The sequence below is a fragment of the Cohnella luojiensis genome (assembly GCF_004564235.1).
In the GTDB taxonomy this organism is placed as follows: Bacteria; Bacillota; Bacilli; order Paenibacillales; family Paenibacillaceae; genus Cohnella; species Cohnella luojiensis.
Genome location: NZ_SOMN01000042.1, coordinates 1 through 43,477, shown reverse-complemented (window position 1 = coordinate 43,477; position 43,477 = coordinate 1). Strand labels below are relative to the sequence as shown.

Annotated in this window: 38 protein-coding genes; 33 read left to right on the top strand and 5 right to left on the bottom strand. The window is 46.6% G+C overall.

Going from position 1 to position 43,477, the window contains the following annotated elements:
• From E2980_RS21205 to E2980_RS21180, 6 genes are all read left to right on the top strand, one after another.
• Positions 1–494, top strand: a 494-nt coding sequence (locus tag E2980_RS21205) for a branched-chain amino acid ABC transporter permease (protein WP_135154228.1), incomplete at its 5' end; no start/stop codon positions are given.
• Positions 495–503: 9 nt separating this feature from the next.
• Positions 504–1,793, top strand: coding sequence for a branched-chain amino acid ABC transporter permease (locus E2980_RS21200; RefSeq protein WP_135154227.1), 1,290 nt, complete (start codon positions 504–506; stop codon positions 1,791–1,793).
• Positions 1,790–2,560 (top strand): ABC transporter ATP-binding protein, encoded by a 771-nt coding sequence (locus tag E2980_RS21195; protein ID WP_135154226.1) that lies wholly within the window; start codon positions 1,790–1,792, stop codon positions 2,558–2,560. The genes E2980_RS21200 and E2980_RS21195 overlap by 4 nt, the downstream gene beginning before the upstream one ends.
• 11 nt (positions 2,561–2,571) lie before the next feature.
• Positions 2,572–3,276: an ABC transporter ATP-binding protein gene (locus tag E2980_RS21190; protein WP_135154225.1), complete on the top strand. Its 705-nt coding sequence runs from the start codon at positions 2,572–2,574 to the stop codon at positions 3,274–3,276.
• Entirely contained in the window at positions 3,276–4,253 is a 978-nt protein-coding gene (locus E2980_RS21185; RefSeq protein ID WP_135154224.1) for a DMT family transporter, read from the top strand. The genes E2980_RS21190 and E2980_RS21185 overlap by 1 nt, the downstream gene beginning before the upstream one ends.
• A 201-nt stretch (positions 4,254–4,454) precedes the next feature.
• Complete coding sequence (locus E2980_RS21180; protein WP_135154223.1) at positions 4,455–5,441, top strand: aldo/keto reductase; 987 nt, start codon at positions 4,455–4,457, stop codon at positions 5,439–5,441.
• Positions 5,442–5,513: 72 nt separating this feature from the next.
• Here the strand turns inward: E2980_RS21180 and E2980_RS21175 are convergent, their stop codons facing one another.
• The gene (locus E2980_RS21175; protein WP_135154222.1) at positions 5,514–6,566 is read right to left on the bottom strand and encodes a permease; all 1,053 of its coding nucleotides are present in this window, start codon (positions 6,564–6,566) and stop codon (positions 5,514–5,516) included.
• 155 nt (positions 6,567–6,721) lie between these two features.
• Here E2980_RS21175 and E2980_RS21170 point away from each other — a divergent pair, with 155 nt between their 5' ends.
• The gene (locus tag E2980_RS21170; RefSeq protein ID WP_135154221.1) at positions 6,722–7,336 is read left to right on the top strand and encodes a TVP38/TMEM64 family protein; all 615 of its coding nucleotides are present in this window, start codon (positions 6,722–6,724) and stop codon (positions 7,334–7,336) included.
• Positions 7,337–7,347: 11 nt separating this feature from the next.
• Here the strand turns inward: E2980_RS21170 and E2980_RS21165 are convergent, their stop codons facing one another.
• Both E2980_RS21165 and E2980_RS25030 read right to left on the bottom strand, forming a co-directional pair.
• A complete protein-coding gene (locus E2980_RS21165) occupies positions 7,348–9,126 on the bottom strand; it encodes a Na+/H+ antiporter (protein WP_338080739.1) in 1,779 nt (592 codons plus the stop codon).
• A gap of 15 nt (positions 9,127–9,141) precedes the next feature.
• Complete coding sequence (locus E2980_RS25030; RefSeq protein ID WP_338080738.1) at positions 9,142–9,375, bottom strand: hypothetical protein; 234 nt, start codon at positions 9,373–9,375, stop codon at positions 9,142–9,144.
• 209 nt (positions 9,376–9,584) lie between these two features.
• Between E2980_RS25030 and E2980_RS21160 the strand changes: the two genes are divergently transcribed.
• The 7 genes from E2980_RS21160 to E2980_RS21130 all read left to right on the top strand — a co-directional run bounded on the left by E2980_RS21160 (position 9,585) and on the right by E2980_RS21130 (position 22,263).
• Positions 9,585–10,040: a GNAT family N-acetyltransferase gene (locus E2980_RS21160; protein WP_135154220.1), complete on the top strand. Its 456-nt coding sequence runs from the start codon at positions 9,585–9,587 to the stop codon at positions 10,038–10,040.
• A gap of 303 nt (positions 10,041–10,343) precedes the next feature.
• Positions 10,344–14,312 carry a discoidin domain-containing protein gene (locus E2980_RS21155; RefSeq protein WP_135154219.1) on the top strand — a complete coding sequence of 1,323 codons (3,969 nt, stop codon included), beginning with the start codon at positions 10,344–10,346 and terminating at the stop codon, positions 14,310–14,312.
• A 120-nt stretch (positions 14,313–14,432) separates the two neighbouring features.
• Entirely contained in the window at positions 14,433–15,335 is a 903-nt protein-coding gene (locus E2980_RS21150; RefSeq protein ID WP_135154218.1) for a LysR family transcriptional regulator, read from the top strand.
• 110 nt (positions 15,336–15,445) lie between these two features.
• A complete protein-coding gene (gene metE, locus E2980_RS21145; protein WP_135154217.1) occupies positions 15,446–17,725 on the top strand; it encodes a 5-methyltetrahydropteroyltriglutamate--homocysteine S-methyltransferase in 2,280 nt (759 codons plus the stop codon).
• A 52-nt stretch (positions 17,726–17,777) separates the two neighbouring features.
• Positions 17,778–20,540 (top strand): winged helix-turn-helix domain-containing protein, encoded by a 2,763-nt coding sequence (locus E2980_RS21140; protein WP_135154216.1) that lies wholly within the window; start codon positions 17,778–17,780, stop codon positions 20,538–20,540.
• A gap of 100 nt (positions 20,541–20,640) precedes the next feature.
• Positions 20,641–21,327 (top strand): DUF4386 domain-containing protein, encoded by a 687-nt coding sequence (locus E2980_RS21135; RefSeq protein WP_135154215.1) that lies wholly within the window; start codon positions 20,641–20,643, stop codon positions 21,325–21,327.
• A gap of 195 nt (positions 21,328–21,522) precedes the next feature.
• Entirely contained in the window at positions 21,523–22,263 is a 741-nt protein-coding gene (locus E2980_RS21130; protein WP_135154214.1) for a DUF4386 domain-containing protein, read from the top strand.
• A 36-nt stretch (positions 22,264–22,299) separates the two neighbouring features.
• Here E2980_RS21130 and E2980_RS21125 read toward each other — a convergent pair whose 3' ends face one another.
• Positions 22,300–23,178: a LysR family transcriptional regulator gene (locus tag E2980_RS21125; protein ID WP_135154213.1), complete on the bottom strand. Its 879-nt coding sequence runs from the start codon at positions 23,176–23,178 to the stop codon at positions 22,300–22,302.
• A 112-nt stretch (positions 23,179–23,290) separates the two neighbouring features.
• Between E2980_RS21125 and zwf the strand changes: the two genes are divergently transcribed.
• The 13 genes from zwf (at position 23,291) to E2980_RS21060 (ending at position 35,690) form a co-directional block, all read left to right on the top strand.
• Positions 23,291–24,817, top strand: coding sequence for a glucose-6-phosphate dehydrogenase (gene zwf, locus E2980_RS21120; RefSeq protein ID WP_135154212.1), 1,527 nt, complete (start codon positions 23,291–23,293; stop codon positions 24,815–24,817).
• Complete coding sequence (gene tkt / locus E2980_RS21115; protein ID WP_135154229.1) at positions 24,801–26,807, top strand: transketolase; 2,007 nt, start codon at positions 24,801–24,803, stop codon at positions 26,805–26,807. Before zwf ends, tkt begins: the two co-directional genes overlap by 17 nt.
• Before the next feature lie 52 nt (positions 26,808–26,859).
• Positions 26,860–27,528: a fructose-6-phosphate aldolase gene (gene fsa / locus E2980_RS21110; RefSeq protein ID WP_135154211.1), complete on the top strand. Its 669-nt coding sequence runs from the start codon at positions 26,860–26,862 to the stop codon at positions 27,526–27,528.
• A gap of 51 nt (positions 27,529–27,579) precedes the next feature.
• On the top strand, positions 27,580–28,998 hold the full coding sequence (gene gndA, locus E2980_RS21105; protein ID WP_135154210.1) for an NADP-dependent phosphogluconate dehydrogenase: 1,419 nt from the start codon (positions 27,580–27,582) through the stop codon (positions 28,996–28,998).
• Between the two features lie 117 nt (positions 28,999–29,115).
• Positions 29,116–29,688 carry a TetR/AcrR family transcriptional regulator gene (locus E2980_RS21100; RefSeq protein ID WP_135154209.1) on the top strand — a complete coding sequence of 191 codons (573 nt, stop codon included), beginning with the start codon at positions 29,116–29,118 and terminating at the stop codon, positions 29,686–29,688.
• A gap of 74 nt (positions 29,689–29,762) precedes the next feature.
• Positions 29,763–30,086 (top strand): NIPSNAP family protein, encoded by a 324-nt coding sequence (locus E2980_RS21095; protein ID WP_135154208.1) that lies wholly within the window; start codon positions 29,763–29,765, stop codon positions 30,084–30,086.
• Between the two features lie 30 nt (positions 30,087–30,116).
• A complete protein-coding gene (locus E2980_RS21090; protein ID WP_135154207.1) occupies positions 30,117–30,749 on the top strand; it encodes a DsbA family oxidoreductase in 633 nt (210 codons plus the stop codon).
• 115 nt (positions 30,750–30,864) lie between these two features.
• A complete protein-coding gene (gene wrbA, locus E2980_RS21085) occupies positions 30,865–31,524 on the top strand; it encodes an NAD(P)H:quinone oxidoreductase (RefSeq protein ID WP_135154206.1) in 660 nt (219 codons plus the stop codon).
• Positions 31,525–31,546: 22 nt separating this feature from the next.
• A complete protein-coding gene (locus E2980_RS21080; protein ID WP_135154205.1) occupies positions 31,547–32,284 on the top strand; it encodes an SDR family NAD(P)-dependent oxidoreductase in 738 nt (245 codons plus the stop codon).
• 53 nt (positions 32,285–32,337) lie between these two features.
• A complete protein-coding gene (locus E2980_RS21075) occupies positions 32,338–32,574 on the top strand; it encodes a tautomerase family protein (protein ID WP_135154204.1) in 237 nt (78 codons plus the stop codon).
• 136 nt (positions 32,575–32,710) lie between these two features.
• Positions 32,711–34,297, top strand: a complete 1,587-nt coding sequence (locus E2980_RS21070; RefSeq protein ID WP_135154203.1) for a spore germination protein — start codon at positions 32,711–32,713, stop codon at positions 34,295–34,297.
• Positions 34,294–35,463, top strand: a complete 1,170-nt coding sequence (locus tag E2980_RS21065; RefSeq protein ID WP_135154202.1) for a Ger(x)C family spore germination protein — start codon at positions 34,294–34,296, stop codon at positions 35,461–35,463. Before E2980_RS21070 ends, E2980_RS21065 begins: the two co-directional genes overlap by 4 nt.
• Positions 35,460–35,690, top strand: coding sequence for a hypothetical protein (locus E2980_RS21060; RefSeq protein ID WP_135154201.1), 231 nt, complete (start codon positions 35,460–35,462; stop codon positions 35,688–35,690). Before E2980_RS21065 ends, E2980_RS21060 begins: the two co-directional genes overlap by 4 nt.
• On the opposite strand, the gene E2980_RS21055 is transcribed toward E2980_RS21060, so the two are convergent.
• Entirely contained in the window at positions 35,679–36,779 is a 1,101-nt protein-coding gene (locus tag E2980_RS21055) for a GerAB/ArcD/ProY family transporter (RefSeq protein ID WP_240703128.1), read from the bottom strand. The two genes, E2980_RS21060 and E2980_RS21055, sit on opposite strands and share 12 nt — an antisense overlap.
• A gap of 134 nt (positions 36,780–36,913) precedes the next feature.
• Here E2980_RS21055 and E2980_RS21050 point away from each other — a divergent pair, with 134 nt between their 5' ends.
• The 6 genes from E2980_RS21050 (at position 36,914) to E2980_RS21025 (ending at position 43,125) form a co-directional block, all read left to right on the top strand.
• Complete coding sequence (locus tag E2980_RS21050; RefSeq protein ID WP_135154199.1) at positions 36,914–37,498, top strand: TetR/AcrR family transcriptional regulator; 585 nt, start codon at positions 36,914–36,916, stop codon at positions 37,496–37,498.
• A gap of 96 nt (positions 37,499–37,594) precedes the next feature.
• On the top strand, positions 37,595–38,365 hold the full coding sequence (locus E2980_RS21045; protein WP_135154198.1) for an SDR family NAD(P)-dependent oxidoreductase: 771 nt from the start codon (positions 37,595–37,597) through the stop codon (positions 38,363–38,365).
• Between the two features lie 28 nt (positions 38,366–38,393).
• A complete protein-coding gene (locus E2980_RS21040; RefSeq protein WP_135154197.1) occupies positions 38,394–39,206 on the top strand; it encodes an SDR family NAD(P)-dependent oxidoreductase in 813 nt (270 codons plus the stop codon).
• Between the two features lie 183 nt (positions 39,207–39,389).
• The gene (locus E2980_RS21035; RefSeq protein ID WP_135154196.1) at positions 39,390–40,871 is read left to right on the top strand and encodes a spore germination protein; all 1,482 of its coding nucleotides are present in this window, start codon (positions 39,390–39,392) and stop codon (positions 40,869–40,871) included.
• 21 nt (positions 40,872–40,892) lie between these two features.
• Entirely contained in the window at positions 40,893–41,984 is a 1,092-nt protein-coding gene (locus tag E2980_RS21030; protein ID WP_135154195.1) for a Ger(x)C family spore germination protein, read from the top strand.
• A 37-nt stretch (positions 41,985–42,021) separates the two neighbouring features.
• On the top strand, positions 42,022–43,125 hold the full coding sequence (locus E2980_RS21025; RefSeq protein ID WP_135154194.1) for a GerAB/ArcD/ProY family transporter: 1,104 nt from the start codon (positions 42,022–42,024) through the stop codon (positions 43,123–43,125).
• The last annotated feature ends 352 nt before the right edge of the window (positions 43,126–43,477 follow it).

The window sequence follows — 43,477 nt, the reverse complement described above, 5'->3', positions numbered from 1 at the left end:
TGAAAATGAACTCGATTATCGTGCTTGCTGTTGCCGTATTGCTCATGATCGGACTCGATCTCTTCATCAATCGCACCAAATGGGGCGTAGCTATGCGCGCCGTTGCGCAGGACCGCGAAACGGCTTCACTGATGTCCATCAATGTGAGCAAAGTCATTGCGTTGACGTTCTTTATCGGATCCGCATTGGGCGGCGGTACGGGCGTATTATTCGCCCAACAGTACGGTACGATTGATCCTTATATCGGTTTTATTTTAGGCTTGAAAGCTTTTACCGCGGCCGTGCTTGGAGGAATCGGCAACGTTCGCGGAGCGATGTTCGGAGGACTTTTTATCGGCGTGTTGGAAATGTTCTCCGCTGCGAATCTCGGGATCATTACGGGAGGCAATTTCGGCGGGGAGTATAAAGACGTGGTCGCATTCGTTATCTTAATTACGATCCTGATTTTCAAACCGGAAGGGTTGTTCGGCAGAGCCGTCAAAGAGAAAGTGTAGGTGATCTTCATGGATAAATGGAAAACGATGCTCAAGAATCTGCCAACCCAGGCATCGATCTATACGCTTTTTGTCGTTGTTACTGCATTGAGCGTCTACTTTTTGGATAAGTCCGTTGTTGCGTTTTTGCTCCTGCTTGGTTCGTTGCTCCTCCTATACTTTACTTCGTTTAAGAACTCCGTGAAATGGGTAGTTGGCGGCATTCTATTACTAATCGTTATCCCGTTTGCCACTTCGGGAGGACTTGCCCACGAATCCTACATGGAAGTCGCTACGCAGTGCGGCATCTATATCGCGATGGCGCTCGGACTGAACATCGTGGTCGGGTTCGCTGGTCTGCTTGATTTGGGGTTTGTCGCTTTCTTCGCGATCGGGGCATACACGTATGCCATTTTTGCCACTCCCCAAGCGAACAACTTTATTTCAGGCCAATTATTCCCGCTCTCCGGGTCGTCGTTCTGGGTGTTTATCCTGATTGGCGGATTTATTGCCGCCTTGTTCGGCGTGCTGCTCGGTCTGCCGGTGCTTCGGGTCAAAGGAGATTACTTGGCGATTGTTACGCTCGGGTTCGGCGAAATCATTCGAATCATCTTTAACAACATGGAAAAACCGATTAATATTACGAACGGGGCAATGGGACTTTCATCGATTCAACCCCCGAATCTGTTCGGTTTAAAATTTACGTTTCCGCATCAATTTTATTTTATCGTCGTCGTGATTCTGGTACTCGTCATTTTTACCGTAAGAAGATTGGAGCATTCCAAGATGGGGCGTTCGTGGAAAGCGATTAGGGAAAACGAAATCGCGGCCCAATCGATGGGTATTCCTTTAATCCGCACCAAATTGACTGCCTTCGCCGTAGGCGCATCTTTTTCCGGGATGATGGGCGTCGTATTTGCAGCTAAACAAACGTTTATCGATCCAACCAGCTTTACGCTTCTCGAGTCGATAACGATTCTGGTCATGGTCATTTTGGGCGGAATGGGAAGCGTTCCCGGGGTCATTCTTGGTGCCGCTCTGGTTACGATACTCAACCTGCAGGTGTTGACGGAGCTGACGAATTGGCTGAACCAATTGACGATGAATGGCACGATTAGTATTCCCAATGCGTTATCGCCGTCGAAAATGCAGAGGTTCATTTTTGGCGCGATTTTGGTGTCCATCGCGATTTTCAGGCCGAACGGATTAATCGTCGCCAAAAATCGCAAAGTGGATGCCGAGCTTCTTAAAGCGGAACGTACTCTAGCTGCCATTCCCGTTCAGCAATCGACCGGGCAAAGCGGGGGTGTTGCCAAATGACGATTCTCAGAGTGACGAATTTGGTCAAACGTTTTGGCGGTTTGGTTTGTGTAGACGGTATCGACTTGTCGTTTCCGGAAGGTAAAATATCCGCGGTTATCGGTCCGAACGGTGCCGGCAAAACAACCTTTTTCAATCTGATTACCGGTATCTATTCGCCGGATGAAGGTAGAATCGAACTAGACGGCAAATCGATCTTGAATTTGAAACCTCACCAGATCACGGAAAGGGGCATCGCGCGTACGTTTCAGAATATCCGGCTGTTCGGCAGCATGACCGTTCTGGAGAACGTCATGGTCGGATTGCATATTCATTTGAAAGCGGGATTGTTCGGAACGCTGCTCCGTCTGCCTAGCAACCGGGCGGAAGAAAATAGATCGCAAGAAGAGGCATACCGGTTGCTCGAATATGTCGGGTTGGAGTCCTTGCTTAACGAGCAGGCGAACAGCCTTCCATACGGTGCTCAAAGACGTCTGGAAATTGCCAGAGCGCTAGCAACCAAGCCGAAAGTGCTGCTGCTGGATGAGCCCGCGGCGGGAATGAATCCGCGCGAAACGGTGGAGTTGATCGGCCTGATCAAGCGAATTCGGCAAGAGCTTGGCATCACGATTATATTGATCGAACATGATATGAGATTGGTTATGGAATTGTCCGATCATATTCTGGTGCTCGATTACGGCACGAAGATCGCGGAGGGCGTTCCGGAAGAAATACGGAGCAACCCTAGGGTAATAGAAGCTTATTTAGGCAAAAGTGCAGCGCAATAAGGAGTGATAACATGAGCTTGCTTCAGCTTCAAAAGGTACATGCTTATTATGGCGCGATTGAAGCATTGAAAGGAATCTCGCTGACGGTGAACGAAGGGGAGATCGTAACGCTCATCGGATCGAACGGAGCCGGCAAGTCCACAACGCTCAAGTCGATTTGCGGTCAGGTGAAAACCCAAGGAGCGATCGTATTCAACGGAAAGGAAATTAGTTCCCAACCTCCTCATCAGACGGCTTCGGAAGGTATAGCGCATGTGCCGGAAGGCAGACGTATTTTCTCGCGGCTAACCGTTAAGGAAAATCTGGAGATGGGAGCGTTCTCGGTCAAAGATAAGAAGCTAATTAAAGAGAGAACGGAACGGGCATTCGCCTATTTCCCTCGCTTGAAAGAACGTTTTGGCCAATTGGGAGGAACGATGAGCGGCGGAGAGCAGCAGATGCTCGCCATCGCCCGAGCGCTGATGATGCAGCCTAGAATATTGCTTCTGGACGAACCGTCGATGGGATTGGCCCCAATCATCGTCGAACAAATTTTCGATATCATTCAGGAGTTGAACCGCGAAGGGATGACCATTTTGCTAGTGGAGCAAAATGCCTTTCAGGCGCTTCAGATCGCCCACCGAGGTTATGTGATTCAAACCGGCGAAATCATCATGGAGGGCGAGGCCAAATCATTACTCTCCGACGATCAGGTCAAGGAGGCCTATTTGGCATAATGCGTCCGATTCTGTATGGCATCTTGGCTTCATTCTTCTTTTCATCTACCTTTGTATTGAATCAGGCGATGAAATTGTCCGACGGAAATTGGATGTACACCGCTTCGTTGCGGTTCCTGTTTATGATTCCGTTCTTGCTCGCTATTGTCGCGTTCAGGGGGAATCTGAAACCGTTACTGTCGCATATGAAAAAGCGATTTTTGACCTGGTTCGGATGGAGCTTCGTTGGATTCGGCGTAATGTACGCTCCCGTATGTTTTGCGGCAGAATACGAACCGGGATGGCTGATAGCGGGAACATGGCAAATTACGATCGTTGCAGGTTCTTTGCTCGCCCCCTTGTTTTACAAAGTTGCATCAACGCCAAACGGTCCTGTTCGAATAAGGGATAGCATTCACTGGAAAGGCTTGGGTATGTCCCTCATTATCCTGTTCGGCGTGGGGGTCATGCAACTGAGTCAAGCCGGGCATCTCTCCGCAACAGATTTGCTGTTCGGCGTGGTGCCCGTTACTATTGCCGCATTTGCTTATCCGCTCGGCAATCGGAAGATGATGGAGGTATGCGAGGGAAAGCTGGACGCCTATCAGCGGGTACTAGGAATGACGTTGGCGAGCCTTCCGCTGTGGATCTGCATGTCGATCTATGCATTTGTTCAGGATGGACTGCCGAGCGCAGGTCAAACCGGACAGTCAGTGCTTGTCGCCGTCAGTTCCGGTGTGATTGCGACCGTTCTCTTCTTCAAGGCAACGGATATGGCCAAGGGATCCACGCAGAAATTAGGCGCCGTAGAAGCGACGCAATCGGGAGAAGTCGTCTTCGCTGCGGCCGGTGAATTGCTGCTTCTTCCCGTCCCCATTCCACCGGCGCTGTCCTGGATCGGGATGTCCTTGATCATTGGCGGAATGACCCTTCATAGCTTATTTTCGAGACGTATTCCTAACTCCCGTAAAATCAGGATCGAAAGTATAGCCAAATAAATCACGATTGCTTAATCCATAATTTTGAAAAGTCGATCCATCCAAAAGAATCGAGAGATACTCCGGAATGGCAGGTCTGATTCTTTCCCGTTCGGCCGTCATCCGGTTAACGGGCGCAAGAGTTATGGCAGCGACAAGCGTTAACACCGCTTGAAGTAACGTTATGATTCACACAAAAATAATTCGGGAGGGCTTATAACGATGCAAATCAAGCTGCTTGGACGCAGCGGGCTTGCCGTGTCGGAGCTTTGTCTGGGTACGATGAGTTTTGGAAACACAACCAATGAGAGCGATTCGATTCGGATGATCCATCAGTTTATGGAGCAGGGCGGCAATTTTCTGGATACGGCGAATGTTTATGTATCCGGCCGTTCGGAGGAGATTGTAGGAAAAGCGATCAAGGGCATTCGCTCAGAGGTTGTCCTGGCCACGAAGGTTCGGATGAATACGGCCGACCATCCCAATGGGGCAGGCGTGTCGCGCAAGCATATTATGCAAAGCGTCGAAGAGAGCCTGAGGCGTCTGCAAACGGACTATATCGATTTGTATCAAGTCCATGTGTGGGATCATCTGACTCCTATTGAAGAGACGCTTCGCGCTCTGGATGATCTGGTTACTTCGGGTAAAGTCCGTTATATCGGATGTTCCAATTTTTTTGCCTGGCAGCTGATGAAATCCCTTGCCTGCAGCGATGCCAACCGCTATGTCCGGTTTATTTCCATTCAACCGCAATATAGTCTAGTAAGCCGCGAAATGGATCGGGAAATGATGTCGTTGTGCTTGGAAGAGAATGTAGGGGTCATCCCTTGGGCTCCGCTTGGAGGCGGGTTTCTTACAGGTCGATATAGCAGGGAAGAGCCGACATCGGGGCGATTATCATCAAAGGTCGGCGAGAGCTCGTGGAGCTTGCGCGGAACGGAACGCAATTTTGCCATACTGGATGCCGTTCAAGCAGCCGCGCGGGAACTGGACAAGACACCGGCACAAATCGCTCTAGCCTGGCTGCTGCAAAGAAAAGGAATCACTTCACCGATTTTTGGAGCCAGCAATCTTGAACAGTTTGCCGATAATATGGGTGCTATAGGGTGGACGATGCCAAGCGAAATATGGAATCGGCTTGATGAAATCAGCGCGCTGCCTTCCGAATATCCGAATCGTTTCATCGCCAAATTTGCTCGGTCTTATTAATAAAAGTAGGGCTAGGATTGAGGAGGAGCTTGCTTATACGGCTGCTCCTCTTTTTTATGATCTCGATGGCCATTATAGAAGAATAGTACCGATTAATCCGCTCAATACACCAACAACGACCACTGAAAGTGCAACAAACAAAATGACTCTTCTAGGAAATGATCGGGATACCATAATCAGAGAAGGCAAACTGACGGCAGGCAACGTTAACAGCAATGCCGCAACGGGTCCAGTGCCTACTCCTAAAGCCAAGAACGATGCAATAATCGGGATTTCAGCAGCTGTTGGAATAACAAAAAGCATACCGAACAAGGCAAATATCAATATAGCCAAGACGCCGTTCAAAGAAACAGGAAACATCCATCCCTGAAATGCACCTAGCACTAGCACGGTGATGATATAGGCTGGTATCACCTGCAGAAGTAATGTTCCCAGGCTCTTCATCCACCGGAAGAAGAAGGAACCCTTATCGCTCGTTGCTTGAATTGTTGTTTCCGTGACAGGGTTCACCGGGATTTGTTTACGATCTGTTATCCTATTAGCCAAGTAACTTACCCCAAAGGTAAGAAGAACGCCAAACAATACTCTAATCAGCGTAAATTTCCATGATAACACGAAGGTCATAAAGATGAGAGTGGCCGGATTAAGAACCGGATTGCCAATCCAGAAAGCCAGGCTTGCCCCTACCGATACGTTTCTTTTCCGAAGGCTGGCTGCAATTGGAGCCGCGCAACAGGAACACATCATACCCGGGATTGAAGCAACGCCTCCATATAATGTGCTTCTAAACGTCGCTTTTCCTAGCACTCGTTGGAGCCATTGAGAAGGTAAGAGTACCTGCACTAAGGAACCAAGTAAGATTCCTAGCACGGCAGCTTTCCAAATGGATTTGAAATAAACTCCGGCATATTCCCAAGCCGCAGCCAAAGAGGGATTATCAATCGATCCCGAAAGTAAGGAAGATCCGATAGAATGCTTCTCGATTGCGAGAATCGCTTTATGGTAATAAGGCCACCATTTTACATAGGATAAACCGGCTATAGTAATCATCACGAAAGCAATGATCAATATCGCGGTTCTTAAGTGATTGGAGTTGTTCATTCTAATGCTGTTTGCTTGAGACATAGATGTTCTCCTTCTTAATGAAATCAATCATAAGGATTATACAAGAAAAGCCGATTAAGTTGTTTTTTATTTAAGAATTTAAGATCTTTTAATTTTGCAATGAACAATATATGGTATCGTTGAAATAATTGCTTAACAGAGGGGGATAGTTGAAAATGATAAACGATTGGATAGAAGCATTACTTGATCGTACATCCCTAACGGGATATTACGTGCTCATCGCTACTTTCCCCCTTGCGATAGTACAGGGCATTCTTGGTATTTTTCCTTTTTCCATCCTCATCGTGCTTAACATTTCCGCGATGGGATTGGTGGACGGACTCCTCACGAGCTGGATTTCCAGCATTGTTGCCGCAAACATCGTATTTTATTGTTGTCGATCCTTTTTCTCCGATTGGTTTAACCGAAAGATTAATAGAAAAGAAGATGGGCGTTACGAGAAATGGCAGAAATATTTTGAAACATACGGAATATGGACGCTTATCTTGTTGCGTACGTTGCCGATTATCCCGAATAACGTCATTTCTCTAATGGCTTCAGTGTCCAGTATTAGAATGCTTCCTTATTTTTTCTCATCGGTCATAGGCAACTTGTCGCAAATTTGGTTATACGGGATCATCAGCTCATCCATTTTAATGCCTAATCAGGATAGTAAATTATTAATCGGTTCGTACATTGCATTCTGCATCTTGTTAATCTTAATATTCGTTACTAGTCAGTACCTGCAAAGAAGAAAAGGGGATGACAAAGAAAACCATGTAGCTCTATAGGTTCTAATCCTTTACTCTTGCTCGAGAATGGATGCTTCGCGGTCGCGAATCATCCTTCTAAGTCCATTGGCGATGTCCCGGGTGATTTCGCCGAACTCGTATTGCCTTTGAACCTCGTCCCGCTCCGCTTGGATAGCAATCCAGTGCAAGTCCCGTTTGATCTCTTCATTTCCTTCATTAAAACCTTCCGCCATCGGATAAGGCTTCGACAATCTTTCTTTAATCTGTTGGTAGTGGTTAAGAATATCCATGGCTTCGTTCTTAGTAGATCCCGTACACAGCTTCTCATAGTCTTCGATTACCGCGGAACATGTACGATACTTGATCTTTCTAAGCGCTTCCCGGTCGGTTGGAGACAACTTGTACGAAAGATTCTCGTTCCTCTTGAACATCATTTCCTTGAGCGATCTTGTTGCGGACTTCAGAATGACGAACCAGAGATGCGACGACTTCGACAGGGCGAGCTCAAGCTGCTCCAATCCTCTTAAGAAGATATCGGCGTGTTTCTTGCTGATTATGCCGTGGGCGAGCAAGTTGCGCGTCTCTTCGCACTCAATGGCTAGAGCTCCGAAGCGCAATCTTGCTTCTTCCTTAGGAAGGAGCCGATAACCCTGACTTGACGATCCGGGACGGAACTCTCGAATCCATCGGCTATAATCCGTAAGCACGGCGGCCGATTCCGCTTCATTCGTTTCGTTCTTCGCCTGTTGAACCGCATGTATGGCTGCTTTCATCATCTTGAACTGCCCCTTGCGCTCCATCTGCTCGCGCTCGGCTTCATGGTTTCCTCCTTCTTTCTTGGCTAATAACGGGAGCACGATACTCGCGGATAGCAACGAAAGCAGAATGATCACCGCGGCAAGGAAAATGACCAAGCTTCGCGCCGGAAAAGGATCCCCGCTTTCGATGAACAGCGGTATGGAGAAAGCGCCAGCCAGCGTAATAGCTCCCCTAACGCCGGATATCGAAGTCATGGCAAGAATCTTAAAGGAAAACTTCTCCGCGTTTTTAGAGCCTCCGAATACTTTGCCTCCTCTTGAGAAAGCCAAGGTCCAAAGAAACCTCAGCACGATCAGCATGACGAAAATGATCAACGCGTAACCCAATACCTCGTAATTATTAAAATCGGGACTCGAGAATATCGTACTGAATACATCGGGGATTTGCAGGCCAAGAATGACGAATACGAGCCCGTTCAACAAAAAGAGAATAACCGACCAAGTATTGTCCGACAACTCGTTCGTCCGTGGTCTTACTTTATTGGACCGATCCCGTTCAACCGCATGCATGACGCCTCCGGCAACCCCGGCCAATATCCCCGACAAGCCTAATTCCTCGGCGGTCAAATATAAGGCGAACGGGGTTAAAAGATGGATGAGCATATGCATCGTCTCGTCTTCCAAACCGGATCGGCGCAACAAGTAGCGTATTCCGGTTATTAGCGAAGCCAAGATCGTCCCGACCGTTAAGCCTCCGATCGCGATGACGATAAAGCTTACGCTAGCCTTAGGCAACGAAAAAACGCCGGTTACGGCGGCAGCGGTCGCGAACTTAAAGGCGACAAGGCCCGACGCGTCATTCATCAAGGCTTCTCCTTCGAGCAGATGCATCAGGCTCTTGGGCAGATGAATTCGTCCCGCCAGCGCGTTAACGGCAACCGCATCAGTCGGCGAGAGAATGGCGGCTAGTCCGAATGCGACGGGTAAAGGAATGGATGGGATCATCCAATGGATGGCATACCCAATGAAGAAAACCGTGGCAAATACAAGTCCGACGGCCAGAAGGAGAATTGGAGCGCGGAGACGCTAGAGCTCGCTGCGGGGCGTATGTTTGCCATCGTTATAAAGAAGCGGTGCGATAAATAACAGAAAGAAAAGCTCCGGCTCCAGCGGCAAATGAACGCCGGACGGAAGAAAGGTTATGGCACTGCCCAGCGCGATCTGAATCAGGGGAACGGGCAGGGATGGAAGCTGGCGATTAATGACATTGGATACGCCGATCAGGGCAAGGAGAACCAGAATCATTATGAATAATTCCATCTATAGGTATCTCCTTTCAAGAAGAGGCGTGCCGGATTGGATATTCGGCACGCCCTTATTAGCCTTTCGTATGAAAAAAAGTATTGCCCAGAGAGAAATAAACCATTCTAAATCATTTCAAGTGTATCCCTCGCGTTACAAATTGTGATAATTTGTTTATAAACAAAAAAATCGCCAATTCAAACAGGGCGAGAAATGGAGTGTTTTTGTTGGAAATTAGAATTGATGATTTAACGGGCTCCCAAGTGATTGAATTAATAGGGGAACATCTTCAAGGCATGGCCATGCATTCCCCTCCGGAAAGTGTTCATGCACTAAATCTTGAGGGTTTGAAAAAACCGGAAATCACATTCTGGAGCGCATGGGAACAAGATGAGTTACTAGGATGCGGAGCGCTTAAGGAACTCGATGATCAACATGGAGAGATAAAATCAATGCGAACTTCTTCATTACACTTAAGAAAAGGTGTCGCAAAGCGGCTTCTTGAACACATCATTGAAGAAGCCAAGCGACGCGGCTATCGGCGGCTAAGTTTGGAGACGGGCTCAATGGCTGCTTTCGAACCAGCTAAAAGACTATATGCAAGTTTTGGGTTTCAAAATTGTAAGCCGTTTTCGGATTACATAGAGGACCCGAATAGTGTATTTATGACAAAGGAAATATGAGTTCATTTTTTGTGTGCCGAATGAAGTCTGCGTAAATCTCAGGCTTTTTTTGTTACTATCTTGGAATCGCATACGTTTTCCGTAGGATTGCCTCTTATATCTAAGGCTGCTCTGTTTCTATAATGAGGGTGTATTTACATTGAAAGGAGGCTCACCTGCAATTCCAAGATCGGAAAGGAGGGTGAGAACGAACAGGAGGTACGGAAAGTCCTAGAAAGCGAGACGCTTTAACCTGTAACCGCTATCATTTTTGCACATTCGGAGGTTCACACCCGCACCAATACATTTATGAGGAGGAATATAATGCGCAACAAGTGTGTTTCATGGTCTCTAATTGTAACCATGCTGGTCTCAAGTTTGTTCCTGGCACTCGGGCCTTTCGCTCCCGCTTCTGCGGCCGGAGGACCGAACCTGACGCTTGGCAAAAGCGTAACGGCGAGCGGCCAATCTCAAACCTACGCCCCGGACAACGTGAAAGACAGCAATCAAGCCACATATTGGGAAAGCACGAACAACGCGTTCCCGCAATGGATTCAAGTCGATCTGGGCGCGGATACGAGCATTGACCAGATCGTGCTGAAGCTGCCCGCTAGTTGGGGCGCGCGTACGCAAACGCTCGCCGTTCAAGGCAGCTCGAACGGCTCGACCTTCACAGATATTGTCGGTTCCACGGGTTATGTATTCGATCCGGCGGTAGCGAGCAACTCGGTCACGATCAATTTTACCGCAACCAGTACGCGTTACGTTCGTTTGAACGTAACGGGCAACACGGGCTGGCCGGCAGCGCAGGTGTCCGAATTTGAAATTTACGGAGCTAGCAGTCCCACGCCGACTCCGACTCCAACGCCTACACCGACGCCACCGCCTTCGGGCACTTACGAAGCTGAGTCCGCTGCGCTTTCCGGCGGAGCTAAAGTAAACACGGACCACACAGGCTACTCTGGCACGGGCTTTGTCGACGGCTACTGGACGCAAGGCGCGACTACAACCTTCACGGTCAACGTGCCGGCAGCAGGCAGCCATAACGTGACGCTGAATTACGGCAACGCGACCGGCAGCACCAAAACGATAAGCATTTACGTTAACGGCACGAAAATAGGACAGTCCTCCCTGCCTAACCTGGCGAACTGGGATACATGGAGCACCAAGGTAGAAGCGTTAAACCTCAATGCCGGCAACAACACGATTGCTTATAAATACGACGCGGGCGATTCCGGCAACGTCAACCTTGACCAAATCACGGTAGACATAACTGCTCCAACACCGACGCCAACACCGACACCGACACCAACACCAACACCAACACCGACACCAACACCAACACCGACACCAACACCAACACCAACACCAACACCAACACCAACACCAACACCAACACCAACACCAACACCAACACCAACACCAACACCAACACCAACACCAACACCAACACCAACACCAACACCAACACCTCCACCGGGAGGCAATATCGCGATCGGCAAATCGATTAACGCTTCCTCCAGCACGCAATCGTTCGTGGCTGCAAACGCGAACGATAACGACACCAACACGTATTGGGAAGGCGGGGGCAATCCAAGTACGCTGACTCTCGATCTCGGAGCGAACCACAACATTACGTCTATCGTTCTGAAGCTGAACCCGGCATCAATCTGGGCCACGCGGACGCAAACCATTCAAGTTCTCGGCCACGATCAGAACACGACGACCTTCGGCAATCTCGTTTCGTCGCAGACGTACACGTTTAATCCGGACTCCGGAAACTCGGTGACGATTCCGGTTACGGCTACGGTTAAACGCCTGGAGTTGAATATCACTTCGAACTCAGGCGCACCGGCCGGACAGATCGCAGAGTTCCAAGTGTTCGGCACTCCTGCGCCGAACCCTGACCTGACGATAACGGGCATGTCTTGGACGCCGGCTTCTCCGGTCGAAACCAGCACGATAACGCTGGACGCAACCATTAAGAACAATGGCAACGCCGTCTCCTCGGAGTCGACCGTTAACTTCTACTTGAACAATGAACTGGCGGGCTCCGCTCCTGTAGGCGCGCTGGCGGCAGGTGCTTCCGTAACGGTTTCACTGGATGCCGGAACGAAAACCGCATCGACATACTCGCTCAGCGCCAAGGTTGATGAGAGCAACGCGATCATCGAACTGAACGATGCGAACAACAGCTTTACGAACCCAACGTCGCTCGTCGTCGCTCCCGTTTCAAGTTCCGACTTGGTAGGAACGACTTCATGGACGCCTAGTACTCCGGTTGCCAATAATACGGTAAGCGTTTCCGTGATTCTTATTAACCAAGGAACCATTGCTTCCGCAAGCAGTTCTCATGGAATCACTGTCGTTCTTAAGGATTCCGCCGGTGCAACAATCCAAACCTTCAGTGGTTCGTACAGCGGTACCTTGGCTGCGGGAGCATCCGTCAACGTCGCCATTCCGGGGACATGGACAGCTGTAAACGGCAACTACACTTTAACCACTACCGTAGCGGTAGATGCGAACGAAGTAACGACCAAGCAAGCAAACAACACGGCTATGACTAACCTGGTCGTGTATTCTCCCCGTGGCGCGAGCATGCCGTATACTCGGTATGATACCGATGATGCTACCCGCGGCGGTGGTGCTACTCTGCAGACCGCACCGACATTCGACCAAGCACTGACAGCTTCGGAAGCTTCCGATCAGCGCTATGTGGCACTTCCCTCGAACGGCTCCAATCTGCAATGGACTATTAGACAGGGTGAGGGCGGCGCAGGCGTAACGATGAGATTTACGATGCCCGACTCGGCTGATGGTATGGGACAAAACGGGTCGCTCGACGTTTACGTGAATGGCGCCAAGGTCAAGACAGTACCGTTGACTTCTTATTACAACTGGCAGTATTTCTCAAGCGATCAACCCGCAGATACCCCTAGCGGAGGACGCCCGCTTTTCCGTTTCGATGAAGTGCACTGGAAACTGGATACACCTCTTCAGCCCGGCGACACGATCCGCATCCAGAAATCCAATGCCGATAGCTTAGAGTATGGCGTTGACTTCCTCGAAATCGAGCCAGTTCCTACGGCTATCGCACGCCCGGTTAACTCGGTTTCGGTAACGGATCACGGTGCTGTTGCGAACGACGGCCAAGATGACCTTGCAGCCTTTGATGCTGCTGTATCAGCAGCGGTTGCAGGCGGTAAAACCTTATATATACCGTCTGGAACATTCCACCTAAGCAGCATGTGGAAGGTCGGTTCCGTCAGCAGCATGATCAATGATATCACGATCGTGGGTGCGGGGATCTGGCATACGAACATCCAGTTTACTAATCCCGATATATCGGGCGGAGGAATTTCGTTCCGCGTCCAAGGCAAGCTTGATTTCAGCCATATCTATCTCAATTCGAATTTACGGTCGCGTTATCACGAAGGTGCTATTTACAAAGGCTTTATGGACAATTTCGGAGTGAATTCTAAAGTTCATAATATCTGGGTAGAGCACTTTGAGTGCGGTTTCTGGGTTGGCGACTACGCGCATACTCCTGCAATCTATGCCGATGGGCTGGTTATTGAAAACAGCCGTATCCGGAATAACCTTGCCGACGGTGTCAACTTCGCCCAGGGAACGAGCAATTCGACCGTACGTAATAGCAGCGTGCGTAATAACGGTGACGATGGTCTTGCAGTGTGGACTAGTAATGTCAATGGCGCGCCAGCGGGCGTAAATAATACCTTCTCCTTTAACACCATCGAGAATAACTGGCGTGCGGGAGGTATCGCATTCTTTGGCGGAGGCGGACACAAGGCAACCAACAATGTAATCAAAGACACCGTCGGCGGTTCCGGCATCCGAATGAACACCGTGTTCCCGGGATACCATTTTCAGAACAACACCGGCATTCTGTTCTCGGATACGACCATTATCAATAGCGGTACAAGTAAAGATCTGTACAATGGCGAGCGCGGCGCAATCGATCTGGAAGCTTCCAACGACACCATCAAGAACGTCACGTTCACCAACATCAATATCATCAACACGCAGCGCGATGCGATCCAGTTCGGATACGGCGGAGGTTTCGAAAACATCGTGTTTAACAACATCACCATTAACGGTACGGGTCTTGACGGGGTAACAACCTCGCGGTTCTCGGGACCTCATCAGGGTGCGGCGATCTTCACCTATACCGGGAATGGTTCCGCAACGTTCAACAACTTGACGACCAGCAATATCGCTTACCCGAGTTTGTATTACATCCAGAGCGGTTTTAATCTAACAATCAATAATTAAGTATACGGGGGAAATAGAATGGAGGGGTTCTTAGGAACTCCTTCTTTTTTTTTGGAGACGGCGTTGCTATCACTCGTGATATACTTTTTAGAAGTGCGATGTAAGAGGGGGGATTATTTCATGACTCTTCAACAATTAAAGTATGTCATCGAAGTTGCTAATCGGGGTTCTATTAACGAGGCTGCCAAGCGGTTATTTATTTCTCAACCAACTCTTTCAAATGCGATCAAGGATCTAGAGGAAGAAATGCAGTTTGCGATTTTTGAAAGATCCAATAAAGGGATCTCGCTTTCTAAAGAGGGCGTCGAATTCTTAAGCTATGCGCGACAGGTCGTCGAGCAGGCAGAATTGTTGGAAAGCCGGTATCTGAATGCTAAGCCTTCCCCGCAGCATTTTTCGGTTTCTACTCAGCATTATGCTTTCGCGGTGAATGCATTCGTGAGTCTAGTTCGGGAGTATGGCCAGGATGAATATGAGTTAACTTTGCGAGAGACCAAAACCTATGAAATTATCGAAGATGTCAAAAGTTTGCGCAGCGAGATCGGGGTCTTATATGTTAACGAGTTCAATGGGAAAGTCATCAACAAGTTGCTTAAAACCGCGAATTTGCAATTCACCAGCTTATTTACGGCTAAGCCGCATATTTTCATAAGCAGCAAGAACCCATTGGCCGTTCAATCGATCGTGACCATTGACCAGCTCCAGAATTATCCTTATCTGTTTTTTGATCAAGGCGATTATAATTCCTTTCATTTCTCGGAAGAGATTCTCAGTACGATGTCGCATAAGAAAAGCATCCGAGTAAATGACAGGGCAACGCTTTTCAATTTATTGATCGGATTGAATGGATATACCATATCAACAGGGGTGCTAAGCGCCGATTTGAATGGCAATGAAATTATCCCCGTTCCTTTGGATTGCGGAGAAACGATCAATGTCGGTTGGATTTCCCATAGAAACGCGTCATTATCCAAGCTAGGAACGGCTTATATAGAAGCGCTTATGCAAGCGATAGCCCAATAAACACTCAGATATAGCCATTGGCTATATCTGGATATAGTTTATTCCAGTTACGCTATATCTGCGATTACGTGATATCTTTCTTGTAACAATTCATATAGGAGTGTTACAAGATGGCGAAAAGCAGTGTATTGGGCTACCCGCGTATCGGCGCGGATCGCGAATGGAAGAAGGCGCTCGAAGCGTTCTGGGCCGGCAAGCTCGAGGAATCGGAGTTTCACGGTCAGTTGCAGGAGATCCGTTTGAATCATTTGCGTAAGCAGCGGGAGAAGGGCATAGACTGTATCCCGGTAAATGATTTCAGTTATTACGATCATGTTCTTGATACCGCCGCGATGTTCGGAATCATTCCGAAACGCTTCTCCTATAAGGGCGGCGTGGTTCCCTTGTCCGTGTATTATGGGATTGCCCGGGGTACGAAGGATGCAACAGCTAGCGAAATGACCAAGTGGTTTAATACCAACTATCACTATATCGTTCCTGAACTGGATGGATCGCTACCTGCCATCACCGAAAATAGACCCCTTATTGCCTATCGAGAAGCAAAGGAAAAGCTCGGGATCGAGGGAAAGCCAGTTATCGTAGGGCCGCTAACCTTCCTGAAATTGTCCAAAGGATATAAGGCATCGGAGACGGATACATGGCTGGAACGCTTGCTGCCGCTCTATGTACGGATTCTTCAGGAACTTGCGAGCGAAGGAGTTCAATGGGTACAAATAGACGAACCGATTCTTGTAACGGCAATAAGCGCGGACGATCTCCGGCGACTAAAGACAATTTACGAGACGTTTGCAGCATCGGTGCCCAACCTTAACATCATGCTGCAAACTTATTTTGAATCGGTAGAGAACTACAGCGACATCGTCGCGCTGCCCGTTCAAGGAATAGGGCTTGATTTCGTGCATGGGTTGTCCGGCAATTTAACGTCGATTAAAGAATTAGGTTTTCCTGCGGACAAGGTTTTGGGTGCCGGAGTCATCGATGGCCGCGGAATCTGGAAGGCATCGCTGCGAGAGAAACTAGATCTGCTGGAAGAGGTAGCTGAATTCGTAACGTCCGATCGGTTAATCGTGCAGACGTCATGCAGCTTGCTCCATGTTCCGGTCACGGTGAACAATGAGGCGAGTCTCTTAACCGAACTCAAGGGTGCTCTCGCATTCGCCGATGAGAAGCTGGAAGAGGTTATCCTACTGACGAAAGCAGTTTCTTCCGGTGAGGCCATCATCGTAGACGAGCTGGAAAAATGCGAGAGTGCCCTTCAGGCGCTCAAGCGATCTGGCGAGCGGAATCGTAACGACGTTCAGCAAGCCGTCGCATCCATTAGCGCGCAAAACCCGGAACGCCATCTTCCATTTTCCGAGCGTCATCTTATTCAACAAAATAAATGGCAATTGCCGCTATTTCCTACGACGACCATCGGCAGCTTCCCTCAATCGGCTGAGGTGCGTAAGGCTCGACAACTTTGGCGTAAGGGTGAATGGACCAATGAGCAATATGCCGGCTTCATCCGAGAGCAAATCGATCTCTGGGTGAAGCTGCAGGAAGAGATCGGATTGGATGTCCTCGTCCATGGCGAATTCGAACGAACGGACATGGTCGAATTTTTCGGGGAGAAGCTTGCCGGGTTCGCGTTCACGCAGAACGGATGGGTACAATCGTACGGATCCCGCTGCGTTAAACCTCCGATAATATTCGGGGATGTCGCTTTCAATGAAGCGATGACCGTTGAGGAAACGAAGTATGCCCAGTCGAAGACCGAACTTCCCGTTAAAGGAATGCTAACCGGACCGATTACGATCATGAACTGGTCTTTCGTCCGCGAGGACATCACCCGAGAACAAATCGCCTACCAACTGGCTTATGCGCTTAGACAAGAAGTAGAGGCGCTCGAACAAGCAGGCATCGGGATGATTCAAGTGGATGAGCCTGCGGTTCGCGAAGGGCTTCCGCTTAAGGAACAAGAACAAGCGAACTACCTGGCATGGGCGGTCAAAGCGTTCCGCATGACTACTTGCACGGTACAGGACACGACGCAAATTCATACGCATATGTGTTATTGCGAGTTCCACGACATGATCGATTCGATTGAAGCGATGGATGCGGACGTGATTTCGATCGAAACATCTCGCAGTCATGGCGAACTGATTCAAAGCTTCGAGTTGAACACTTACAAGCTGGGCATCGGATTAGGCGTTTACGATATTCACAGTCCACGTATTCCGAGAGTGGAGGAAATGTCTAATATGATCGAACGTGTCTTGCGCGTGCTGGATCCGAAGCTTTTCTGGATCAATCCGGACTGCGGACTCAAAACCCGCGGATTCGAAGAAACGATCGATTCCCTGCGCAACATGGTTAAAGCGACGCAGATCGCTCGCGCGAAGCATCAGTAAAAACGTGTTGTAAGGGTAGTTGAGCGGAGATAAATGGTGTTATAATTAAACTATGACTATGCCAATATTATCCACTAAACTATATATTCCCGCGCCTCGTCCTAAAGTTGTCCTTCGCCCACGCCTGAACGGGCGGTTGAACGAGGGTTTGAACCGGAAGCTGACCCTTATCTCAGCTTCCGCCGGCTTTGGTAAAACCACTTTGGTCAGCGAATGGCTCGCCGGTTGCGAACGACCGGTCGCTTGGCTATCGCTGGACGAAGGGGATAATGACCCAACACGCTTTCTGACTTATCTCATCGCCGCTTTGCGGACGATTGGGGTAAATATTGAAGAAGGCGTATTTTTTATGCTCCAATCCCCTCACTCGCCGCCGTTCGAATTGATTCTAACGACTCTCCTCAATGAAATTACCGCCTTACCAGACGATTTCGTCCTTGTCCTTGATGACTACCACGTTATTGATGCTAAACCGGTAGACAATGCCCTCACCTTTCTGCTCGAACACCTGCCGCCACGGATGCACCTGGTCATCACCACCCGCGAGGATCCGCATTTACCCCTGCACCGGTTACGAGTCCGGGGCCAATTAACCGAGCTGCGTGCTGCCGACTTGCGTTTTACCCATTCCGAATCCGCCGGATTTCTCAATCAGGCGATGGGCCTAAACCTTTCGACGGAAGAAATCTCCCTGCTTGAATCCCGCACCGAAGGCTGGATTGCCGGACTGCAATTAGCCGCAATTTCCATGCAGGGACAACAAGACGCCGCCAGCTTAATCAAATCTTTCAACGGCAGTCATCGTTTCGTGCTGGACTATCTGGTTGAAGAGGTCCTGCAACGGCAATCCGAAAGCATTCAAGCATTTTTGTTGCGCACATCTATCCTCGACCGTCTGTGCGGACCTCTTTGCGATGCCGTTCTGCTCGACCCCTCATCATCCGGGCAAGAAACGCTTAAATATCTCGAACGCGCCAACCTGTTCATCGTCCCCCTGGACAACGATCGGCGTTGGTACCGCTATCACCATCTCTTTGCCGATTTGCTTCGGCAGCGACTGCACCAGAGCACCGCCTCGTCTACAGGGAACGAGGGGAGAGACGTGGCCGAATTACACAAACGTGCCAGCGTATGGTATGGAGACAATGGCCTGGAGATTGAAGCTTTTCACCATGCTGTTGCCGCCAATGATGTGGAGCGTGCCGCGCGGCTGGTTGTAGGAGAGGGGATGCCCCTGCACCTTCGCGGCGCGGTGGCATCTGTACTTGCCTGGCTGGAGTCACTACCAACGACGGTACTGGATTCCAGGCCCTCGTTGTGGGTGATGTTCGCCTCGGTATTAGTGATTGCCGGCCAACCAACCAGCATCGAACAGAAATTACAAGCTGCCGAAGCAGCCCTGCAAGGCACTGAGCCGGACGACAAGACCAAAGATCTTATAGGACTTATTGCCGCCACGCGGGCCACGTTGGCTTCGTTAGTGATTGCCGGCCAACAGACCGGCGAGGTACAGAACCTGCAAGCTGCCGAAGCAGCCCTGCAGGGCACCGTGCAAGACGACAAAACCAACGACCTTGTAGGGCTTATTGCCCCCATGCAAGCCACGTTGTCTGTTAATCAGCACCAGGTAGAAACCATCATTGTCCAGTCGCGCCGCGCCCTGGAATATCTGCACCCAGACAACCTGCCCGTACGCACTGCTGCTACCTGGATGCTGGGGGTTGCCTACCAGCTTCAAGGAGACCGTACCGCTTCCAGTCAAGCTTATACAGAAGCCATATCTATTGGCCAGGCGATGGGGAATAACATCATCTCCATAGTGGCTACAATCGGCCTGGGCAATTTAGAAGAAGCAGATAATCAGCTCTACCTGGCTGCCCAGAGCTACAGGCGTGTTCTGCAGTTGGTGGGTGATCTGCCGTTGCAGGTTGCCAGCGAAGCGTATCTTGGTCTTGCCCGTGTATGCTACGAATGGAATGATCTGGATGAAGCTGAGCGGCACGGGCAACAGAGCGTGCAACTAGCGCGGCAGATCGAGAACACGGACAGAGTAGTTGCCTGCGAGGTGTTTCTCGCCCGCCTGAAACTTGCCCAGGGAGATGTTGCCGGCGCGGAGGCTGTTTTAGCTAAGACCGCTCAGCTCATGCGCCAGCATAACTACGTGTATCGGATGCCTGAGGTTGCTGCCGTACAAGTGCTTACATTGCTTCGCAAGGGCGATCTGGTGGCAGCCGCTCATCTGGCTCAGACGCACGAACTCCCCATCAGTCAGGCCAAGGTACATCTGGCCCTGGGAGATACATCAAAAGCACTGGCGGTGCTGGAGCCATTACGTCTGCTGGTGGAGGAAAAGAATTGGAAGGATGAACGGCTTAAGGTCGTGGTTCTATTGGCGGTAGTATACCATGCGCATGGAGAACAGGCTAAGACTGCGCAGATGCTGAGTGACGCACTGGCGCTTGCGGAGCCGGATGGCTTTATCCGTATCTTTGTCGACGAAGGAATTCCTATGGCGTGGCTATTAACTGATGCAGCTGCTCTTGGGATTATGCCGGACTATATAAGAAAGCTTCTCGCTGTATTTGAAGATGAGAGTTCGGTCTTATCCACCCAGCCCCTCATCGAGCCATTGAGTGTGCGAGAGATAGAAATACTTCAACTCATAGCCCAAGGACTCTCGAATCGCGAGATTAGCGATCGGCTTTACCTCGCCTTGAGTTCGGTTAAAGGGCACAATCAGAGTATCTTCGGCAAGCTTGAGGTTCAAAGGCGCACCGAAGCTGTAGCACGCGCCCGCGAATTGGGTCTGTTGTAGACAATACCCCCAACAGTACTTAAGTAGCTATTCTTAAAACCGTGTCATAGGTATGATTCTTGTGAGCCAATGTAGTATAGACCAAGAAAAGGAGAAAAAAATGAACGCAAACAAAAAAACGGCAAGAATTGTTGGAGCATTATTTCTAATTGCGACGGCTGCATTCATGATAGGAAGCGGGCTTTTGGAATCCGTTCTAAACAATCCAGACTATCTTAACAATCTCTATCCAAACAGAATGAAAGTAATAGCAGGAATGTTCTTTGAGCTAATTAATTCCGCGGCAGTCGTTGGTATTGCAATGTTGATGTTTCCAATCTTAAAGCAACATGATGAAGGTATAGCACTAGGGTACTTTGGTTCCAGGATTATAGAGTCTGCACTTCTTATCGTAAGTTTAATAAGCCCGTTATTATTATTAACGTTAAGTAAAGAATATATATCCGCTGGAGATACGGGTGGCTTATACTTTCAAACTATGGGGACTTTAGCGATAAAAGGGCAAGAAATAGCCTTTGAAATGGCTATGTTAGTTCTTAGCCTGGGTAGTCTTTTGTTTAATTATCTATTATATAAATCGAAGCTTATTCCACGGTTTATATCAATCATTGGTCTTATTGGATATGCAGCTTTGTTGGCAAGCAGCTGTTTAGCGATTAACGGTATTGATATAGGAATGATCCTGTATCTGCCAGGGGCATTATTTGAAATCATTTTTCCAATATGGCTGATAGTAAAAGGTTTTAATTTAACGACAGTAGATTCTAGAGCTGTAAAAGAAAGTTAAGTTTTCGGTCAGCAGGGACAAAAAGACGACGCCTCAAAACTGAAGAGGGTCGTCTTTTTGTTGTGTAAATTTATCGATTCGATTTATGATGTAAAAAATACTTGACAATAAGTAACGTTGATATTACGTTATGTATATAATATATTACTTAAAGTAAAGATTAACGGACAATCCCAACAATTTGGAGGAATTTAAATGACAAACCGCATCACCGAAACATCACCGCGTATTTTTGCAAAAGTCGCAGGGTTTGGATTACTGCTCATGGCAATGCATGCAATGTTCGCTAATTTTTTTGTTCTCGAGGGTCTTATTATACCGGGAGATGCAGCAACAACTGCAAATAACATCATTGCCAATGACTTGTTATTCCGCAGCGGAATTATCAGCTTTATAATCGTGCTTCTTCTTGATGTTGTCGTAGCCTGGGCACTTTATATTATACTCATACCAGTAAATAAGAATCTTTCATTGTTGGCGGCTTGGCTGAGGTTGATATATACCGCTATTTTTGGAATCGCCATATATCATTTTTTAAATGTATTGGAACTTTTAAGTGGTGCTGACTACTTGACGGTATTTGAAACAGATGAGTTACACGCTCAGGTGATGTTATCTATCAATGCTTTCAGCAATATATGGCTTATTGGATTAATATTTTTCGGCTTACATTTGTTAGTCGTTGGTTATTTAGCATTCAAGTCAGGCTACATGCCCAGAATTCTTGGCGTCGTGTTGATGGTTGCATGCTTTGGCTATCTAATAGATAGTTTTGCGCATTTTCTTTTATCCAACTACACCGACTACGAAGCTATATTTTTACTTATAGTTGCCGTGCCTGGAGTTATTGGGGAATTGTTTTTAGCCTTTTGGCTTTTGTTTAAAGGCCGCTCGAACCTTCTTACCTTGAATAGCGAATCGTATAGAATAAGATGAAGACCGCCGGAATTAACTGGCGGTCTTTAGATTTGTTTATCGAACCAGCTCAATAAACCTGCTTGCCGTACTGGAAAGCGGCATGTTGCGCATAGTCATAATCCCCACGTGAGAGGGCGGTATCCGCACGTCTAATTGAATCTCGAAGAGGGCTCCCTCATCCAGCTCTTTCGAAACGAATTCTCTGGTTACATAAGAGATTCCGAGTCCTTTCCGCGCAAACTCAATGAGAAGGTCTACGCTTCCGACCTCGATTTCAGGTTTGAGTTTATGGCCGTAGCTTTGAAATAATTCCGTAATGGCCATTCGAGCCCGACTATTGCGTGAGAATAGGATGACGGGGTACTGAAGCAGCATATCCAGAGATAGAACCACGTCCTTAAGCTCGGCATAACGGGCCCCCGCTACAAAGCAATCCTGCAACTGGATACTCTCCCTTACATCAAGCTGGGAATCGACGATAGGCATGCGAACCACGCCCAAATCAATTCTTCCTTCTTTTAAGAAAGCAATGATTTCCGGTGTTGTTCCGTGATTGAGGTGAAGTCTGATGCCGGGATGCCGCTTATGAAAGTCTTCCAAGTACGGAAGCAAATAATGCTTGAACAGCGAATCGCTTCCGCCGATCCGCAGCTCGCCGCTGTCCAGATTTTTAAGCGCGGCCATTTTTTCTTCGGCCAGCGAAATTAAGATCTGAGATTTCTCAATGTAGGAATATAGGATGGTACCCTCTTGCGTCAGCGCAACGCCTTTGGAATTCCGGTAAAACAAAGTGATGCCGAAGCTGTCTTCCAACTGCTTGATAGCGTGGCTGACGCTCGGTTGAGTGAGGAACAAGGCTTTGGCAGCCTGCGTCAAGCTGCCTGTCTTCGCGGCCCAATAGAAAACCTTATACAATTCGTAATTATTAGTCATAGACGTGGTCTATAGCTCCTGTGAAATATATTAATTACTTGTATGGATGATATTCGTATTATAGTGGAATTACGAAAGAGAAACCAGAGTTCTGCCGGAAGGAGATGGAAAAATGGAGCCAACCACTTTTGTTTTATTCGGAGCGACGGGGGATTTAGCCAAAAGGAAAATTTACCCCGCCTTGTATAATTTGTTTATCGATCAGAAGCTGCCGCCGAACTTCTCCTTAATCGGTCTGGGAAGAAGAGAACTGTCCGATGAAACCTTTCAGGCAAACGTCGAGCAATCTCTCCGTATGTTTTCCAGACGCGAAGCGGAAGATCCCGTTTTAATCAATAATTTCTTGCGTGCATTACGTTACCGCGTTCTGGATGTAAACCGTAAAGAAGACTACAGGAAGCTGTTGCAGCAGATTGAAGAGCGGGAAGATGAGCTTCGAATTTCGCCGAATCGCATGTTTTATTTATCCGTCGGACCCGAATTTTTTGAAACGATCGCAGCTAACATCCAAGAAAGCGGCCTTGGTTCCGCAAATGGCTGGAAGCGTCTGGTGATTGAGAAGCCATTCGGACATGATTTGCAATCCGCAAGGGATTTGAATCGGAAGCTGAGCAAATCGTTCGCGGAACATGAAATTTTCCGAATCGATCATTATCTCGGCAAGCCGATGGTGCAGAAGCTTGAGGTTCTGCAGCAGACCAATCCGATTCTTCGGGCATTGTGGACCAATCGTTATATCGCCAACGTTCAGATTACGGCAAACGAGACGGTCGGCGTTGAAGAAAGAGCGGGTTATTACGATCATGTAGGCGCCGTAAGAGACATGTTCCAAAACCATATGCTGCAATTGCTTATGATGCTCGCGATTCACCTTCCGAGCGACAGTACCTCCGAGAATGTGCGTTTTAAGAAGAAAAAGGTCATGGAAGCCCTCGAGCCGCTGGATAAACAGGCTGTTAGCGCCAACGTTGTCCGGGGGCAGTATAAAGCAGGAACCATACAAGGAAAGCCGGTAATCGACTATACTTCCGAACCGGGTATTGCCGATACCTCCATGAACGATACGTTTATTGCAGCTAGATTGCAGATCGATGATTTCTTCTGGCGGGGAGTTCCTTTCTATATCCGAACCGGCAAAAGAATGAAGGAGAAATCGACGCGGATCGTGATCGAGTTCAAAGGACCGTTAAAGCAGTCCGACTCGACAATGGAGAATAGTCAAGTTCCGAATCTTCTCGTATTTGAAATCAGTCCGAACGAAGGCATTACGCTTCAATTGAATTCGAGGAATCCGCTGCATAAAGAGGAATTCAAGCCCATTCTTATCGACTTTCATGCGAAACAAGACGATGTTCCCGAAGCTTACGAAAATTTGATTTACGACGCTTTGCTGGGAGACCCCACGTTCTTCGCGCACTGGGACGAAGTCGAACTGTCCTGGAAATGGGTTCAATCCATCTTGGAAGCATTCGAAGAGAATCTGGTTCCGCTTCATCCGTATGCAGCAGGCACTTACGGGCCTGCCGAGTCCGATGCTTTATTGGCGGAGGACGGCTATCATTGGTGGTTCGATTCCCATCCTGAACAAGAAATCGATACAAAAGAAGGAGAACAATATGCCTATCACACAAACCATTGATCAATTAGCTATCGATACGATCCGAACCTTGTCTATCGATGCCATTAACAGCGCCAATTCCGGTCATCCAGGTCTGCCAATGGGAGCAGCGCCGATGGCATACGCCCTTTGGTCCAAGCTGTTAAATCACAATCCCGGCCATGCAAAGTGGTTTAACCGCGACCGCTTCGTTCTGTCTGCCGGTCACGGTTCGGCTTTGCTCTATAGCCTCCTGCATTTGTCGGGGTATCAGGTATCGCTTGATGATCTAAAACAGTTTCGCAAGCTGAACAGCAAAACGCCCGGACATCCAGAATACGGGCACACGGATGGCGTAGATGCAACTACGGGACCTTTGGGACAAGGGATTGCAATGGCGGTCGGGATGGCGATGGCCGAAGCTCATCTGGCCTCGAAATTCAATCAGAGCAGCTTCCCGGTTATCGACCATTATACGTATGCGCTTGTCGGAGACGGCTGTTTGATGGAAGGGATCTCTTACGAGGCGATGTCCATGGCAGGGCATATGAAGCTTGGCAAATTAATCGTATTATATGATTCCAACGACATCTCGTTGGATGGGGCGCTAAACCTTTCCTTCGGGGAAAATATGCAAAAAAGAGCGGAATCGGCGAATTGGGAATATTTAAGGGTGGAGGACGGCAATGACGTTTCGCGAATTGCCGAAGCGATCGCTGCAGCCAAGCAAAACGTTTCGCAGCCTACGCTTATCGAAATTCGGACGATTATCGGTTACGGCAGCAAGGTAGCGGGAACGAACAAAGCACACGGCAATCCGCTCGGCAAAGAAGAAGCGAAGGCAACCAAGGAAGCTTATGGCTGGCAGCATGAGGCGGAGTTCACCGTTCCGGAAGAGGTCAAAGCTCATTTCGAGCAGCTTAAACAGAGGGGCGCGGCCAAAGAAGAAGAATGGAAAAAGTTGCTCGCGTCTTATAAAGCGCAGTATCCCGCTCAAGGCAAAAAGCTCGAGCAAGTCATTGGCGGTTCCGTGGTGCTTGGTGCGGCAGACATTCTTATTTTCGACGCTTCCAAAGCGATTTCGACCCGCGTAGCGAGCGGTCAAGCCATCAACCATTACGTAAAATCGGTTACTTCCATTTTTGGAGGCAGCGCCGATCTGTCTCATTCGACGATGACGGATATCAGCGGAGAGCAAACGTTCGCCGTTGAATCGTATTCGGGACGCAATATCTACTTTGGCGTCCGCGAGCATGCTATGGGTGCGGCCGGCAACGGCATGGCTCTTCATGGAGGCATAAAGCCATTCGTTAGCACCTTCTTCGTATTCAGCGATTATTTGCGCCCGTCAATTCGATTGGCTGCACTTCAAAAGCTGCCCGTGATTTATGTATTTACCCATGATTCTATTGCCGTCGGGGAAGATGGACCTACGCATGAACCCGTCGAGCATCTGGCAGCGCTGCGCACCATCCCGGGACTTACGGTCATTCGGCCGACCGATGCCAACGAAACCGCAAGCGCATGGGCGTATGCCTTGCAGCAAAATGAAGGACCGATAGCCCTGGTGCTGAGCAGACAGAACCTGCCGATATATGAAGCAACCAAGGCCAATGTTAAAGGAGTAGCCAAAGGAGCTTATGTCCTAACGGAAACCGATAATCAGCCGGATATCATCCTGATCGGAACCGGTTCGGAAGTTTCCCTGGCCGTGAATGCAAAAGCCGAGTTAGAGAAAGATAATATTTCAGTAAGAGTCGTTGCTATGCCAAGCAGAGAACTTTTTGAACGGCAACCGGCATCCTACAGAGAATCCGTTCTTCCGCCTGCCATTAACGAACGCGTATCCGTCGAAGCAGGTATTTCACTCGGCTGGGAACGTTATGTAGGTCCGCATGGACAGGTGCTCGCCATCGATACTTTTGGCGCTTCGGGATCAGGCGTCGAAGTCATGGAACATTTCGGATTCTCCGTAGAAAATGTCGTTCGGCTATCGAAAGAAGTACTTGCATCAAAAGGAAAAAAAGCTTAACGTAATTGTCAGTCAGTCAATTAACTACATTAAATTTATGGAGGTAATCAAAATGAAATTTTTCATCGACAGCGCGAATGTAACGGATATCAAAAAAGCTTATCAAGTTGGGGTACTGGCCGGAGTTACGACGAATCCGTCATTGGTGGCCAAAGAAGGCGTGAAATTCGAGGACCGCATCGAGGAAATTTTGAAATTAGTGCCCGAAGTGGAATCCGTTTCCGCCGAGGTCACGCCCGATGCGATTACGGCTCAGGATATGATTGCCCAAGCGGAAGAGCTAATCAAGATTAACAATAGCGATAAGAACATAACGATCAAGCTGCCGATGACATTGGCGGGACTGGAAGCGTGCCGGTATTTAACCAAGAAAGGCGTCAAAACGAACGTGACCCTGATCTTCACCGTGAACCAAGCCTTATTGGCTGCGCGGGCTGGAGCCACTTACGTTTCGCCGTTTCTTGGACGGTTGGACGACATATCTGAAGACGGCGTGCAATTAGTAACCAAAATCGCGGAGTTGTTCCGCGTCCACAATCTAGATGCCCAAATCATCGCCGCATCCGTTCGTCATCCCGATCACGTCACCCGGGTAGCCATGGCAGGTGCTCATATCGCAACGGTGCCATTCAGCGTTATCGAACAAATCTCCAAGCATCCGTTGACGGATCAAGGGCTAGAGAAATTCGCCGCGGATTGGGTAAAAGCGGTCAAGAGCTAAACATACGGGAGAAGGAAGTAACCGGACAGGAATGACAGGGAGGTAGTTATCTTGACAAAACAGCAAATAGGCGTGGTCGGCTTGGCCGTCATGGGTAAAAATCTAGCCTTGAATATCGAAAGCAAAGGATTCTCGGTCGCTTTATATAATCGTTCGCCAGAGAAAACGAATGAACTTGTGGCAGAAGCGCAAGGAAAGAATCTTGTCGGCACATACAGCATCGAAGAATTCGTCCAATCGTTAGAAACTCCGCGTAAAATATTGATCATGGTAAAAGCGGGAGCGCCGACGGACGATACCATTAATCAGCTCGTGCCGCACTTAAGCCAGGGGGATATTCTAATCGACGGCGGTAACGCCTTTTTCCCCGATACGCAAAGAAGAAATAAAGAACTGCAGGCAAAAGGATTCCGCTTTATCGGCGCGGGCGTTTCGGGCGGGGAAGAGGGGGCGCTGAATGGCCCGTCGATCATGCCGGGAGGCCAAAGAGACGCTTATGAGCTGGTAGAGCCAATCTTGACTGCCATTTCGGCTAAAGTAAACGGCGAACCTTGTACGACCTACATCGGTGCAGACGGCGCTGGCCATTATGTCAAGATGGTTCACAACGGCATCGAGTACGGCGATATGCAGCTTATTGGCGAAGCGTACCACTTGCTCAAGGATGTATTGAACTTAAATACAAACGAGCTGCACGACATCTTCTCCGAATGGAACAATGGCGAGCTGGATAGTTATTTGATGGAAATCACGGCCGATATTTTCGCGAAGACGGATCCGGCTACAGGAAAACCGATGGTGGATGTCATCCTCGATTCCGCAGGGCAAAAAGGAACGGGCAAATGGACAAGCCAAAGCGCACTGGATTTGGGAGTTCCGTTGTCCATTATTACCGAATCGGTATTTGCGCGGTTTATCTCCGCGATGAAGGATGAACGCGTGGCCGCAAGCAAGCGGCTGACTGGCCCTGCGGCATCCAGCTATGACGGAGATCCTAAAGAATTCATCGAGGCCGTTCGCAAAGCTTTGTATACCAGCAAAATCGCTTCTTATGCGCAAGGCTTCGCGCAAATGAGAGCCGCTTCCGACGAGTACGCCTGGAATTTGAACTACGGCAGCATTGCGATGATTTTCCGCGGGGGATGCATTATCCGCGCAAGGTTTTTACAAAATATTAAAGATGCATATGACCGGGACCCGGCTTTGAAAAACCTGTTATTGGACGAATACTTCAGCGGAATCGTTAAAAACTATCAGGATGCTTGGAGAAAAGTCATATCGATTGCCGTAACCAGGGGGATTCCGGTTCCCGCCTTTGCTTCCGCTTTAGCATATTACGACAGCTATCGTACGGAGAGATTGCCGGCAAATTTACTGCAAGCGCAACGGGATTATTTCGGGGCGCATACGTTCGAGCGGCTTGATCAAAAGGGAAGCTTCCATTTTCAATGGATGGAAAATAACAATTAACATAATAAAATATTAGTGTGATAAACAGAGCAGTCAAATACGAATTTGTATTTGCTGCTCTTTTTTATTGTAAATATACTGGTTGACACACTATCTACTAAAAGGTAGAATGGCAACATGAACAAAACCAAAAATACTGCAGAGACTATTTTGGATACTGCTCAGTCGATTGTTCAGGAATTCGGGTTTAACGGTTTCAGCTATGCGCACATTGCAGAAAAAGTAGGGATTCGTACAGCCAGTATTCATTACTATTTCCCTAACAAGGAGGATTTAGGAGAAGCTCTAATTGCGCGATACCACAGAAATTTTATTTCTGCGACTGCTCAAATCGAAACCGAGACACGGGACAGTTTGGAAAAACTACGCAAATTCACTTTAATTTACAGTGCTCCTGTTCAAAATTATTGTACTTGTATGGGTGTCATGCTTGCTACTGACCTTGCTACTTTATCAGGTAAAGTTCAAGAAGGATTAGCTCAGTTGTTCAATGCTAATCTAGAATGGTTGGAACAAGTGTTGGATCAGGGGCGGCGTGAAGGGCATCTAAACTTTGAAGGTGCCGCGAATGTGCAAGCCCATCAATTTCTTGCTTCGCTGCAAGGTGCGCAATTACTTGCAAGAAGTTTTCGGGATTTAAGTAGGTTTGACATGATTGCCGATGGATTAATATCCGCTTTAACTAAATAAAGGCGGATATTCTTTTCGAATAAAATCTACCTTTTAATAGATAGGCAAAGTGAATGGAACGGAGGTGAGAAGAGATGTTGTATGAGCTGCGAATTTATGATGTCAATCCAGGCAAGATGAAGGTTATCCAAGAAAGGTTCAGAGATCATGTTATTCAATTATTTATGAAACATGGCATGATAGTGACGCATTTCTGGGAGGATTTGAACGAAGCCAATAACCGCCTTTATTATATTTTTGAGCATGCCAATATGGAAATGCGCAACCTTAACTATGATCGTTTCCGCAATGATCCTGAATGGATTGAATTAAAACGAATTACGGAACTAGACGGACCGTTAGTTAACAAGCAAGAAAGCTTATTTATGAAAAACGTAGCATTTTTCGAAAACAAATAAAAATTATACAAGATGAAATGGAGTAAATAAATGAAAGACTTGACCATTGACGTTTACATGGATACGATTTGCCCCTGGTGTCGTATGGGAACAACCAGTCTGCGAACCGCTTTGAAACAATTGCCGGCAGGCACGAAGGCAACCGTTCGCTGGCATGCTTTCCAGCTTAACCCCGGTATTCGTCCTGAAGGAGAAGATTATCGCCAGGTTATGATCGGCCGATTAGGCGGGACTGCGCAATTCGAAGCAAGAATGAGGCAGTATAGCGAAACCGGTGCACAGTTCGGCCTTACATTTAACATGGATATTGTGAAATATACGCCGAATACGACTTTATCCCATCAGTTAATCGCGATTACGCCAGAGGACTTGCAAGAGCAATTGATCGAGAAGATCTACGCGGCTTTTTTTGAAAAAGGCATTAATATCGGTGATGTGGATGAACTTGTGCAAATAGCAAGAGCAAGCGGGGTCACTGACGATGCTGCTGAACTCAAAACGCGGCTTACTCAAGGCGATGGACTTGAAAAAGTTGAATTAGGACAACGCAACGCGCAAAAGCTGGGAATCAGTGGGGTGCCTTACTTTGTCATCAACGAGACGGTCAGCCTATCCGGTCTACAATCTCCTAGTGAATTTATAAGCGTGTTTGAAAATAGTTAAGCTGCTGCAATGTATTACGGAACTGTATCAAGGCCATATTATACGTGCTTGCTGGTAATTTATCCGCTTGCGGATATTGACTCGGCTGACAATAAATAAGTTTGGAGCGATACAAATGGGTATATTTCAAAAACTATTTAAAAGGGAGACTAATCAAATGTCAACAAAAGTAAATTTAGCGGTCATCTATTACAGCTCTAACGGAACGAACTACCAATTGGCTCAATGGGCAGCGGAAGGAGGTCGTCAAGCCGGCGCAGAAGTAAAAATTCTTAAAGTAGCGGAGACAGCGCCGCAATCCGTTATCGATAGCCAACCATCTTGGAAAGCTCATCTTGAAGCAACCAAACAAGTCCCTACCGTGTCTTTGGCGGACTTGGAATGGGCAGATGCGATAATCTTTAGTATGCCGACCCGATTCGGTAATCTTCCGGCTCAACTGAAACAATTCATCGATACGACGGGCGGTCTTTGGGCCCAGGGCAAAACGGTGAATAAAGTCGTGAGTGCCATGACTTCCGCTCAAAATCCGAATGCGGGACAGGAACAAACGATACTTCAACTGTACACTTCAATGTATCACTGGGGTGCGATCGTGGCAGCTCCTGGATTTACTGATCCATCGGTATTTGTTGCCGGAGGCAACCCATACGGTACAAGTGTATCGGTGGATCAAAATGGAGCGATGAAGGAAGACGTGCGCGCTGCTGCTGAACATCAAGCAAAACGCACCGTATCGGTTGCTAAAGCGGTGAAAAACGGTTTAGGACAATAAGAGCGACAAGGAGAAACAGCATATGAGTATTCAGGGGAAAGTATTTGTGATAACCGGCGGAAGCAGCGGCCTCGGGAAAGCTATGGCGATTGAAATGGTCAATCGTGGAGCGAATGTAGTTATCAATGGTCGCCGAGAACAAGAGTTGGCTGATGCTGCAAAAGAAATCGATCCTAAAGGAAAACAAGTGCGGTTTGTTGCCGGTAATGTTGCAGATTCTAAGACCGCGCAACGCTTGATCGACGAAACCTTGGCTCACTATGGACGCATCGATACACTGGTTAATAATGCCGGAATCTTCATGTCCAAGCCGTTTACGGAGTATTCGGAAGAGGACTTTGCAACGTATTTATCAACTAATGTCGTCGGCTTCTTCCACGTTACCCAACGTGCGATGGCGGAGATGCTGAAACAAAGTACGGGACACATCGTTACCATCACGACAAGTCTGGTTGACCAACCGTCGGCTGCCGTTCCTTCCGTACTCGCCTCGTTGACGAAGGGCGGTCTACAATCGGCGACGAAATCACTTGCGATTGAGTATGCTTCCAGAGGGATTCGCGTGAATGCAGTTTCACCGGGGGTAATCAAAACGCCAATGCACGCTGTTGAATCACACGATGCTCTAGCTAAACTGCATCCTATGGGACGCATGGGCGAGTCGCATGAGATCGTCGAAGCAGTCTTATATCTAGATTCAGCCAACTTCGTAACGGGCGAGGTCCTTCATGTTGATGGTGGACAAAATGCTGGTCACTAAGCACATATAGCAGCAAATTCACAACAGCAGATTCACAAGGGGGAGAAGTATCCATGCCGATCGTTACGATCCAAGTGACCCGCGAGGGCTCCGTACCAGATCGTCAGTCTGTTACGGCGGAAGAAAAGGCGGCGCTCATTAAAGGGGTCAGCGAGCTTCTGCTCAACGTTCTGAACAAGCCGTTAGAATCTACCTTCGTAGTTATCGAAGAGGTTGACACCGAGAATTGGGGTTGGGGCGGACTACCTGCGTTGGAGTATCGCCGGCAGCTTGCCGCTAAGATAAAGTAATCCTCACTTTAATATTCCTATAAAATCAAATCCAGTGCCGTGTTGGCACTGGATTGTTTTTATTCGCAAGTATAAGAATATTTTGACGAAAATGGGGGATTATATTTGTCAGTGCTTTCTTGGGAGGGCCTATCCAATGAAAAGGTTTAGGAAATGGATGCGTAGTAAACGGGGGTATCCAAATATTCCGGAGGTTCATTCTGAAGAGGATAAGAACTCCAGTTTAACCTCTGACTTAGAACAAAATGAGTTGATTTTTCAAAGGTTATTCCACAACAGCTCCGATATCGTATTCCGTAAAGTTCGGCTGGCTGGAAAAAATCATTGGCTTGTCATGTACCTTGCAAGTCTAGTTGACGAAAAGATAATTGACGAACATATATTAAAACCATTGATCTCTAATAGGACAAAACAAAATGATCGGGTAAGCGAAAAAACAGAAGCTCTTGATGATCAATTTATCTCCTTAGGGACGACGAGTATTACATCCAAAGTGACGAATATTGTTCGACAATTGTTAAATGGTCATGCAGCCGTTCTTACCGTAGGCGACGGCGATGCTATGATGGTCAAGGTTACCGGCACGCCGCAACGAAGTCTTGAAGAACCTTCTTCCGAACCGGTCATTCGCGGTCCTAGGGATGGATTTATCGAGAACATTTCAACGAATATGGGTCTAATACGCAAAAGAATTAAAACATCCCGACTAAAAATGGAATCCATTACTCTTGGGGAGCTTACACAAACCCAAGTCGTCATCACTTATATCGTTGGCATTGTTTCCGAATCTGTAGTTGAGGAAGTTCGAAAAAGGGTATCTCGGATTCATATTGACGGGATCCTCGATTCAGGCTATATTGAGGAATTTATCGAAGATTCTCCTTTCTCCCCTTTTCCCCTAGTACATAGCACAGAGCGGCCGGATGTGGTAGCCGCAGAGCTATTAGAAGGGAAAATAGCCATTCTTGTCGATACCAGCCCATTTGTATTAATTGTTCCCATGACATTTTGGGCTGGAATGCAGGCAAGCGAGGATTACTATGTTCGCTGGCCCATCGCAACTTTTGTTCGGTGGATTCGATTCCTTTTCATCATTATCGCAATATTTGCTCCTCCCCTATATGTTGCGATTACGACCTTCCATCAGGAAATGATTCCGACTAATCTCGTCCTGAGTATTGCTTCGTCTAGGGAGGCTGTTCCTTTCCCGGCCGTAGTCGAAGCCTTATTAATGGAAATCATATTTGAGGCATTGCGGGAAGCAGGGATTCGTTTACCCAAACAAATAGGACAAGCGATAAGTATTGTAGGGGCATTGGTCATTGGACAAGCGGCTGTGCAGGCAGGAATTATATCCGCTCCGGTGGTCATTATCGTATCGATCACGGGCATTGCAGCGTTTACGATTCCACGATATAGTTTTGCGAATGGAATCCGATTACTGCGGTTTCCGATATTATTCTTGGCTGGTACGCTTGGACTTTATGGCATTGTACTTGGATTTCTGAGCATTTTGTTACATGTCACATCCCTTCGTTCGTTCGGCGTCCCTTATTTTACCCCAGTAGCCCCGCTTACAATCAGTAATTTGAAGGATGTAATCCTCCGGGTACCTGTATGGGCTAAAACTCGTCGTCCACAAGCAACAGGATCTAACAATCCGTTTCGTGAACCGGCAGGTCAAAAACCAAGTCCAAGCCAAGGGAAGCGATCATCAGAATGAAAACATTCCTATACATCGGCTTACTATTTACGGTATTCACCACAAGCGGTTGTTGGGATCGTACGGAGATTAATGATCTTGCCTTTATTGCGGGTACGGCATTTGACATAACGGATGATGGGCAATATATATTATCGCATCAGATTGCAATCCCTTCTCAGGCGGCACCGGGGGGTGGAGGAAGCGGCCAGCCAGAGAAGTTTTTCGTTATGTCGGCTGTTGGAAAGACTATTAATGAAGCGTTCTACAGACTTCAGAAAAGAAGTTCACGCAGGTTGTTTACCGCGCATCGCAGCGTTATTTTTATAGGTGAATCGTTAGCCAAACGCGGGATTCAAGATATTCTCGATGTTTACACCCATGAATCGAAACAACGATTAAAAACCTATATCATGGTTGTTAAAGGGGGAGAAGCGCGAAGTCTTCTGAAAGTTAAATACCCCTTTGAACAAGTTCCCAGCGAAGCAATCAAGGAAATGGAAGGTTTAAGAAGCGAGTTGGCGGTTACATTGCGAGACTTTTTTTTAGCGTCGTCAAGTGAAGGGATCAGTCCCTTTTTGGGAGTCATAATGCCTGTGGGTTTATCAGAAGGAATAAAAGAAAACAAAATATTCATGCTTGCCGGAACAGCCATTTTTAAGGATTTCAAATTAGTAGGTTTTCTAAACGAGAATGAAACAAATGGATTTCTTTGGGTTACAGATAGAATGAAGTCTGGCAGAATCAACGCCAAATTACGTGAAGGTGATGGAACAGTGGGGATGATTCTGGACAATGCAAACCGAAAAATCACCCCGGAGATAAGCGGTGATAAGATCAAATTCAAGATTCAGCTGGAAGGGGAAGGAACTATCTGGGAAAATAATACCCCGTTGGATATCGGTTTGCCGAAGAATCTTAGACTTGTGGAAAAAGCAATGGAGAAATCGGTCGAGAAACAAGTCCTGGATACGTTATCCAAAGTCCAGAAGCGGTACAAAGTAGATAGTGTGGGTTTCGGCCAAGAAATTTACCGTAATAAGCCGAAACAATGGAAAGTGTTGAAAAAACAATGGGATCATAAGTTTCAGGAGGTTGATGTTTCCATTACAGTTAAGCTAAATGTAATAGGAAGCGGGATGGCAGGCGCTCCTCTACAATTGAAGGAAAAGGAGATCATAAAATGATCGTCCAAATCGTGGGATATGTATTTTTGTTGGTTGTATGGTCTTTTGTTAGAATTCCATCCTTGCTGAGTATGCAAAAAAACAAAGAAGCAGCGGTATTCGGCGGTTTAATGGGAGTATCATTAATTATCGGTTCCTTATTAATTGCCCGGGTTGACATACCGAGCACGGTTGTCCCGTTCAAAATTATTTTTGAACCTATCGGAAAAATGCTTTTAAAGAAGTGAATTGTCCGCTTTTCTTTTTATAGTGTCTATCATGAGAAGTGACAACGGTATGAGGCTTTGCGTGATAAAACCCACGCTCGGGTAAATGAAAGCAAGATAAGCTTGAAGCTCCGCGCCACTTTTGAAAACGCAAGCCGATCCAATGATGGACAAAAGCGTTAGCGGAGCTACGATATCACGATAATTTCGGATCCCGAAAAGCTGGCTAATACAAAGGCATAATATAAACAACGATACACATACTTTCACAAAATTCCCCATCACCCACACCGCAACAGCGATGGCCTCCAGACGTTCAAATGAACCTTCAATACCTATATATTGCATGAGACTTAAAAATGAATAGGTCAGTTTACCCGTTAATGTACCGAGGACCATAATCGTAAGTAATACAATGATAAATATTAAAATGGAAATGCTGAAAAACGCAATCAGCGAGACCTTGCGAGCCTTTTTCGGCTGAGTCAAATAAGGAAGGAGCCATCCCAATATAAACACTTGATTCATGAATGCTCCTGCTGGAATGACAGCTCCTTGCAATACCGGCAGTATTCCCTCTCCTAAAACTGGCTTTAGCCGGACGGGATCTGCTTCCCCAATCGCCAGAATCAAGATCGGAATCAAAGCAACCAAGATCAATGGTGTAAGAAACTCATTACATCTTCCAATGACCTCAATCCCAGCAATAACGGCTATACCGCATAGGATCAATAATGACAGACTTCCTACTATGGTCGGACTTTTTGGTAATAGAAGCGTTTTTATAAAAAAGGTATGCTGTATGGTAAGAACCGAAATAGAATGAAACCAAAAATAAATGTAATAAAACCCCAAACATTTTCCTAACCATTTCCCGATGATTTTTGAACCGTATTGGGTAATCGTCAAACCCGGATAACGATTGGCGAGCGTAGTCAACGCCCACAGAGTTAATAAACCTGTTACAGTAGAAGGAATCACGGATATCCAACCATTCTGCTTTGCAATCATCACCGTCCATCCAGGAATGGTTAAGACGATGGTGGAACCGATAAAAGTAAATATTAATAAGCCTAGCTGATTTCCCGTGATTTTTTCCGTTGTCTGCATCTTCACGCTCTCTCTCCTTAACCTCACAGAGGTGTTCCAAGTATTGGCTTATCGTTATCCATTTATTCGCTGCTAAATAATTCTTTACCGATCGTTCTCAATATGCTAAGATCTAAACGAAGGAGGAGTATGAAGTGGCCAGAACCAAGGAATTCGATGAGGATGCGGTGTTGCTTAAAGCCATGAGGTTATTCTGGGAACAGGGCTATGAGAAGACATCCATGATGGACCTAGTCTCGCATATGGGGGTTCACAAGAGAAGCTTGTATGACACCTTCGGCGATAAGCATTCCTTGTATATGAAGGCGTTAAACCGATACAGTGATACGATTGAGCAATCGATTAAAAGCAATATGAATGGCGCCCGTACTGCTGAGAAAGCTATTAGGCTGCTGTTAGAAGCGGCAATCAGGCAGGAAGAGGATGAGCTTCCTAAAGGCTGCCTGATGGTAAATACAGCAGTGGAGTTGGCCCTGCATGATTCCGAGTCCAGAGCGTGGGTCAATCAGAGCATGAATGGTTCAGAACAATTGATACGCGGGCTTATCGAGGCAGGTCAACAATCGGGTGAACTTGACAAGACGCTCAATGCGGAGCAGCTATCTTTTTATTTCCATAATGCATTTACCGGATTGCGGGTTATGGCGAAGACGTCAGACGACAGAGAGAAACTAAAACAAATTATCGAAACAACAATGTCTATTTTGAAGCACAATTAATTTTTTTGATTATTCGAGAACGGTCGTTCTCAATAGAAACAACCGAAGAGTCGAACAATATTCATCGACTAATGGTCGACAAAGGAGAAATGGGATATGGGAAAATTGAATGGGAAAGTAGCTTTAATTACAGGGGGTAATAGCGGTATTGGTTTGTCAGCCGCAAAATTGTTTGTGGCAGAAGGCGCAAGGGTCGTAATAACCGGCCGCAACCAGGACACGTTAAACGCGGCAGTGGAGGAGCTTGGTGCCACCAACGCTCTTGCCGTTCAGGCAGATGCTTCCGATCCAACGAGCATGGATAAAGCTGTGGCCATGGGAGTTGAAAAATTCGGCGGTCTGGATGTGGTTTTCGCCAATGCAGGTATTACAGGTCATTCACCGGTAGGAGGGACAGAGGTTTCCGTTTTTGAGGAGGTACTCAAGATTAACGTTACGGGGGTCTTCTTCACTGTTCAAGCATCTTTGCCTCATCTGAAGGAGGGTGCTTCGGTGATCTTAGTCGGCTCGGTGCTTGCAAAGGCAGGTAGTCCGGGATGGTCGGCATATGCGGCGAGCAAAGGGGCGGTAACCAGTATGGCAAGAGTGCTCGCTTCCGAATTGTCGCCTCGAGGCATTCGAGTGAACACCGTCGTGCCCGGAGCAACGCGGACGCCCATTTGGGGGGAAGCTGAAAAGTTAGCTCAAATGGAGTCCGTACTCAACCTTTCGATTCCGCTGAACCGTTTAGGTGAACCGGAGGAAGTAGCCAATGTCGCGTTGTTCCTGGCCTCGGATGATTCCTCTTATGTCCAGGGTGCGGAAATTAGCGTAGACGGAGGCGCGGGCTCATCCCCGTTCGGCGCTCCAATTTATCGTCAAGATTAAGGGTATTATATAAAAAGGAGAGATTTTCATGAGCAGAGTATGGTTTATTACGGGAACATCCACAGGATTTGGTCGTAAATTCGTAGAGCAATTGCTTCACACGGGCGACAAAATTGTTGCTACTGCGCGCAATATAGAATCGATCGCCGACTTAAAGGAAGCGTCGCCGGACAATGTCCATATAGCGGCATTGGATGTCACCAATAAAGGCCAAATCCAATCAGCCGTTCAAGAATCCGTTGAAAGATTCGGACGGATCGATATTGTAGTGAACAATGCCGGTTACGGACTTTCCGGAATGATCGAAGAATACACGGATGAACAAATTAGACAACAATTCGATGTCAACGTCTTTGGTATGTTGGATGTCATTCGCGCGACCCTTCCCGTCTTCAAGAAGCAGGGAAAAGGACACTACGTCAATATTTCATCCTTTTTTGGAACCTGGTCGATGCCGCCGTTCAGCCTATATTCCGCATCCAAATTTGCTGTGGAAGGTTTCTCGGAAGCTATGGCCATCGAGCTTGCGGGATTCGGCATCAAGACGACTATTGTTGAGCCTTCCGTGTTCGAAACCGAATTTTTGGGACATTCGCTGCAGCAAACCGAGAAAAAGCCTGAATATGCACCTGTCTATGATGCCTATTACAAGGGTGTTTCTTCGTTGAAATTAGGCGACCCGGCCAAAGGCGTAAAGTCTATAATAGCAATGATCAACAGCGAGAATCCACCGCTTCATTTTCCGGTCGGCTCTTTCGCATCCCATAGTATCCGGGACGCATTTACCAAAAGAATTGAAGAAATTGTTGCATGGGAAAAGTTGTCGGCCGAAGCGGATTAAATTCACTGTGCTGCATATGGTCTATGTTTAAAATAAAAACAGCAGTTCAAAGGCCACTTTGACTGCTGTTTTGTTTTTGTATGTGACCAGTACGCTTTGATACTGAGAGCCACGAATAAATAGAGATGGCCTTGGGAAGAATATCCAAGATAATGGCGGCCATTTGAAAAGGATGTATTTACACTGAATACTGAACCTAAGAACTATGATGAATTAAAAAAACTATCCGAACAATCGGATGATTTCAAATCGACAACGATTTCACTTCCCAATCAAGAAGTAAGCATTTCATATTACAAAACTTTAATTGATGAGAAATTGCTGCAGCATCATTTGATTCTTGCAATGCAAAATCGTGCTTTGGATTCCGAATTAAAGGAAATCGAGGATATAAAGGCCTGGATTCCAATTGAAAATATAGAGATTACCGACCAGGTAAAAATCATTCAATCGAAACTGCTGAATGGATGCGCGATTGTTCAACTTCATGAAAATGACCAAAAATGTGCCCTGGTGAATTTAGCTAATAAAGAAGGTTTACGAAAAAATAACGATACCGAAAATGAATTTAGCGTTGTCGGACCAAAAATCGGGTTTATCGAGGATATCGATACAAACATCCGTTTATTAAGAGCACAAATCAAAATTCCAAACTTAATTGTGAAAGAACTTACGATCGGAACCGTTTCAAAAACAAAAGTAGCTATTATATATATCGATGGGGTGACAAATGAACAGAACATTCAAACCGTTGAGCAAAGGCTTACGAATTTAGATTTCGAAGTCATATTTGATTCCTCCATACTGGATCAAATCATGTCAGACAATTCTATGACGCCGTTTCCATTGTTTCTAAGCACGGAACGCAGGGACCGAGTGGTATATGCGCTTATTAGCGGGCAAGTCGCGGTCATTAGCGACGGATCGCCTTATTTTATTACGGGACCTTCTACGTTGTTTGATTTTTTTATTTCCCCGGAAGATTATTATTTGCCATGGATTTTAGGTTCTTTTTTTCGCCTGATTCGAATCATAGGTGTCATTTTCTCGCTGTTTGCCACGTCCATGTATGTTGCGATAACCACTTTCCATTACGAAGTAATTCCAAATGATTTGCTGGGACCCCTTATTTTTTCCAGACAAAACGTTCCGTTTCCTCCCATTATCGAAGTGTTATTTTTGGAGATTACGATCGAATTCCTTCGAGAAGCCGGGGCCAGATTGCCGGCAAAGATTGGCACTTCATTAGGTATTGTCGGAGGCATTATTATCGGTCAAGCTGCGGTAGAAGCAGCTTTAACAAGTAATATTTTAATTATTATTGTGGCCTTATCGGCGTTAGCTTCGTTTGCGACGCCGATCTATAAGATGTCGAATACGATACGATTTTTACGTTTTCCCTTCATCATACTATCGTCGATATGGGGCGGATTTGGCATGTTTATCGGAATGGGTTTCCTGCTCGTACATATCAATCGTTTAAAATCGTTAGGCAATCCTTACACAGTTCCGATTTTTCCTTTAAGGATCAAGGATCTTAAAGACAGTTTTTTACGTTCACCTTATCAAATTCTGAATACAAGACCTCACTATTTAAGACCAAAGTCTTCATTAATGTATACTCCTAAACCTGTTAAACGGAAAAATGACTTTGATCATGAATGAACTTTGAGAAAGCGGGACGCTATGTACAAGACAAAATTTTTCCTAGTTCTCGGTTTATGTGCAGTTTTATCGGCTTGTGCCGATCGAAATATTGTGAATAAGATTGAACTTGCTCAAACATTGGGCCTCGACTCCGTTAGGAATGGCATCAAAAGCGCTGTTCTTATTGCTCGATATAAAGAAAGGGGACAGACGGAATTACGACTTATGGATACGGCATCCAACTCCATCTATGACATCATTCCAAGACTGAATACGAAGACTAAAGCCCCTGTCGAATATGGACAACTAAAAATGGTGCTATTCGGAAAAAAGTATTCCGAGAAAGGGATTATAGCTGAAATCCATAGCTTAGGCCGCGATCCTAAAATTTCAACGCGCCTTCAGCTTGGAGTCGCGGATCGGGACGCTTCGGAGCTGTTGGAAATGATCCAAAAATCGCAAGAACCGTTTTTTTTATCGGATATGATCGAGCAAAATAGGAAGAACGGAAATTTACCGTTGATGAATCTTCATGTATTATTGTTCAATTTATACGGACAAGGACGAGATCTGTTTTTACCGTATTTTAAAATAGAACGCGGAAAAATAAAAATCGATGGTCTGGCTTTATTTAGGAATGATAAAAAGATAACCGAAATCAGCATTAGGGACGCTTTCTTGTTAAAGATACTCATAGAAAACTCGAAGAACGGAAGCTACATGGTTCCAATTGCAGGAAGGACATCGAATCAAAATCCTGAGAATTTTGTTTTATTGAGAAGTATTAACTCGAAGGCAAAATATATCGTGAACAGAGTGGAACCGATCCCTTCTATTACAATCCGCATAAGTATGCAAGCGGTAGTGGCAAATATCCCGAACTGGATTGATTTGAGATCGGAAGGCCAGCTTAGAGAGCTTGAAAAAACAACGAGTGCATATCTCGAAAAAAAAATCGAAAAATTTCTATGGTTATGTAAGAAAAATAAAGTTGATCCAATCGGACTAGGTGACTTAGTTAGAAGTCAGTCTAAGAAATGGAGTGCCCAAGATTTTGAAGATGTTTATTCGGAAATAAAAACTAAAATAAGCGTTCAGGTTAAAATGGTCCAGCATGGTATAGGTGAATGATTGACTGGAAGGGACTGATCGGGAAGGTGCTTCGTGTATGAAAAATCCTATTCATGAAAAATACTTGATATCTCCATTCTTCATTGTTTTTCCTATGTATGTCAGTATGGTCGGGGTGGGAATTCTAAGTTTCCAACATGAATTGATTCATGATGCGGGATATAATTCATGGATCTCTATTCTTTTAGTGGGGATTAGCATACATTTGATCTTATGGATGATATATAAAATTTTATCTTCCAATCAAGAAGCTCCGGATGTAACTTCTATCAACCATACATGTTTCGGGAAAATTGCGGGGAACATATTAAATTTCGCAATTGTTGTTTATTTTTATTTCGGAGCTTTCATTGAATTTCGAGCGTATATTGAAATTATTCAAGTCTGGTTGTTTCCCGAAATGAATATTTTGCCTATAAGTTTCATTTTAGTTCTGTTTATTTACTATACTGTGAACGGCGGGTTTCGATCCGTAACAGGATTAAGCTTTTGGGGATTGGTAATTACACTTATTCTTATTGTTCCACAGGTTTTATCCGTTTTGCCGTATAGGCATCCGCTAAACTTGTTGCCTCTTCTTAACCATTCCATAACCGACATCTTCATCTCTTCTAAAAACATGCTGTTTCAATTCATGGGAATTGAAGCGCTTCTCCTCTTTTACCCATTTATTAAAACACCGGCAAAGTCTCAAAAATGGGCGCATTTATTGGTATTATTTGTTACATTTTTATATTTGGTCACGACGATCTCTACGTTTATGTATTACAGTGAAGGTCAGCTGCAACACGTCCTATGGCCAACGCTTAATATGCTCATGGAGATTGAAGTACCTATCCTTCAAAGATTGGAATACTTCTTCATTTCGGTTTGGGTGATAAAAATAATCGCAAACATCTCTCTGAGCTTATGGGTAGCATCCCGCGGAATGAAAAACGCTTTGCAGATCAGACCACGCGCGAGCCTGATTGTTTTTCTAGCCGGGTTCCTAATTTTAGAGTTTTTTGTGAATGACCGCAGCAGTATCCGATCGATTACCGAGTTTTATTCGACCGTCGGACTTTATTTTATTTACGTATATATCCCGTTTATGTTCGTAGTTACTCAGATAAGGAAAAAAGTCCAGGCAAAGTTATCCTGATCGAAGATAACTCTGCGGGCTTTCTGAGTTTCCAGTTTAGAAAACAGAGTGGTTCCGATTGTAGAGGGTATGATATAATACTAATTATTTAATGATTGGAGCTGAAGAGAATAATGTGATTTTTCTTGCTAAGAATAAAACAATAAAAGCGGTATTATTCGCATGTTTTATTTTTAATGGGCAAGAAAGTTACTAAATTCTTTTCACTCAAAAAATATATCCTTATCTATATAGACGGCAATAAAGAAGCCGTTATATCTATATCTTAATGCAAAGTCGATCAATAATTTTCATCGGACTTTTGCTTATTTCGTCAGTAAAGCCTTTTACTGCAGTTCTTATCTCGTCTACG

Excerpts from the sequence above, each read along its gene's own strand:
- E2980_RS21080 (WP_135154205.1), top strand. The coding sequence starts at position 31,547 with ATGAGTATTCAGGGGAAAGTATTTGTGATAACCGGCGGAAGCAGCGGC.
- E2980_RS21065 (WP_135154202.1), top strand. The coding sequence starts at position 34,294 with ATGAAAACATTCCTATACATCGGCTTACTATTTACGGTATTCACCACA.
- E2980_RS21155 (WP_135154219.1), top strand. The coding sequence starts at position 10,344 with ATGCGCAACAAGTGTGTTTCATGGTCTCTAATTGTAACCATGCTGGTC.
- wrbA (WP_135154206.1), top strand. The coding sequence starts at position 30,865 with ATGGGTATATTTCAAAAACTATTTAAAAGGGAGACTAATCAAATGTCA.
- E2980_RS21055 (WP_240703128.1), bottom strand. The coding sequence starts at position 36,779 with ATGCAGACAACGGAAAAAATCACGGGAAATCAGCTAGGCTTATTAATA.
- E2980_RS21040 (WP_135154197.1), top strand. The coding sequence starts at position 38,394 with ATGAGCAGAGTATGGTTTATTACGGGAACATCCACAGGATTTGGTCGT.
- E2980_RS21025 (WP_135154194.1), top strand. The coding sequence starts at position 42,022 with ATGAAAAATCCTATTCATGAAAAATACTTGATATCTCCATTCTTCATT.
- E2980_RS21140 (WP_135154216.1), top strand. The coding sequence starts at position 17,778 with ATGACTATGCCAATATTATCCACTAAACTATATATTCCCGCGCCTCGT.
- E2980_RS21195 (WP_135154226.1), top strand. The coding sequence starts at position 1,790 with ATGACGATTCTCAGAGTGACGAATTTGGTCAAACGTTTTGGCGGTTTG.
- E2980_RS21090 (WP_135154207.1), top strand. The coding sequence starts at position 30,117 with ATGAAAGACTTGACCATTGACGTTTACATGGATACGATTTGCCCCTGG.
- E2980_RS21030 (WP_135154195.1), top strand. The coding sequence starts at position 40,893 with ATGTACAAGACAAAATTTTTCCTAGTTCTCGGTTTATGTGCAGTTTTA.
- E2980_RS21135 (WP_135154215.1), top strand. The coding sequence starts at position 20,641 with ATGAACGCAAACAAAAAAACGGCAAGAATTGTTGGAGCATTATTTCTA.
- zwf (WP_135154212.1), top strand. The coding sequence starts at position 23,291 with ATGGAGCCAACCACTTTTGTTTTATTCGGAGCGACGGGGGATTTAGCC.
- E2980_RS25030 (WP_338080738.1), bottom strand. The coding sequence starts at position 9,375 with ATGGAATTATTCATAATGATTCTGGTTCTCCTTGCCCTGATCGGCGTA.
- E2980_RS21100 (WP_135154209.1), top strand. The coding sequence starts at position 29,116 with ATGAACAAAACCAAAAATACTGCAGAGACTATTTTGGATACTGCTCAG.
- E2980_RS21185 (WP_135154224.1), top strand. The coding sequence starts at position 3,276 with ATGCGTCCGATTCTGTATGGCATCTTGGCTTCATTCTTCTTTTCATCT.
- E2980_RS21150 (WP_135154218.1), top strand. The coding sequence starts at position 14,433 with ATGACTCTTCAACAATTAAAGTATGTCATCGAAGTTGCTAATCGGGGT.
- E2980_RS21095 (WP_135154208.1), top strand. The coding sequence starts at position 29,763 with ATGTTGTATGAGCTGCGAATTTATGATGTCAATCCAGGCAAGATGAAG.
- E2980_RS21190 (WP_135154225.1), top strand. The coding sequence starts at position 2,572 with ATGAGCTTGCTTCAGCTTCAAAAGGTACATGCTTATTATGGCGCGATT.
- E2980_RS21200 (WP_135154227.1), top strand. The coding sequence starts at position 504 with ATGGATAAATGGAAAACGATGCTCAAGAATCTGCCAACCCAGGCATCG.
- E2980_RS21175 (WP_135154222.1), bottom strand. The coding sequence starts at position 6,566 with ATGTCTCAAGCAAACAGCATTAGAATGAACAACTCCAATCACTTAAGA.
- E2980_RS21180 (WP_135154223.1), top strand. The coding sequence starts at position 4,455 with ATGCAAATCAAGCTGCTTGGACGCAGCGGGCTTGCCGTGTCGGAGCTT.
- E2980_RS21130 (WP_135154214.1), top strand. The coding sequence starts at position 21,523 with ATGACAAACCGCATCACCGAAACATCACCGCGTATTTTTGCAAAAGTC.
- E2980_RS21170 (WP_135154221.1), top strand. The coding sequence starts at position 6,722 with ATGATAAACGATTGGATAGAAGCATTACTTGATCGTACATCCCTAACG.
- metE (WP_135154217.1), top strand. The coding sequence starts at position 15,446 with ATGGCGAAAAGCAGTGTATTGGGCTACCCGCGTATCGGCGCGGATCGC.
- fsa (WP_135154211.1), top strand. The coding sequence starts at position 26,860 with ATGAAATTTTTCATCGACAGCGCGAATGTAACGGATATCAAAAAAGCT.
- E2980_RS21075 (WP_135154204.1), top strand. The coding sequence starts at position 32,338 with ATGCCGATCGTTACGATCCAAGTGACCCGCGAGGGCTCCGTACCAGAT.
- E2980_RS21125 (WP_135154213.1), bottom strand. The coding sequence starts at position 23,178 with ATGACTAATAATTACGAATTGTATAAGGTTTTCTATTGGGCCGCGAAG.
- E2980_RS21070 (WP_135154203.1), top strand. The coding sequence starts at position 32,711 with ATGAAAAGGTTTAGGAAATGGATGCGTAGTAAACGGGGGTATCCAAAT.
- E2980_RS21060 (WP_135154201.1), top strand. The coding sequence starts at position 35,460 with ATGATCGTCCAAATCGTGGGATATGTATTTTTGTTGGTTGTATGGTCT.
- E2980_RS21045 (WP_135154198.1), top strand. The coding sequence starts at position 37,595 with ATGGGAAAATTGAATGGGAAAGTAGCTTTAATTACAGGGGGTAATAGC.